The following is a 55015-nucleotide window of genomic DNA, read 5'->3' as shown; positions in this document are numbered from 1 at the left end:
TCGATGCGGTCACGCTCGCGCAGCAGCGTCGTCAGGGGCCGTGCGCGCCCCCAGATGCCGATGTGCAACTGATCGAGCGGCTGACTCTGCGCCGCCATGAAGTCGGCGCAGCCGCGCAAGGCGGCATCCAGGGTGGTGCCCTCCTCCACCTCCAGCCAGCGATGCTGCACGTCGCCGGCCTGCGGGCTCCAGACCAACTCGACCCGAAAGGCGCTGCCCATTCAGCGGATCACCGTTGGAGAAAACCGGGCGTCAACCCAGCGACTGCCACGGAACCGGCTTTGCCGGGCCGTCGGCAGTGCCCCCTTGAGGGGGCCGGCGCAGCCGGTAGGGGGTGGGCTGTCAACGCGGGCCATAGAGGCTCTCGGCGCGCTGCACGAAGCTGTCGACAAAGGTGTTGGCGATGCGGTCGAACACCGGGCTGACGACGGCCTCCAGCGCGCCGCTGTTGAAGGCGTAGTTCAGCTCGAAGACGATCTTGCAGGCCGTGGGCTCGCCATCGGCGCCGGGCTTGTTCAGCGGCTGGAACTGCCACAGGCCGTCGAGATGCGAGAAGGGGCCGTCAACCAGCTCCATGTCCACGCTGCGCCCGTCCTCGTTGCGGTTGCGCGTCGTGAAGGCATGGCGCACGCCGGCATAGGACAGGTGCAGCCGAGCCGTCACCGCGTCGCCCTCGCGCTCAAGAACATCAACCTTGTTGCACCAGGGCAGGAACTCGGGATAGCGCTCCACCGCGGTGACCAGCTCGTACATCTCGCGCGGCGTGTACCAGAGCAAAACGGACTTTTTGACCTGCTTCATAGAATGCCGGGATTGTAAGAAGGGCCCCGGGCCCCACATTCCACTTCATGTCCATCGCCGAGAACCGCCGCGCCCGCTACGACTACTTCATCGAGGAACAGTTCGAGGCCGGTGTCGTGCTGTCCGGCTGGGAGATCAAGGCCATCCGCGCCGGCCAGGTCCAGCTGACCGATGGCTACGTGATGATCAAGGACGGCGAGCTCTTCCTGATCGGCTGCCGCATCAACGCGCTGCGCAGCGCTTCCACCCACGTCACGCCCGAGGCCGATCGCACCAAGAAGCTCCTGATGCACAAGGCCGAGATCAAGCGGCTGGTGGGCAAGGTCGAGCAGCGCGGCTTCACCCTCGTGCCGCTCAACCTGCACTACAAGGGCGGCCGCGTGAAGGCCGACATCGCGCTCGCCAAGGGCAAGGCCCAGCATGACAAGCGCGACACCGAGAAGAAGCGGGATTGGGAGCGTGAAAAGGGCCAATTGATGCGGCACGCATCAACAGGCCGCAAGGACTGACGAGACGCGCCAGCGGATCGTTGGCTCTTTAGCCAAAAGGGCCAGCTGATGCGGCACAAGGTCTCAAACAAGAGCTGACAGCGCCTGCTCGATGTCGGCCTTCAGGTCGGCACCGTCTTCCAAGCCAATCGCAAAGCGCACCAGCGTGCCGCCGCTGAAAGGCAATGGCAGGTCGCGGCTGCGGCTCATGTCGTAGGGCACGGCCAGGCTCATCGGGCCCGCCCAGGAATAGCCGATGCCGAAGAGCTGCAGCGCATCGACAAAGGCGTCCACCTGGGCTGCGGTGTATTCGGGCTTGAACACGGCCGAGAACAGGCAGGCTGCACCGGCACCGCCGACGGCGAGCCAATGCTCATGGCCGGGCGAGCCGGGCAGCGCCGGATGGAAGACCTGGGCCACCTCGGGCTGCCCTGCCATCCATGCAGCCAACTGGCGCGTCACGCGGTCCTGCGCCTCGTAGCGCAGCTGCAGCGTCGGCAGGCCGCGCAGCACCAGCTCCACATCGTTCTGGCCCAGGCCATAGCCCAGATGCTCGTGGGCATGGTTGAGGCGGTCGTGCAGCTTCGCAGAGCGCGTGCACACCGATCCCATCAGCACGTCGGCGCCGCCGCTGGGGTACTTGGTCAGCGCCTGCATGACGATGTCGGCACCCAGGCCCGGATGGGTCTGCGGCGCCGGCTCAAAGCCGTTGAAGGCCAGGCCCGCGCCCCAGGTGTTGTCCAGGGCCGTCGTGATGCCACGCGCGCGGCAGGCGGCCAGCGTGCCAAGCAGGTCGGGGAACTCCAGCGTGATGGAACCCGCTGCTTCCAGCCAGACCAGCTTGGTGTTGTCGCGCAGCTCCGGCACCGTCAGCGGGTCGTAGAAGCGATGCGTGACGCCCCACTGCGGCAGCCAGGACTCGGTCAGGTAGCGGTTCTGGCCATAGACGTTGTCCGGCACCAGCACCTCGTCCCCGGGGCGCAAAACGGCCAGCGACGGCAGCGTCACGGCCGCCAGGCCGCTGGGCACCAGCAGGCAATGCTCGGCATGCTCAAGCGTCGCGATGCGAGCCGCTAGCGTGTAGCTCGTCGGCGTGCCGTGCAGGCCGTAGCGATAGGTCAGGCCGTCGCGGGGCCGGGGCTTGTGCAGGTCGGCCGTGTTCTTGAAGAGCACGGTCGAGGCCTTGGCCACCGGCACCGGCACCGCGTCCCAGCCTTCCGGGGCGCGGTAGGGGTGATGGATCAGTTGCGTCGACGGCTTGCGCGTCATACCAGCGAAGCGACGAGATCGTGGCCATCGGCGGCCACGACGCGGGCGCGCACGAAGTCGCCCACCTTCATCGTCTTGCTGGCCTTCTCGGGCGGCAGGATCTTCACGGTGCCGTCGATCTCGGGCGCGTCGGCATAGGAGCGGCCCACGCCGCCCTTGCGGCCCAGGGCCGGCGCGGAGTCGACCAGCACCTGCAGCGTCTGGCCCACGCGGGCCTGCAGCTTGGCGGCCGACACCTGCTCAGCCACTTCCATGAAGCGCGCACGGCGCTCCTCGCGCACTTCCTGGGGCAGCGCGCCGGGGATGTCGTTGGCGCTGGCGCCTTCCACCGGCGAGTAGGCGAAGCAGCCGGCGCGGTCGATCTTCGCTTCCTGCATGAAGTCCAGCAGATGCTGGAACTCGGCCTCGGTCTCGCCCGGGAAGCCGGCGATGAAGGTCGAGCGGATCACCAGCTCCGGGCAGGCCTCGCGCCAGCGCAGGATGCGCTCCATGTTCTTCTCGCCGTTGGCCGGGCGCTTCATGCGCTTGAGCACGTCGGGATGGGAATGCTGGAAGGGCACGTCCAGGTAAGGCAGCACGAGGCCCTGGGCCATCATCGGCAGCACCTCGTCCACGTGCGGGTAGGGGTAGACGTAGTGCAGGCGCACCCAGGCGCCATAGGGCTTGGCGATCTCGCCGAGCTGGGCGACCAGGTCCAGCATCTTGGTCTTGACCGGCTTGCCGTCCCAGAAGCCGGTGCGGTACTTCACGTCCACGCCATAGGCCGAGGTGTCCTGGCTGATGACGAGCAGTTCCTTCACGCCGCTTTCCAACAGCGCGCGGGCCTCGTTCAGCACATCGCCGATGGGGCGGGACACCAGGTCGCCGCGCATGCTGGGGATGATGCAGAAGGAGCAGCGGTGGTTGCAGCCTTCGCTGATCTTCAGATAGGCGTAGTGCTTGGGCGTCAGCTTGACGCCGAAGCTGGGCACCAGGTCGACGAAGGGGTCGTGGGGCTTGGGCACATGGGTGTGCACCGCGTCCATCACCTCCTGCGTGGCATGCGGGCCGGTCACGGCCAGCACGCTCGGGTGGATCTCACGCACCAGGCTGCCAGCGTCCTTGCTGGCCGCACCGGCCTTGGCGCCCAGGCAGCCGGTCACGATGACCTTGCCGTTTTCGGCCAGGGCCTCGCCGATGGTGTCCAGGCTCTCCTTGACGGCGTCATCGATGAAGCCGCAGGTGTTGACGATCACCAAGTCCGCACCCGCAAAGGTCTTGGACGTCTCATAGCCCTCGGCGCGCAGCTGCGTGAGGATGAGCTCGGAATCGGTCAGCGCCTTGGGGCAGCCGAGCGACACAAAGCCGATCTTGGGCACCTTGGCAGCTTCGGCGATGTCGTATGTTGTTGTTTCCATTGGGATTTCGCCGAGAGACCTGGCTGATGAGCGGGGGCCGGCATTCTACGATGGAGCGGATTTCACCCCAAGGGGCTGACTGACTCTCGCGCGAAATGCTGCCGAAGCCACCAGAGGACTTAATCGCGAAGAGCCCGTCCGCAGCGGCTCCCAAAACCACATCTGGCCCCTCATGGGCCGCGCATCGAGCGGTTGGTCGACTAGCGCCACTGCCGTGGCGACCTCCCTCTGTTGAAAGAGTTCCTTTGCCTGCAGCAGATCGCCACGCGTCCCTGTAAGCCAAGGACGGTCCTCTTTCGAGAGCTCTCGTGCTCACCGCAAAGTGCATTCCAGCACCTGCCGAAGATGCACGATCGCATGCTTTCCTGAAGGAGAAGAGCCGGCACGCAGCACATAGTGCCGGCCAGCCGTCTCGCGCAGGTCGCACTTGTCTTGAAGGTATGAATCGGCGCTTTGACCGATACCAACGATTTCGATAGCTCCAGTGAGCACATCGACCAGATATGCATTGACGCCGACATAGCATTGTGAGGCATCACCATGCAGCACATAGTCAGCGCTGTTGGCGCGAACAATCCAGTAGTCCTCACGCTCCGATAAGGAACACGACTGCACCGCGAAGGCCTCGACATCCGTCGACGCTTGCTCTATGAACGCAAGCACCAAATGGCTCGCTTCTCTATCAGCCAACATGGTTGCGCTTTGTGCCAATACCTGCATCACCAGCGATCGATACCCAACGCCGCATGCGCTCGACTGCGCATTTCCTCGACAGCAGCCATTGCCAGCTCGGCATTGCCGTCAAGATGAAGCTCCTCGCGAAGCGCCGACTGATATTTAGCCAGAGCTAGTTGGAGCGCCAGATTTGCCGCGTCGCCATCCTTGTAGTGCTGGCGACGCATCGGGATCAGTTCCTTCAGCATTCTGTCGCGGGCACGTTCGAGTGAGCTTACATAGGTCAGCTTCTCAACAACGGCGAGGTGTGTCGGATGGTCCGGACGGTTCTCTCCGCTTGCCATCACTTTGTCCGCCATCAACCGCAATTCGCGCGCCGCGGCGACCGCGTGGGCGATGTCCTCCCGAATCTTGTGCACCCAAGTCATCTGCTGGCGAATAGCGATGCCGCGTTCCAGGCCCTTAACGTAGTACTCCGACAAAAGCGAAGTCACCTCGAACGACAGCGCTAGCGCAGGTGGCTCGCAAACCAGTCTGACCTGCGCATTCGCTGAAAGAAATTCCTGCAGCGGGAGATCGTCGGTGACACGATCGTCAATCGATCGGTCAAGCAAACGTACGGGCGTCACCACTGCGGCATGCGCCTTCTCGATAGCCTTGAGGTACACCTCACGGCGAATCGCACCCTTCCGATCCGCACGCTTTTCATGGCTATCGTGCAGTCGCTTCCTCTCCGCCTCCTCGGTGTCTTGCCGGTGCTGCACATGCAGTCGTGCAAGACTGCTGCGATTGGCCGCCGCCACTCCCATAAATGCGATTCCGGCCGCAATCAGGCCGCTGCTGATCGTGCAGAAGCCTGTCACCAACGCTGCACGGACTGGATCCGCAAGCGAGGCGTACCACGCCGCAAATGCCGGAAAGTCATAGGCCACTCCGATGCCCACGGAAGCAGCCACCGCAATAAAGAACGCTACCTTTGCGAAGACTCCCACTGCCGGCCCCGCGCTATCCATGGCGCGCACTCTTGAACATCGCCCCTCCCAGGGTTTAAGTGTCAACACTGTGGGCCGCAGGTGCCTGGCGCGGAATAGGGTCTGTCGCTAGATTGGTGTAGACCCAGCCGCCTTCGGTCAAGTCTAGACGCTAGACCTACCGATAGGCCGCATCGAGCCAATCGGGCACCCATTGGAGAACGCACCGTTCCGCCCAAAATGCTCACCGAGCGCGCGCAGAGCTCGCTGATGGGCATGACCGTCGACTTCACGCCGAAGCCCGACGGGTACGAAAAGAAGGTCAAGATCGGTGTCATCACCGAGGCCACGATCATGGGAAACGCAAGATGTCGACAGTTGAGGAACTGCTGCAAAAGCTCATCGAGCAGCCAGCGCCGGCTGAGTTTTGCTTTGCGGGACTGCAGCATTGGTTTACCTGTATGACCAAGGCCGAATGGTCGGGTTGGATGCAGGCAATCGGTACCGTTGTCGCCATCATCGGCTCTGCCGTTCTTGTGAAGCGCCAGATCAATGCAGCAGCTGAACAAACTCAGTCGCAGATCGCAGCTGCCGAGAGGCACACCAAACAACAGATCGATGCTGCGGCGACAGCCGAGCGAGAGCGGCAGATGAATATCCGCCGCAGCTTCTTCGTTCAGGTAGAAAAGATCACCAAGTTGATCGACATCGTCGACGTGAACCTGATCGATACAGTGCGCACTCAGTCTCTGGAGCAAACGTTGGAGATCCTCCCTACTATGGAGAGCCAGCTGGTACTGCTCGACGCCACGATCGCTGGCGCTCTTGGCGATTTCTCGATCCTGTCGATTGGTTTTGGCATCCGCCGGTACCTTGAGCTGGTGGTTGGCGAGCTGCGTGCAGTGAAGTCTCTGGGGGTGGAGACAGAAGAGTTCAACCGACGATGCGAGAAGGCCAGGGGGCACATCGGCGTGCTTCGGGTCCATATCGAGGTGTGTGATGCCCACAGAGCGGATCTCATCAGCTGACATCAGGCCGCCCTCCCGCCCGCCTGCTTAGTGTTGAAGCGCCGTCATACTTGGCCCTCCAAAAGGGAGGAGCTATGGATGCCAAGAAGAGCGATAGTGCTGAGTCTCGCTGGCTTTCGCGCATTTGCGTTACCGCGCTCCTGATTTGGCTTCCGCTTGAGCTGCTCCGCGGCGTGATACCGGCCGCGACGATTCACGACTTCATCAAGGACCCCGCTTTCGGCAACGTCGCTCAAGCGCTAGGCGCAATCGGCACAGTTGCTGCCGTCTTTGGTGCTGCTTACTTGACCCGAATGCAGATTGAGGCGATGACGGCTCTGGAGAGGGAGCGTGTGAAGGGCACACACCGGACCTTTGCTAACCATGTCAACCGAATGAATGCATTCATTGAGACGCTAGCTCCGGCTTTGAAGAAACCAAACTCCAGCAACTTTGTAATTGATATAGCCGAGCCACGCCGGTGGTTTCGACAGCAGTTGATTGACCTGGACACGCTGATCGCAGCAACGCTCGGTGATCAGCTGATCCAGTCGACTGGCGCCGAAATACGCCGACAGATTGCTCGCCTCGCGTACAAGCTGGACCAGTTGAGCGCATCGGCGCACGGCGCGCCCGAGCGTGAAGAACACTGCGCAGAAGCTTTGAGGATCCTCGAAGCGCTGCGGTCTCAAGCTTCGGGCTTCGGCACTTGGAAGATGGCGCATCTGGACTGATTTCAAGCGGCCTCCCAGAGCTGCGGTGCTGGGCAGATCGGCGTCGCTCACATCGCGGCGTGCCGCGCGCGCCCTAAGCTGGCGCCATGAGCACTTCCGTCTTCGAACACAACCGCCAGGCCTGGAACCGCGAATCCAGCGAGGGTTCCGAATGGTCCCGTCCCGTGGGTGCTGCCGCCATCGAGCAGGCCCGCCGCAGCCAGTGGGACATCGTGCTGACGCCGCGCAGGCCCGTTCCTCGCGCCTGGTTCGGCGAGCTCACGGGCAAGCGGGTCCTGTGCCTCGCCTCCGGCGGCGGCCAGCAAGCGCCGATCCTGGCGGCCGCAGGCGCCAGCGTGGTCAGCCTGGACGCCTCGGATGCGCAGTTGGCCAAGGATATGGGCGTGGCCGAGCGCCACAGCCTGGACCTTCGCTGCGAACAAGGCGACATGGCCGATCTGTCGAGATTCGGCGATGGGTCCTTCGACCTGATCTTTCATCCCTGCTCGAACTGCTTCATCCCCGACGTTCGCCCGGTCTGGTCGGAATGCTTCAGGGTCTTGAAGCCGGGCGGAGTCCTGTTGGCAGGATTTCTCAACCCTAGCTACTACCTCTTCGAGCACGACACCAGCGACCCCATGCAGGGCCTGCAGGTCAAGTACAAGCTGCCCTACTCCGATCTGGACCATCAGCACGAGCCCGCCGTGCAAGCCAGGCTGCAACGCGGCGAAGCCGTGGAGTTCAGCCACACCCTGGACGATCTCATCGGCGGCCAGGCGCGCGCGGGGCTCATGCTGGTGGACATGTACGAGGATGGCTGGACCGACGAGGCGACGCCGCTGAACCGCTTCAGCCCGACCTCGATCGCGACGCGGGCCGTCAAGCCATTTCCATAGGGCGCGAAGTTCCGCAAAGGCAAGGCGCCCACGGCATGGACTGCCCTGCGCGCTACCGAAGCCCCCAGGCCAAAGGCGGCCTCCGATCAGTCAAAGAGATCGCCCGTCGTGGGTGGCGGCGGGCCTGCCTCTGCGGCTGGCTTTGCCTTGGTCCGTGACTTGCGCGCCTTGAGCTGGCGCGCGAACGGATCCGCCGCGGCCTCGCGCCACTCGTCAGCGAACATGTCCGGCTCGGACTCCCAATCGGCGGGCTCGGGCAAAGGCTTCCAGGGAGCCGGCGCGGGCTCAGCCTGCAGAAGCTCTGCCGGAAACTGCCTGATGAACGTCCCGGCCTTGTCGATCGGGCAATTCAGCCACTCCTGCTGATCCTCCAAGCGCAGGAACACCGGCATTCGCTTCTCGTCGCCGGGGGGATTGAAGCGGCCGTAAACCGCATGGCCGTCGGCGTTGACGGTCAGCATCGTGAAGGACAAGATCTCTTCGCCCTGAGGGCCGATCCAGACGCCCCACAAGCCCGCAGCGCAAAGGGGCTCACCGTTGTTGCGCTTGACGGCCCACCGCACCGGATCGCCGGTCTCGTAGGACCATTCGAACCCGCGTTCTATGGGAATTGCGCAGCGGTTGCCGGCAAACCACGCGGCCTTGAAGGCGCGCTTCTCGCGCATGGTCTCGGACTTGCAGTTGTAGGTTTTGCGACCGAAGGCGAGGTCAGGGGCGAAGTCGGGCAGATAGCCGAAGAATCCCAACTGGGCCTGCGCCACGACCAACTCGGTCTTGTCCTGAGCCCTGATGAAGAAGGCCTTCAGCCCGGGGAAGGCCGACTCGGGCGGCTCGACGTTGGACGGCCTGGACACACCGAAGTGGGCCATCAGGCGGTCATCGAGGGTGACGGGCTCGTAGTTGGAGCACATGGCTCAAGCCTACTCCTCGCTTCACCAGGCTCGCGGTCGGCCAGCGAGACATGCCCGCGGCTTGAAGCCCCTGCGGGGGTCGGCAAACAAAGAAAAAGGCGCCTGGGCCTTCGATGGCCCAGACGCCCGATGCGAAAAAAATGCGGATTTGGCCTGCCCGGAGGGACTCGAACCCCCGACCTGCTGCTTAGAAGGCAGCTGCTCTATCCAGTTGAGCTACGGGCAGACAGAACTCGTGATTATCAGATCAGCACGTTGATGATCGCGTTGCCGATGCCCATCAGCGCGGCACCGGAGATCAGGCCGGCGCAGATGGGCTCCATGCCTTCGACCCAGACGCGGTGGCCCTTGGTGCCGGGCGTCTTGTGCTTCTTGCTCATGGCAAAGAAGATCACCGCGCCGATGAACATGGCGAACACCGACTCCGGCGGCAGCACGACGCCCAGGCCCGTGGCGACGGCCGAGATCGGGAAGCGGCCCTTGGTCTTGATGCGCGCGACTTCCATCGCGACGGCGGCCAGGGCGGCAAAGCCCATGGACATCAGCGCCGACGTCGGCAGGCCCTTCAGGCCCTTGGCGATGATGTCGGCCACGCCCTTCCACTGCAGGGCCGCCGGCATCGCGAACTGGTCGGACACGAGCGTCGCCACGCTGCGCACGCCGTTCGAATCCGGCGTCAGGAACAGCAGGAAGAACAGCGGCACGCAGAACAGCACGCCCGCCAGGTTGCCCACGATGTGGCCGATGGCCTGGTGGCGCGGCTTGCCGCCGAGCATGTAGCCAGGCTTGATGTCGGACAGCAGGTTGGCCGCGTTGGACGCGATCTCGCTGGTCATGCCGGCCGGCAGCAGGTTGGAGCCGGGATTGGTGCGGTCGATGGCACCCATCGTGAACTGCGTGATCTTGGCCAGCGAGCCCGTCGGCGTCCAGGAGGTCAGCGCCATCGAGTTCGTGCAGATGACGGTCAGCACGAAGATCAGCGGCAGCGACACCAGGGCCAGCCAGAACGGCACGTCGAAGAAGGCATGCGTCACATAGCTGCCCAGCACGCTGAACACCGGCACGCCGATGTAGCTGATCCACAGCGGCACCTCGATGTCCTTCAGCAGGTCGGTGTTGGCGCCGCCGTTGGCCGCCGGCGCCTTGCGCTTGAACGCGCTCTTGAAGATCTCGGGCTTGGCCAGCAGGGCGACCATGGCGCCGACGACCATCATCGTCACGCCCCACCACAGTGACCACTGGTTGACGATCTCGGCGCGATTCAGCGGGATCAGCGCGCCATTGGCGCCGAGGCGCGGCGCGATGTCGCCGGCCTGGATCATCATCGGCGCCAGGATGACGAAGTTGATGAAGGCCCCCAGGAAGCAGCTCGTCGCCACCGCGATGCCCATCAGGCCGCCCACGCCCAGCATGGCGGCGTCCAGCGTCAGGCGCAGGCCGAGCTGGCGGATGTCCGTGCCCATGATGGTCGGGATCAGCGAGGTCGTCTTGCCGGCCCAGGCGTAGTAGTAGGTGTCCAGACGCTCGTGCAGATGCCAGGGCTCCTTCATGCCGGCCCACTTGTCCATCATCAGGATCTTGAACTGGATGAGCTTCATCCAGCCATCGCTGACGATGGCCTGGTAGACGGCGGTCAGGCCGCCGACGACGCCCAGCAGCTTGGCCTTGAACACGCCCTCGTCGCCGGCGCCGTGGTACAGCGAATCCAGCACAACGCCGCAGGCGCGGCCTTCGGGGAAGGGGGCCTGGTCTTCATTGATGAAGCGGCGCTTCAGCGGGAAGGCCAGCAGCACGCCGATCATCGAGACCACGAAGATCCAGATCATCAGCTGCCACCAGGTCGGGATGACCCCCGTGACCAGCATGTAGGCCGCCAGGCTGGAGAACAGCGGCGTGATGACATAGCCCGCAGCCGTCGCGATGGACTGGGTGCAGTTGTTCTCGAGGATGGTGTAGTCCTGCGCGAAGCCGCTGGCGTGCAGGGCGCGGAACAGCGCGAAGGCCAGGATGACCGAGGTCAGGCCGACGCCGATGGCGATGCCGGTCTTGGCACCGATGTAGAGGCCCGTGGCCGACAGGATGCCGCCGAGCAGGAAGCCGGTGAAGCCCGAGCGCAGCGTCAGCTGGGCCATGTCGCCGCGGAAGACGTTCTTGAACCACCATTCGTCCTTTTGGGCGCGGGTCCAGGTGGCGATCTGCTCGTCGGTCAGGTGTTGGAGTGCCATGAGATCAGGGCGGCGCTTGTGGCGCGGCCTGGTTGAAGCAAAGCCAGGGATTGTCCCGGCCGACCGCTCGGTCGGACTTTGGGATATGCCCTGGGTCAAAGCCCCTGGATGCGGGGGCCTCAAAAAAATACCGCCGCGGCAGAACCGAGGCGGCGCATCTGCCGCAGGAGCCGGGGATGGTCTGCAGCAGCAGGTTGGATTTTGCCAGCTTTCCTCAGGCCGGCCGGCGCCACAATGCGCGGCGCAATTCGACGTTGGCGCATGACGGCACCCATTTCTCCCCTGATCCACGCCTTGCGGCTGCTCAAGGCCGAGCTGGCTCAGACGCGCCAGGCGTCTCAGCAGGGCCAGGCGGTGCCCGACCCAGCGAACCGGCTGGCCCATGGGGCAGCGCCTGCTGCCGCCCAGACCGCCCTGCAGGGCCTGCACGCCAAGCTGAAGGCGGCCCGCATCCAGGCGGGTGGCGCCCTGCCCCGCGCCAAGGCCCTGCGGCTGTTCGTCGAGGCTGCCCTGCTCGACGATCTGGGCAGCGAACTGCAACTGGACCCGGCCCTGGAATGCCTGGTGGAACGCACCTGCCGGGCCCTCGAGCAGGACGCCGCCAGCGCGAGCCTGCTGGAAGAGGCCCTGCAGGAGCTCGAGGCTCTGGCCGACTGAGCCGAGGGCCTCAGCCGCCCGCCGCCGTCACCCGGATCTGCCGGCCATCAAAGGCCACCACCTGGCCGGCGCGGATCTTGGCCGTCTTGCGCAACTCGACCTTGCCGTCCACCTGCACCTCGCCGGCCGTGATCAGAGCGCGCGCGCGCCCGCCGCTTTCGACCAGGCCCATGGCCTTGAGCAGCTTGTCGAGCTCGATGTAGTCGCCGCGCAGCGTCAGCTCAAGCATGCTGGGCCTTCTTGGCCGCTTCGCGGATGGCCGTCAGCGTCGAGCGCGAGGTGCTGACGTCGCTGGACAGGCGCAGATGCAGCAGGGCCCGCTTGCCACCGGCAATGGCCGCATCCAGGGCCGGGCCGACCTGCTCCGTGCTCTCGGCCTTGAAGGCCGCGAAGCCGAAGGCCTCGGCCAGCTGGGCGAAGTCAGGATTGAAGAGATCGCTGCCGGACACGCGGCCCGGGTACTCGCGCTCCTGGTGCATGCGGATGGTGCCGTAGGTGCCGTTGTCGACGACGACAACGAGCAGCTTCTTCGCGCCATAGCCGGTGGCCGTGGCCAGTTCCTGGCCCGTCATCAGGAAGTCGCCGTCGCCAGCGATGTTGACCACCCAGCGGTCCTGCAGCAGGGCCGCCGCCACCGCGGCCGGCACGCCATAGCCCATGGCGCCGGAGGTCGGCGCGAGCTGGGTCTTGCCGAAGCGGTGCAGGCCCGTGTAGCGGTGGAAGCGGTGCAGCCAGCCGCTGTAGTTGCCGGCGCCGTTGGTGAAGATCGTGCCCTCGGGCAGCTTGGCGTCAAGCAGGCGGATGACTTCGGCCATGTCCAGCGGCGCGACCGGCGCGGGCACGAGGTTGGCCTGGTAGTCGGCGTTGGCGGCGGCCGTCCAGTCGCGCCAGGCGACGTCGGCCGGCGGCGCGAGTTCAGCCAGCGCCAGTGCGGCCTGGCTCATGCTGGCGTTGATCAGCAGCTCGCCCGTGTAGACGCGGCCCAGTTCCTCGGCACCGGCGTGGATGTGGATCAGCGCTTGAGCAGGCCGTGGGGCCTGCAGCAGGGTGTAGCCTCCGGTCGTCATCTCGCCCAGGCGCGGGCCGATGGCGAGGATGAGGTCGGCCTCCTTGACCCGCGCGGCCAGCTTGGGATTGATGCCGATGCCGATGTCGCCGGCGTAGTTCGGGTGGGCGTTGTCGAACAGGTCCTGGAAGCGGAAGGCGCAACCGACGGGCAGCTTCCAGCTCTCGGCAAAGCGTTGCAGGGCTGCCGTCGCCTCGGGCGTCCAGCCACCGCCGCCGGCGATGACCAGGGGCTTCTTCGCCGCGACCAGGCGCTCAGCGACCTCGGCCAGGGCCGCTGGCGTGGGCGCGGCCTCGGCGGGCCGCGCGGGCGCGATGACGGGAGCCGTGATCGGCTTCGTCAGCATGTCCTCGGGCAGCACCAGCACGACGGGGCCGGGCCGGCCCTGCATGGCGGTGTGGAAGGCGCGGGCCACGTACTCGGGCAGGCGCTCGGGGTCGTGCACCTCGCCCACCCACTTGGCCATGCCCAGGGTGCCGGGGCCGAACATCTGGCGGTAGTCGACCTCCTGGAAGGCCTCGCGGTCGCGCTGGTCGCTGGCGACCTGGCCGATGAAGAGGATCATCGGCGTCGAATCCTGGAAGGCCGTGTGCAGGCCGATGCTGGCATTGGTCGCGCCCGGGCCGCGCGTGACGAAGCAGATGCCGGGCTTGCCGCTCAGCTTGCCCTGGGCCTCGGCCATGAAGGCCGCGCCGCCTTCCTGGCGGCAGGCGATGAAGCGGATCTTGTCGGCGTACTCGTGGAAGCCGTCGAGCACGGCGAGGTAGGACTCGCCAGGCACGCCGAAGGCCGTGTCGATGCCCTGGGCGATCAACGCCTCGACCAGCACGTGGCCGGCCAGACGGGAGGTGTTAGCTTGTCTAGTCATGTGGGGACTTTAGCTGCCCGAGCGGGCCGCCCTGTCCCCTGAGCACGGGCTTGCCCGTCAGCGCGAGCCGCCGTCGACCACGGCGAAAGCTGGCGCCTGCCTTGCGCTAGCGTTTGCCTGAGTTGCGTCGCATCGACAGGATCAAGGCGGCACCCAGGACGATGACAACGATGCCCACGACCTGATGGAGCAGGAAGAGCGTCAAACCTGCACAAGCAAATCCAGCGCTCAGGTAAAGCGAATCCTCCTTGCGATGCTCTGCCCACAACGCGTACAGGAGCGCGGCCACGGCAAGGTAGGCAGCAAAAGCTCCCAAGGCAGCGAAGACCCGCCCATCCGTGATCGTGAGCAAGGTGGTTTCGCGAATCTCGGGAGTCGATCCACCCTCGCGAAGCAAGCCCAGCCTTTTGGCGAGGTCCAGGGCATGACCGCTGTGAGGATGCCGGAGCAGCTCGAACTGTCTGGCCATCAAGGCGATGAGGACAGCAACCCCACCAAAAACAAAGCTCAAGAAACCTTGAGGATTGGCAACGCCAAGGCTGGCCTTGGCCTCGAGGGACAAGGCCGATGTTTCGCTGCCCTCGCCCTCATCGGTTGCCATTCACCGCACGCTCGATGGCCTTTTCCCTCAGCGTGTCATCACGCGTCAGGTCCAGGGCCTTGTGCAGGGATGAGGGCCCGCTGCCGGTTGCCGCGGGCTTGGCCGCCGGCGTGCCCGGCACGACGGTGACGGTGCCGGCCGTCACCGCCTGATCGCTGGCCCCGGCCGGGCATTCGGCATTCGTGTAGGTCACCTGCTGGCCCTTGACGCATTTGCGCAGGCCGCCGGGCCGGGCCTTGGCGGCATCACCCGAGGCGCCGCCGCTGCCCGAGGATTCCGCCAGGCTCTGGACCTTGACCGTCGACGCGCCCAGCCAGGCCTGCAGCGGCTCCCGCTGCTGCCAGGCCAGCCCGAGAGCGGCCACGAGGAGCAATCCAATGACAAGACCACGAGTCGACATGAGGCGGGGCGGGAAAGTTGATGGCGATCACTTTACCGGCGATGCCCGGCGTCGCTACGCCTGCACCAGGCCCTGCCAGGACCAGCGCGGCAGCTGGAGATGGTCGGGCACCACCTGCCCGCGGTCGGGATAGGCCGCCATGGCCTGGATCGTGGCCCAGGCGAAGTAGTCGTGCAGCACGCGGCGCAACTCGGCATCGGCCACGCCGATGTCTTCCAGTGCCGCATCGAAGCAGGCAATGGCGCGCCTGTCCATCTCCTCGTGCGGGCCGTTGCCGCTGTGGGCCTGAACGACGGCCGAATGGCTGCCGAGCTGCCCGGTGTAATGCGCCGGCCCGCCCCAGGCCTCGGCCCAATAGGCCGCCAGGCGTTCGGTGTGGCGGGGATGGAAGCCGTGGCTGAAGGCATGGGCGACGACCTCGTCGGCCATCACCCGCGCATGCCAGGCCCGGGCCAGGCGCAGCACGGCCTCCTGGCCTCCGAGAGCATCGAACAGACTGTCTTGCCGCATGGAGCCCCTCAGGCGCTGCGCTGCTGGCCCAGCAGCCGGACCGCCAACGCCCCCAGCACCAGGCCCATCACATAGCGCTGCACGGCCAGCCAGAAGCGGTTGCGGGCGAACCACAACGCGACATGGGCCGCCGACAGCGCCACCAGCAGATTGACCGACGAACCGATGCAGACCTGGGTCGTGCCCAGCACCAGGCTTTGCGCCAGCACCGAGCCGGCCTCCGGCGCGACGAACTGCGGCAGCACCGACAGATAGAAGATGGCCACCTTGGGGTTGAGGATGCTGGTCAGCAGGCCCATCGTGAAAAGCTTGGCCGGCGACTCCGCCGGCAGCGGCCGGGGCTCGAAGGGCGAGCGCGCGCCGGGGCGCACGGCCTGCCAGGCCAGCCACAGCAGATAGAGGCCGCCCGCCGTCTTCAGCAGCTCATAGCCCAGCGGCACCGCCATGAAGAGGGCCGTCAGGCCGATGGCGGCACAGACCATGTGGACCGTGAAGCCCAGCACCACGCCGAACCAGGACATCACGCCGGCCATGCGCCCCTGGCAGATGGAGCGCGAGATCAGGTAGACCATGTTGGGCCCGGGCGTCACGGCCATCAGCAGGGCCGCGGCCGCGAACAGCAGCAGGTTGGACGTCGTCGGCATGGCGGCGCGTCAGGCGGCCGCCGGTGTCATCGCACGCCGCGCCAGGCCCATGCCCACCAGGCCGGCCGAGGCCACGCCCATCAGCAGAGCCAGCGCCGAGCCGGCAAAGATGCCGCGCGGCATGCCATGGTCGAGGATGAAGCCGAACACCGGGGCGGCCAGCGCAAAGCCGATGTCCAGCCCCGAATAGACCGTGCCGTAGACACGGCCCGTCGCGCCGGGCGGCGAGGCGCGCTTGATCAGCATGTCGCGCGACGGGCCGGCGAGGCCGGTGCCGAAGCCGGCAAACGCCGCGACGACGGCCGCGATCGGGCCAGGCAGCACACCGGTCGCGACAAGCAGCAGCAGGCCGGCTGCCAAAGCCAAGGCCAGCGCGATGGTGCGTTCCAGCCGCTCGGCCTTGGCCACCAGGAAGCCGCCGCAGACCATGCCCGCCGCGCCGGCCAGCATGTAGCCGGTGACGACATAGGCCGTCAGCGCCAGCGGCAGGCCGTACATCTGGTTCAGGGCCGGGCTGGCGAAGCTCTGGATGGCGGACAGGGCCGCCGTGCTCCAGAAGAAGAAGGAGAAGCACAGCCAGACCGACGGCAGCTTCAGGAAGGCCATGGGGTGCTCGACCTTGGCGCCGGCAGCCGGCTTGGCATGGCCCCACGACCCCTGGCGATCGTCGATGGCGTCGCGCTGCCAGAACAGCAGGCCCATCACCGCCAGCGCGACCAGGGCCGTGCCGACATAGGCGAAGCGCCAGTTGCCGGTCGCCGCGGCGATGTTCATGGAAAACACCGGTGCCAGCGCCCAGCCCAGGTTGCCGCTGATGCCATGCACCGAGAAGGCATGGCCCAGGCGGGGCTGGGAGACGCGCTTGTTCAGGATGGTGAAGTCGGCCGGGTGGAAGGGGGCGTTGCCAACACCGGCCAGGGCCGCCGCCAGCATCAGTCCGCCAAAGCCCTGGGCCAGGCCGGCGGCGACGGAAGCCAGGAAGAAGCTGGCCATGGCCGCGAACAGCACCGGCCGAGCGCCGACGCGGTCGACGATGAAGCCCGACAGCGCCTGGCCGGCACCGGAGATGACGAAGAAGGTCGTCACCAGCAGGCCCAGTTCCGAATAGCTCAGGCCGAAGGCCTGGATGAAGGCCGGGAACAGCGGCGGCAGCAGCATGTGGAAGAAGTGCGAGGTGCCGTGGGCGACGCCGATGGTCGAGATCGTCGTGACGTCGCGCCGGCGCTGCAGGCCGGCGTCAAGGGAGGAAGCGAGTGCTGCGGTATCCATGACCCCACTCTAGGCAGGCCGGCGCCGGCCTGGTTACGATGGTTCGTCAAGTTCTGTCGAAATCCAGCCACCCATCGTCGTGTCTTCCAGCCGCCGCAGCTTCCCCGCCTTCTCGCCCGAGCTCTTCGCGCCCACGGCCGAGCGGCCGCTGCGCGCCAAGTCGCGGCTGCTGGAGCACCTGGCCGACATCCAGCCGCATCGCCATGACTGGGCCCAGCTGGTCTTCTCCAAGACGGGAGCGGTGCGCGTCAACACCGAGGTGTCGACCTATATCGTGCCGCCGTCGCGCGCCGTCTGGATCCCGCCCGGCATCGTGCACGCCGTGACGGCCATCGAGCAGGCCGAGCTGCACACCCTCTACCTCGGCCCCGGGCTGCTGGCCGGCGAGGCCTGGGGCCTGGGCCGGGTGCTGGAGGTGTCGCCGCTGCTGCGCGAACTGGTGCTGGCCCTGCCCTCGGTACCCGACCCGGCACCGCCGGAAAGCACCGACGACACAGAGCGCCGCCGCGGCATCGAGCGCCTCGTCCTCTTCGAACTGCAACGCGCCCGGCCGCTGGCCCTGGGCATCGCCCTGCCCCAGGACGGCCGCCTGCGCCGGCTCTGCGAGGCCATGCTGCGCGAACCCGGCCGCCATGCCGGCCTGGACGAATGGGCGCTAGAGGCCGGCGCCAGCCCGCGCACGCTGAGCCGGCTGTTCCGCGAGCAATTGGGCACCAGCTTCGCCCAGTGGCGCTCCCAGCTGCTGCTGGCCCATGCCCTGACCCTGGCCGCGCGCGGCCGGCCCATGAGCCATATCGCGGCCGAGCTGGGCTATGCCAGCGCCAGCGCCTTCACGGCCATGGTCACGCGCACGGTGGGCATGCCGCCGAGCCGCTTTTTTGCCGAAGCTTGAGCCCTAGCGTCTGGTCAGCGGGAGGCTGACCATCCGCAGCCGGCAATCACCCTCGACCATCTCGGCGATCTCCAGCTCGGCGGCGCTGGCGCCGAACGAGACCGCACGCGCCCCTGAAGGCTCGTGTACCTTGCCCGCGGGGAGCATGTAGATGAGGTCGTCACCCTGGATTCGAAACAGCCCGATGGTCTGCAGGGGCGGCATGGCACCCGCGTAGCTCATCCGCTCCGCCATGGCCTGCCAGGCCTTGGCGCGGTCAGGACAAGGCGGGGCCGGCGAAGCCAGCCGCCGGGCCCTGACGACTTCAGCCATGCGGAACGGGTCCGGCCCGAGGGCGGTGGCTCCGGCAGGCCCCTGGCGTGGAAAGGTTTCGCTGGCGGAGACCCCGCGGACGATCTTGATCGTCAAGGCGACCTCCAGCTCGTCTCCCAGAGGTGCCATGACGACCCCGTCCACGGCCAGCGCAACGGGCATGGCCTCCCAAGCCATCAAGGCCCGGGTCAGGCCCGCGAACGAGCCACTCATCTTCAAGTCGACGATCTGGACGGGCAGGCCGTCCTCCAGCGCAAGCGCCGGTCTAGGACCGAATCTCATGATGGGGCCTCCGGTCATCCGACCACGACCGACGATCTCCGCGTGCAGCGCATCGATCGCCGTGCAGGGCACGGCATCCCGTCCTGCCGATGGCATCGCCTCGGCAAGCCTGTAGTTCAGCAGGAACTTGGCCGTGGCCGCGTTCTGGCTCGGCTGGCCCTTCTCGTCAAGCCAGGTGGTGTTGGGCATGTCGCGGACGCCGTTGCCGGCGATCTGCAATCCACGCACCAGGCCGCTCAGCGCCGAACCGGGGTTGCCAGGCTCCGCATGTCCCTTGACCAAGGCCTGGCCTGCGCTGATGGCGATCTCATCGATCCACACGGCCTTGGAGGCCGCGCGGGCCAGGGCCCGCAGCACGGCGCTGGGCGGGACCTGCCGGGCCATCCAGCGCTCGACGGCCGCGGGCGGCAATTGCGCGTCCGCCGACTTGCAGGCCGGACTGCCTTGCGCCTGCGCTGCAGCGCTCACCCAAACCATGACGGCGGCGAGCACGCCAGGCATCCATGCGCGCCGCCTGCCGGTGATTTCTTGCATCAGCGTCCCCCTGTCCTGCTGTCGGCATTCACTGCCATCTCAGCGCCGTCTCGCGCGCCGACATGACGATACGCAACCGCCCCGCGGCCTCGGCCGCCGCCGGATCGGCAAAGCTCTCGCGCAGCGCCGCCACGACATCATCGCCCGCCAGCTCCACGCCGACCCAGGCATCGCGCCAGCTGCGCTTGGCCGCATACAGGGCCAGGTCGGCCAGATGCTGCAGGCTGTCCAGCGCCGAAGCGCCGGGACCGCCGGCGGCGAAAGGGAAGCAGGCGAAGCCGATGGACACGGTGCGCCTGAGCGCCTGCCCATCCGGCAGCCGGAACTCATGCGCCGCGACGGCTGCGCGGATCTTCTCGGCCAGCTGGGCACCCGAGGCGCGCTCAACGAAACGGGCGACGATGAGGAACTCCTCGCCACCCCAGCGCACGATGTAGTCGGAGGCGCGCAGGCAATGGCGCAGCAGCTCGGCCGTCTGCACGAGGATGGCATCGCCGGCCGCGTGGCCGTGGCTGTCGTTGACGGACTTGAAGTGGTCCAGGTCCAGCATCAGCAGCACATGGTCGGAGTCTGGCGGCACGGGGTGGCCGACGGCATGGCGTCGCGCGGCCAGTTCCAGGTCGGCCGGCAGGGTCTGCTCCAGGAAACGGCGGTTGTGCAGGCCGGTCAGCGGGTCGGTCAGGCTGGCCTGCTCGATGCGCTGATAGGCCGCCTGCAAATCGGCCGTGCGCTCGGCGACGACGCGCTCGAGTTCCAGGCCGCGCAGCCGCAGCGCACGCAGGCGCAGGCGGAAGATGGCGACGACCAGGCCCAGTGCCAGCAGCAGCACGGCGGCGCGGAACCACCAGGTCTGGTGCAGGCCGGGCATCACCTGCACATCGAGCCGCCAGGGCGGCTCGCTCCAGGCAGCGGCGCGGTTGCTGCCCTGCACGAGCAGCTGGTAGCGGCCGGGCGGCAGGCCGGTGTAGGCGGCCAGGCGCTGATCGGCGGCGACGGCATTCCAGTTGCGATCGAAACCTTCCAGCCGGTAGCGGTAGTGCAGCTTCTGCGGCGCGCTCAGGTCCAGGGCCGCGAACTCGACACGCAGGCTGCGTTGGCCTGGCTGCAGCGTCAGCGCCTGGCGCTCGGCGGCCAGGGACTCGCCGTCAACGCTGATGGCCGTGGCCCGCAGCGGCGGCGCATAGGTCCAGGGCTGGATGTCGCGCGGCCTGACGACGAGCAGGCCCTCGGGCGAGCCGAACAGCAGGCGGCCGTCACGAGTCAGCGCGCGGCTGGCGATGAAGAGGCTGCGGAACTCGTTGCCCTCGGCCGCGTCGAAGCGCTGCACGCGCCAGGCCTTGGGGTCGATGCGCACGCGGCTGCCCAGCCAGACGTGGCCGTCGGCGTCCTCGATCAGCGATTCGGCCGGGCTGCTGGGCAGCTCGAGGCGCCGGTTCAGCACGTCGAAGCGGGCCGTCGTCCCGTCGAAGGACTGCAGGATGGCGACGCCGTCCGGCGTGGCGACCCAGAGCCGGCCGTCGCGCGCCACCAGCAGGTCAGGCACCCAGTTGTTGGGCAGGGCATCGCTGCGGGCCGGGTCGCGCAGGATGCGGCGGGCTTTGGCGGTCGCCGGGTCGAACAGGCTGAGGCCGCGGTCGGAGCCGACCCAGAGCTGGCCGTCGGCGGCAAAGGCCAGCGACTCGACGGCGCGGCCGGCCAGCGTCGTCGCGTCGGCGGGGTCATGGCGGAAGGCCGTGATGGCGCCATCGGCGGCGATGCGCGCGAGGCCATTCAACGAGCCCGCCCACAGCGCCCCGCTGCCGTCGAAGACCATGGTGCGGATGGGACCGCCGGGCAGGCCCTGGGCCACCGTGAAGCGCTCGAAGCCGCGCCGGCCCGGCCGCTGGCGGTGCAGGCTGCCGTCCAGCGTCGCCACCCAGGCGCTGCCGTCGGGGCCCTGGGCCAGGCAGGTGATGGAGCCATCGGCGAGCGCGTCCGTCTTCCTGGCATCGGGGCGCAGGCCGTCGACGAGATGACCCTCGGCGTTCATCACGTCGATGCCCTTGCCGTTGGTGCCCAGCCAGAGCCGGCCGTCGGCCATCTCCAGCGCCCGCACGATGGCCGGGTGGCTCGGCCCGCTGGCGTCGCCGGCCCGGTGGCGCAGCTTGAGCCAGGCGCGCGTGCCCGGATCGTGGCGGGCCAGGCCGCCGCCCCAGCTGCCCACCCACATCAGGCCGGAGCGGTCGGACAGCACGGCGCCCACGCGGTCGTTGGCGATGGTGCTGGGCTGGCCGGCGTCATGGCGCAGGCGGTCGACGATGCGCAGCGAGGCGCTGTCGATGACGTCGACACCGCCGCCGAAGGTCGCCACCCAGATCTCGCCGCCCGCGCCTTCGGCCAGGCCATAGACCCAGTAATGGCTCAGCCCGCCCTCGCTCGACGGCGGCCAGCGTTTCAGCGGCCCCGGCGCGGCCGGGTCGAGCATGGCCAGGCCGTGGGCGGCCGTGCCTATCCACAGGCGGCCACGCGCATCCTCGAACAGCCGGGTCACATGCTGGCCGGCCAGTTCTTCCCTGGCGACAGCGACAAAGCCGTCGGCCGGGCCGCGCCATTGCTGCAGGCCGCCACGCCCGCCGACCCAGAGCCGGCCGCCGCGATCGATCAGCAGCGCGCGCAGCTGGTTGTGGGCCAGGCTGTTGGCACGCGCCGCATCGTGGCGATGGTGCTGCAGGGCGCCGCTGGCGGTGTCCAGCCGGTCCAGGCCGTCGTCGGTGGCGATCCACAGCGCGCCGTCGCGGTCCTCGGCGACGGACTCGACGCGGTCATGGGCCAGGCTGGCCGCGTCGCCGTCGCGGTGGCGGTACTGCCTGAAGCTCTCGGTGCGCGGGTCGAAGACGCTCAAGCCGCCGCTGATGGTGCCTACCCACAGCCGTCCGTCGCGCGCCGTGTGCAGGGCCCGCACATAGCTGCCCGACAGGCTGGCCGCATCGCCCGGACGCGGCCGGTAGACCTTGAAGCCATAGCCGTCGTGGCGCACCAGGCCGTCCTGGGTGCCAATCCACAGAAAGCCCTGGGCGTCCTGGGCCAGGGCGGTGGCGAGGTGGGCCGGCACGTCGTCCGGCATCGCGATGCGCTGAAAGCCAATCAGGCCGGGGCGCGTCTGCGCCAGCGCCAACAGCGGCAGCAACAACAGCCCCGCCACCCAGGCGGGCCAGGCAATCCAGGCTCTCGGCAAGCGACTCTCTCCCAACGACCCGCCTCTTTCGGGCGGCGCGCGAGTATCGCGCTGCAGAATATTTTTGTTTCGACCGCGAATCCTTTTCGCCAGCCGGCGCCTCTTAGTGGCCGAGGGTCGTCCTCGAACACTTTGGAGTGAGCCATGTTCTATGTGAAGAATGTTCCGACCGGCGAGCGCATCCTGCGCGTGTTGTGCGGCGCCGCCGCGGCCACGGCAGGCCTGGCGCTGCTGGGCGGCACGGCCGGCTGGCTGCTGGCCGCCGGCGCGGCCGGCCTGGTGGCCTCGGGCCTGTTCGGCTTCTGCCCTGCCTGCGCCATGGTCGGCCGCAAGCTGAAGTAGCCATGGCTCTCGCTGCACAACACCAGCCACTGCTCGCCGCCGCCCATGGCGGCGACCCGCAGGCCCTCGAGCAATTGCTGAAGGTCTCGCGGCCCGACATCCGCCGCTACGCCCAGCAGCACTGCCTGCTGAGCGACGTCGACGATGCCGTGCAGGAGGCCCTGCTCATCGTCAGCCGCAAGCTGCCCTCGCTGCGCGTGATGGCGGCCTTCTCGGGCTGGCTGATCCGGCTGGTGCAGCGCGAATGCCGGCGCCTGGGGCGGCTCACGCTGCGCTACGACCCCTATGACGAGGAGAAGCTCGAGCAGTGGCTGGTGACGCACGACGAGCCCGGCCTCAGGCGCGAATTGGTGGCGGCACTGGAGTCGCTGCCGGCCCACTACCGCGAAGTCATGCTGCTGCGTGACCTGGAAGAGATGACCATCGAGGAGATCGCGGACCGCACCGGCCTGACCCGGCCGAACGTGAAGAGCCGCCTGCACCGGGCCCGCGCGCTGGCGCGGGAGTACCTGCTGGGCGGCCGACCCGGTGGCTGACAAGGGGATGTCCTGTTCTCCGACTTGGCCGCGGGGTCGCCGGTGAAAGCATGGTGGCCTCCACAACTTCGGAGACATCGACCATGAATCGACGTCACTATGTCTTGGGCGCCGCCACGCTGCTGGCCGCCGTGTCGACGCCAGTCCTGGCGCAGCGCGGCGACGACGACGGCGAATTCGTCATCCTGCAGGCCCGCTACGGTACGGATCGCAACCATGTCGACGTGACCGACAGGCTGCGCGACATGGCCCGCCGCGACCGCCGCGTGCGGCTGACCAACGATCTCTTCGGCGTCGACCCCGACCCGGGCCGCGACAAATACCTGCGCATCTACGCCCGCGACAGCCAGGGCCGGGAGCGCCGCTTCGACTACCCCGAGCGTGCCTGGATCGATGGCGGCCAGTTCGTCGCCTGGGGCGGCGGCCGCTGGGGCGACCAGAACTACAACGGCGGCTGGGCCGGCAACCCTTATCGCGACGGCCGCGACGACGGCGCCTTCACCATCCTCTACGCCAACTACGGCAACCCCGGCCGCGAGGTCGACGTGACCGCGCGGCTGCGCGAACTGGCGCGCCGTGACGAGCGCTTCCGCATGGGCAACGACAGCTTTGGCGTCGACCCCGATCCGGGCCGCGGCAAGCGTCTGGTCATCATCGCGCGCGGCCCCGGCGGCCAGCAGCGCAGCTTCGAGTACCCGGAGGGCAGCACGGTCGACGGCGCGCAGTTCGTCGGCTGGAGCCGCGGCAACTGGGGCCGCTGACACCCTCGAGTTACCAACCCTTACGACGGCCCGCCACGGCGGGCCGTCTGCGCGGTGGCGGGGCCGTGCGTTGTGGCATGGCGCGTGCGACGATGGTTGCACCATAACAAGGAGAACGCCATGCAAAGACGCCGATGGACCCTGGGCCTGGGTGCCGCCCTCGCCACCGCTGCCGCCCTGCCCGTCTGGGCCCGCGACGATGACGACGGCGAGTTCGTCATCCTGAGCGCCCGCTACGGCAGCGAGCAGCACCATGTGGACGTCACCGGCCGGCTGCGCGAGCTGGCCCGCCAGGACCGGCGCTTTCGCCTGACCAACGACCTCTTCGGCGTCGACCCCGAGCCGGGCCGCCACAAGACCCTGCGCATCTTCGCCCGCGATCGCCAGGGCCATGAGAGGACCTTCGACTTCCGCGAGCGCGACTGGGTGGACGGCGCCCAGTTCGTCGGCTGGGGCCGCGGCAACTGGGGCGACGCCAACTGGCAAGGGGGCTGGCAGGGCGGCGGCGGCGGCAACCGCCATGACGACGGCGAGTTCACCATCCTCTACGCCACCTATGGCGCCAGCGGCCGCGATGTGGACGTCACCGACAGGCTGCGCGACATGGCGCGCCGCGACCGCCAGTTCCGCCTGACCAACGACCTCTTCGGCGTCGACCCCTACCCCGGCCAGACCAAGATCCTGCGCATCTTTGCGCGCGACCGCGGCGGCCAGGAGCGCGTCTTCGAATACAGCGAATACGGCACCGTCGACGGCAGCCAGTTCATCGGCTGGGGCCGCGGCGACTGGGGCCGCGGCCGCGGCGGCGACAGGCCCTCGGGCCGGCCGGGCAGCGGCCGCCTCGTCATCGAAAGCGCCAGCTACGGCGCCGAAGGCCGCTGGACCGACGTGACCCAGGCCCTGCGCGCCCAGGTGCGCGGCGACCGCTTCGAGACCGAGGTGCGCAACGAGCTGTTCGGCTTCGACCCCGCGCCGGGCCGCCGCAAGCTGCTCAGCGTCACCTACCGCATCGGCAACGAGCCGCCGAACACGGTGCGCGTCAGCGAGCGCGACACGCTGCGCCTGCCTTGAGACGGTTCAGCGCCGGTGGCGCTCGCTGATCAGCACCGTCGGGAAGCTGACCGGTAGCGTGCGCGGATAGTCGCGGCTGAAGTGCAGGCCGCGGCTCTCATGCCGCATCAGGGCGGAACGCACGATGAGCTCGGCGCACTCCACCAGGTTGCGCAGCTCCAGCAGGTCGCGCGTGACGCGAAAGCTCCCGTAGTAGTCGTCGATCTCGCCGCGCAGCAGCTGGATGCGGTGCAGGGCGCGCTCCAGGCGCTTGGTGGTGCGCACGATGCCGACGTAGTTCCACATCAGCAGGCGCAGCTCGTCCCAGTTGTGGGCGATGACGACCTGCTCGTCGGCGTTCTCGACCTGGCTCTCGTCCCAGGCCGGGATGGGCGCGGATTCCTGCGGCGGCTGGGCCAGGATGTCGGCCGCGCAGGTCTGGCCCAGCACCACGCATTCCAGCAGCGAATTGCTGGCCAGGCGGTTGGCGCCATGCAGGCCGGTGTAGCCCGTCTCGCCCACCGCATACAGGCCGGGCAGATCGCAGCGGCCGAGCAGGTCGGTCACCGCGCCGCCGCAGGTGAAGTGCACGGCCGGCACGACGGGAATGGGCTGCTTCGCGATGTCGATGCCGAGCTTGAGGCAGCGGGCGTGGATGGTCGGGAAATGCTCGATGAGGAAGGCCTCGCCGAGATGCGTGGCATCCAGCCACACATGGTCCAGGCCGTGCTTCTTCATCTCGAAGTCGATGGCGCGGGCGACGATGTCGCGCGGCGCCAGCTCCATGCGTTCGTCGTGCGCGGCCATGAAGCGGGTGCCGTCGGGCAGCTTGAGATGGCCGCCCTCGCCCCGCAGCGCCTCGGTGATGAGGAAGCTGCGCTCCTGCGGGTGGTAGAGGCAGGTCGGGTGGAACTGGATGAATTCCATGTTCGCGACGCGGCAGCCGGCCCGCCAGGCCATGGCGATGCCGTCGCCCGTGGACGTGTCCGGGTTGGTCGTGTAGCGGTAGACCTTGCCGGCGCCACCGGTGGCCAGCACGACGGCGCGGGCCGGCAGGGTCTCGACGCGCTGGGCGTCGATGTCCAGCGCATAGGTGCCGTAGACGCGCGGGACCTCGTCGCGCTGCACATGCCTCGACGTGATCAGGTCCAGCGCCATCCAGCGCTCACGCAGCGTGATGTTGGGATGCTTGCGGGCCACCGCCAGCAGCTGGTCGTGGATGGCCTTGCCAGTGGCATCGGCCGCGTGGGCGATGCGGCGCACCGCATGGCCGCCCTCGCGCGTCAGGTGCAGGCCCATGGGGCCGGTGTCGTCGGTCGTGAAGGGCACGCCCTGCTCCACCAGCCAGCCGACCGCCGCGGCGCTGCGCTCGGCGATGAAGCGGGCCGTGGCCTCGTCGACCAGGCCGGCACCGGCGTCCTGGGTGTCGCGCACATGGCTTTCGATGGAGTCGTCGCTGCCCAGCACGCCGACGATGCCGCCCTGGGCCCACGCCGTGGCCGCCTCGGTCAGCTCGCGCTTGGCGAGGATGACGACGGGCACGCTGTCGGCCAGGTGCAGGGCCACGGTGAGGCCGGCCAGGCCGGCGCCGATGATGACGACGGGGGCGTCTTGGGGAGCAGCAGTCATGGCTCGGCATTGTCCCGCAGGGCCGCAAGCCCCAGGCCAGGGTGAGGATTGCCAAAACGCGCAGCCAGCCTACGCGGCCCCAGACCCTATGCTGCGCGGGGCTGTCAACGAAGCAGCACAGGGAGAGATCTTGCAGACATTGAACCGCTGGGCCGGCGCCGCTGCCGGCCTTTTGCTTTGCGTGGCTGGCGTCCAGGCCGCGCCGCCGCCGGCCGAAGCCTTCTTCAAGGATCCGGCCATCGTCGAGGCCGTGCTGTCACCGTCGGGCCGCAAGCTCGCCGTGCGCAGTTCCTTCGGCGGCGCCCGCATGGCCCTGGGCGTCTTCGACCTCGGCCCGGGTGGCAAGCCCACGCGCACGGCCCAGTTCGCCGACGGCGACGTCACGCGCGTCAGCTGGGTCAACGACGACCGCCTTGTCTTCAGCGTCGTCGACTTCTCCGAAGGCAGCGGCCGCCCCAATGGCGCTCCGGGCCTGTTCGCCGTCAATCCCGATGGCAGCCAGCTGCGCCAGCTGGTGCGCCGCACGGGCAGGCTTCTCGTCACCAATGGCAATGCCGCGCAGGACCGCATGCTGGAGTGGAACCACCGCCTGCTGGCCGTGCCCCGGCCGCAGCCGGGCGAGGTCAACGAAGAAGTGCTGATGGTCGAGCAGACGGAGGGCGAGCGCGCGCTGCAGACGCCGCTGTGGCTCAACACCCGCACCGGCCGCACGCGGCCGACGGGCGTGAAGATCCCGCCCGACACGGTCGGCTGGCTGGGCGACAGCCGCGGCGAATTGCGCGTCGCGCTGACGCGGCGTGAAGGCCGGCGTGGCGCCTTGTGGCGCGGCCCTGGCCAGCAGGACTGGCAGCCGCTGTTTGAGAGCGATCTGCTGAACGCGCCCTTCGGCATCAGCGCCGTCGACGATGCCGGCCAGCTCTATGTGACGCATGCCGAGGGCGCGGATGGCGCGACCGTGCTCAGCCTCTACGACTTCGAGCGCCGCGCGCCCGCCAAGACCCCGCTGGTCAGGACCCCCGGCTTCGATTTCAACGGCCGCGTGTTGAACGACGCCGCGGGCAGCGCCCTGGGCGTGCGCGTCGTCACCGATGGCGAGTCCACTGTCTGGCAGAACGCCGCCATGCAGGCCCTGCAGAAGGAAGTCGACGAACGCATGCCGGGCCGCATCAACAGCATCAACTGCCGGCGCTGCGGGCAGCCGGACGTCGTCGCCCTGGTGCGCAGCTACAGCGACCGCGAGCCCGGCCAGTTCTGGCTCTACCAGGCCCAGCCGCCCGAGGGCGAGCCCCAGTGGCGTGCCGTGGGCCGCGTGCGCAACGAGATCAAGCCGGCCGAGATGGCGGGGATGGACTTCCACCGCATCAAGGCGCGCGACGGCCGCGACCTGCCGGTCTGGGTCACGAAGAACCCCGACGCGACCGGGCCGCTGCCGGCCGTCGTTCTCGTGCATGGCGGGCCCTGGGTGCGCGGCAACGTCTGGGGCTGGCATCCCTATGCGCAATTCCTCGCTTCGCGCGGCTATGCCGTCATCGAACCCGAGTTCCGCGGCAGCACGGGCTATGGCCGGGCGCATTACCGCGCCGGCTTCAAGCAGTTCGGCCAGGCCATGCAGGATGACGTGGCCGACGCGCTGAAATGGGCGCAGGCCCAGGGCATCGCCAGCGACAAGGCCTGCATCGCCGGCGCCAGCTATGGCGGCTACAGCACGCTGATGGGCCTGATCAAGGACCCCGAGCTCTACCGCTGCGGCGTCGCCTGGGTGGCCGTGACCGACCTGGACCTCTATGTGGCCGGCTCCTGGTGGGTGCGCGACGACATCCCTGAATGGGGTCGGCAGTTCCATCTGCGCGACACGGTCGGCGATCCGCAGAAGGACGCGGCCATGATCGCCGCCCACTCCCCCGTCAAGCAGGCGGCGCGCATCAAGGCGCCCGTGCTGCTGGCCTTCGGCGAGGCCGACCTGCGCGTGCCGCTGGCCCATGGCAAGCGCATGCGCGATGCCTTGCGCGACGCCGGCAACGATCCGGTCTGGGTCAGCTATGCCGGTGAAGGCCATGGCTTCGCGGTGCTGAAGAACCGCGTGGACTTCGCCGAGCGCATGGAGGCCTTTCTGGCCCGGCATCTCGGCCCGGTCCAGCCCTAGCCCCCGGACGCAGGGGGCCTCGCGCAGCGCTGGGGCGCTGCGCGCCCGCTATCCTGCGCGCCGAAAAAAGATTGCTGCAAGGGAGAGACGACCATGAACTCAAGCCTGCGCGCCGCCGCGCTCGCCTTCGCCTGCCTGGGCGCCCAGTTCGCCCAGGCCGCGCCGCCGCCGGCCGAGCTGTTCTTCAAGGACGCCGACATCGCCGAGGCGGTGCTGTCGCCCTCGGGACGCCGCCTGGCCGTCACCTCGGCCAAGGGCGCATCGCGCGTCGGCCTGGTCATCTATGACCTCGCGCCCGGCGGGCGCGGCCTGCGTGCCGCCCAGTTCCCCGAAGCGGACGTGATGAATGTGCACTGGGTCAACGACGAGAGGCTGGTGTTCGGCGTCACCGACTTCAGCGCGGGCAGCGGCCGCCCGGCCGGGGCGCCGGGGCTGTTCACGGTCAAGACGGACGGTTCGCCGGCGCGCCAGCTGGTGCGGCGCCAATGGAAGGCCGCCATCAGCGACGGCAAGGACGACCGCATGCTGGACTGGAACCACCGGCTGGTGAAGATCCCGCCCTCGCAGCCCGGCAAGGTCAACGAGGAGGTGCTGCTCGTCGAGTATTCCAGCGCCGGCGAGTACGGCGAGACGCCGGTCTGGCTGAACGTCGCCAAGAACATCACCCGCAGCGTCGACTACAAGGAGCCCCCGCACACGGTGGGCTGGGTGGCGGACAGCCTGGGCGAGCCGCGCATCGCGTTCACGCAGCACAAGGATCGCCAGGCCGCCTGGTGGCAGCCTCCCGGCACCAGGACCTGGACGCAGCTCTATGAGAGCGATCTGCTGACCCTGCCCTATCACGTCGAGGCCGTGGACGCCGCGGGCACGCTGTTCGTGTCGCGGACCGAGGGTTCGCTGGGCACCCGCGCGCTGGCACGCTACGACTTCGCGACGGGCAAGCCCGAGGCCAAGGCGCTCGCTGCCGTGCCGGGCTTCGACTACCGCGGCCACTTCGTGACCGACGAGACCGGCCGCACCCTCGGCGTGCGCATCGTTGCCGACGGCGAGACGACGGTCTGGTTCGATGCCGCGATGACGGCCTTCCAGCAGCGCGCCGACAACCTCTTCCCCGGCCGCATCAACCGCATCGACTGCCGCCGCTGCGGCGCCCCCGACATGGTGGCCCTGGTGCGCAGCTACAGTGACCGCAACCCGGGCCAGTTCTACCTCTACCAGGGCAAGCCGCCCGAGGGCGAGAAGAGCTGGCGGCTGTTCAAGGCCGTGCGCGAGGACATCAAGCCCGAACAGATGGCCACGCTGGACCTGCAGCGCATCAAGGCGCGCGACGGCCTGGACCTGCCGGTGTGGATCACGCGCCAGGCCGACGCCAAGGGACCGCTGCCGGCCGTGGTGCTGGTGCATGGCGGCCCCTGGGTGCGCGGCGGCGAATGGCGCTGGGACGCGGAGGCCCAGTTCCTGGCCTCGCGCGGCTATGTCGTCATCGAGCCCGAGTTCCGCGGCAGCGCCGGCTACGGCACCGCCCACCTCGAGGCCGGCTTCAAGCAATGGGGACAGGCCATGCAGGACGACGTCGCCGATGCGCTGCGCTGGGCGCAGAAGGAAGGCATCGCCAGCGACAAGGCCTGCATCGCCGGCGCCAGCTATGGCGGCTACAGCACGCTGATGGGCCTCATCAAGGACCCGGCCCTCTACCGCTGCGGCGTGGCCTGGCTGGCCGTGACCGACCTGGAGCTGCTGGTGAAGGGCTCCTGGTTCGTCGACGACGACACCCATGTCGACTTCCGCAAGTACGAGATGCCCGACCGTGTCGGCGACGCGGTGAAGGACGCCGCCATGCTGGCCGCCAACTCGCCGGTCCGGCAGGCCGCCCGCATCAAGGCGCCCGTGCTGCTGGCCTTCGGCGAGCAGGACCAGCGCGTGCCGCTGGCCCATGGCAAGCGCATGCGCGAGGCCCTGCGCGCGGCAGGCAACGATCCGGTGTGGGTCACCTATGCCGGCGAGGCCCACGGCTTCGGCGTGGTCAAGAACCAGGTGGACTTCGCGGAACGGATGGAGAAGTTCCTGGCCAAGTATCTGCAGCCTTGAGAACCATGTTGAGAAAGCTGACGTTCCACGGCTGCGTCTTCGCCATCGTGACGGGGCTGGCGGCCAGCGCCCGGGCCGCGGAGCCCGCCGAGACCTTCTTCAAGACGCCCGATATCGGCGAAGCCGTGCTGTCCCCTTCCGGCCGCAAGCTCGCCATCACGTCCAGCAAGGGGCTGGGCAGAACGGCCCTGGCGGTCATGGACGTAGCGCCGGGGGGCCAGTTCAAGCGCATTGCGCAATTCGTCGACGGCGATGTCTACGAAGTGCGGTGGGTCAGCGACGACCGCCTGATCTTCAAGGTGCAAAGCGCTCCCGATATCTCGAGCTGGCACCGGCCGCCGCCCGCCTTGTTCGCCGTTGACAGCGACGGCAGCAAGGAGCGCCGCATCGGCTACGCCTACCGGGTGCTGAGCGTGCCCCCGACCGGCTCCGGGCCGGCGAGCGACACCATCCTTGTCGGCCATGGCACGCCAGGCGGCGAGGACGAGCTGGTGCCGCAATGGGTCAACACCCGCAGGAGCGTCTGGCGCAGTCCGGAATTGCCGGATGCACCGCGCCAGACGGTCGGCTGGCTGGCAGACAGCCGAGGCGAGCTTCGCGTCGCCTTCACCCGCAAGGTGAACCGGGTGGCGGCCCATTGGCGCGGGCCTGGCGACAGCAAATGGACTCAGCTGTACGAGAGCGATCTGCTGCAACAGCCCTTCGACATCGTCGGCGTGGACGATGCGGGCGGGCTCTATGTCACGCACCGCAACGGCACCGAAGGCTACCGGTGGCTGTCACGCTATGACTTCAAGGCCGGCAAGCCGGAAGACAAGATCATCGCGAGGACACCCGGCTTCGACTTCGACGGCCACCTGATCATCAAGCAGGGCCAGTTGCTGGGCATGCGCCTGACGGTGGACGGTGAAGCCACGCATTGGTTCAACCCGCAGATGGCGGCCTTCCAGGCACGTGTCGACGGCATGTTCCGCGACCGCGTCAACAACATCGACTGCAGCCGCTGTGGCGAGGCGGACATGGTGGCCATCGTGCACTCCTACAGCGACCACGACCCCGGCACGCTCTACCTATACCAGGGCAAGCCGGCCGCCGGCCAGCCGGCGTGGCTGCCCATTGGCGCGACGATGGAGGGCATCAAGGCTGAGCAGATGGCCAGCCTGAGCCTGCATCGCGTTCAGGCCCGTGACGGGCGCGACCTGCCGGTGTGGGTGACGCGGCCGGACAAGGCCACGGGGCCGCAGCCGGCGGTGGTGCTGGTGCACGGCGGCCCCTGGTATCGCGGCAGCTACTGGGCCTGGCATGCGCTGCCCCAGTTCCTGGCCTCGCGCGGCTATGTCGTCATCGAGCCGGAGATACGCGGCAGCACCGGCTATGGCCAGGCGCATTTCGAAGCCGGCTTCAAGCAATGGGGCCAGGCCATGCAGAACGATGTGGCCGACGCACTGCGCTGGGCGCAAGCCCAGGGACTCGCGGCGGGCAAGGCCTGCATCGTGGGCGACAGCTATGGCGGCTACAGCGCGCTGATGGGCCTGGCCAATGATCCCGAGCTGTTTCGCTGCGGTATTGCCAGCTTTGCCGTGACCGACCTGGATCTGATGCTGAGCGGCTCCTGGTGGTCGCCCGACGACGTGCACAGCGTCGTGCGCGACTACAGCCTGCCCCAGTTGGTCGGCGACCCGAAGAAAGACGCCCAGATGATCGCCGCCCAATCACCCGTGAACGTCGCCGACCGAGTCAAGGCGCCCGTCATGCTGATCTATGGCGAAAAGGACAGGCGCGTTCCGCTGACGCACGGCGAACGCATGCGCAGCGCGCTGCGCAAGGCGGGCAACGACCCGACTTGGGTCACCTATGCCGACGAGGGCCACAACTTGCGGCGGCTGACAAATCGCGCGGATCGCGCGGAGCGGATGGCAGCCTTCCTCGCCAAGCACCTCGGCCCTGCACAGCCCTGACGAGGGATGGACGAGTGCCTATCCTTCATCATGGACAAATTCTTGCTGCAACAGCAGGTGCTGGAAAGGCTGGCCGAGGACTTGCGGCAAGCCGAGGAGGCGGCGCGGGTGGCGCATGAAACGGCGACGCACGAAGAGAACATCGCCGAGAACAAATACGACACCCTGGGTCTCGAAGCCGCCTATCTGGCCACCGGCCAGGCGCGTCGCGCCGAAGCCATCCGCCAGGCGATGGCCAACTGGCGCCAGTTCCGCCCACCCGCCTACGACCCCAGCAAAGGCATACAGATCGGCGCGCTGGTCTGCCTGGTCGATGCCGACGACAACGAGCAACAGCTCTTTCTGGGCCCGGATGGGGGCAGCATGAAGCTGGTCAGCGGCGATCAGATCGTTCAGGTCATCAGCAGCCAGGCCCCGTTGGGCAGGGCCATGCTGGGCAAATGCGAGGGGGATGAGGTGTCGATACTGGTCGCGCCCCTCCGACAGCGGTTCGAGGTGCTGCGGGTTCAGTGAGCCGCAGCCATGTTGTCCATGCACGCATCGACGCTGACACTGCCATCTCCCCCAGATCCACGGTTGCCGCGGCTCTACACCTTTCGCCGCTGCCCCTACGCGATGCGCGCACGGATGGCGCTGCTGCAAGGCGGCCGGGTCTTCGAGGCGGTGGAAGTCAGCTTGCGCGACAAACCGGCCAGCTTGCTGGCCTTGTCTCCCAAGGCGACGGTACCGGTGCTGCAATTGCCCGATGGCAGCGTGATCGAGGAGAGCTGGGACATCATGCGCTGGGCACTGACTGCGCCCGATGCGCATGGCTGGTGGGCGCGGGCGCAATCGCCTGCGAACCTGGACCTGGTCCAGCGCAACGACGGCGACTTCAAGCATCACCTGGACCGCTGGAAATACCCCCAGCGCTACGCGAACGAGACGCTCACGCCAGATGCACACCGCGACAGCGCGCTGGATGTGCTGCTGCGACCGCTGCAAGCACGGCTGCATGGCACGCCCTTCCTGGGCGGCGCCACGCCATGCGCCACCGACCTGGCCCTGCTGCCCTTCGTGCGCCAGTTCGCTTCGGTGGAGCCGGCATGGTTTGCAGCGCTGGACTTGCCAGCGCTGCGGTCCTGGCTGGACGGCTGGCTCGCCAGCCCGCTGTTCGCTGCCTGCATGATCAAGCTGCCCGCGGAAGGCGCGAATCGCTTTCCGCCGCTCCAGGGTCCAACTAGCCCTTGAACCCGTTGTAATGCCGGCGCCACTCCGGCGGCTTCCACAGATGGGCCAGGCGCAGGCCCCAGGTCTTCTCCTGGGCCATGTCGTGGAACATCGCGCGCCATTCGTGGGCGTTCAGCCAGAACAGGTTGTGCGTGTAGAAAGGGTGCTCCAGGCCGTAGTCCACCGGGTCCCGCTCGGGCTCGAAGGTGCCGAACATGCGGTCGAAGATGATCAGCATGCCGCCGAAGTTCTTGTCGATGTACTGCGGATTGCGGCCGTGGTGGGCGCGGTGGTGGGAGGGCGTGTTGAAGAGGAACTCGAACCAGGCCGGCATCCTGTCCACCCAGCTGGTGTGCACGAAGAACTGGTAGCCCAGGTTCAGCGACAGCGCGAACAGCACCCAGCGCGGCTCGAAGCCCAGCCACACGGCCGGCAGATAGAACAGCCAGTTGCCGGCGATCGGATAGAACCAGCTCTGGCGCAGGGCCGTGCCGAAGTTCATCTTCTCGGAGCCATGGTGCACGACATGGGCGCACCAGAACCAGCGGATGCGGTGGCTGCCGCGGTGGAACCAGTAGTAGAGGAACTCCACCAGGAAGAACAGGCCGACGAAGCGCCAGACCGTCACATCGATGGTGAACAGGCGGTGGTCATGGACCCAGCCCATGGCCGGCAGCACCAGCACGACGAGCAGGATCAGGTCGGCCACCAGATAGCTGCCGCCGCTGTTCATGCTGTCGAAGGTGTCCCACAGGTCGAAGACCCCCGTCTTGCGAAAGCGCCAGGCCTCCATGGCGATGAAGACGGCGAAGACGGGCGACAGGATGACCAAGGTCAGGTCGCGCCAGTCGCCGTGGCGGTGGTAGAGATCGAGCAGGGGGTCGAGCAGCCAGTCCATGGGCGGATGATCGGGCTTTCACGCCCCCCTGGCTTGACGGTCGGCCCCAGGTTTTTGACAAATCACGCCAGCGCTGGCGTTATCCCCGCAGCCCGCGCACAAATCGCTGCTGCATCATCGCGCCCCCATGGATGAGACCCGCGTCGCCGCCAGCTATGTCCAGCTGCTCTTCGAGCACCTGGCCCGGCTGGGCCGTGCCGACGCCCTGGGCGCGCCGCCGGCGCCGACCGAGGCCTTCGTGTCCATGCGCCGCTGGCAGGCCCTGCTGGAGAAGGCCCGCGAGCTCGACACCGGGCCTAAGGCCACGTTCCCGCTGCGCCTGGCGCGCGGCATCGCACCGCGCCATTTCGGCGTCGTCGGCTTCGCGGCCCTGGCCAGCGGCACCCTGGCCGAGGCCCTGATGCGGCTGGAGCGCTATCACCGCTCGGTCTATGACGCCAACGTGGCCCAGGTCCACCCCGTTCCCGAGGGCATCTGCATCGAATGGGGCGTGGAGCGCGGCCGCCCCGGCGCGCTGGTGGACGAGACCGCCATCGCCGCCCTGGTGCAGCTGGCGCGTGAGTTCACCGGCCAGCACGTTCGCGCCCTGGCCGTCGACTTCGTCAACCCGCGCCCGGCCGATGTGCGGCCCTACGCGGACTTCTTCGGCGGCCCGGTGCGCTTCGGCCAGCCCACCACCCGGGTCCTGCTGTCGCTGCGCGACCTCGCCCTGCCCCTGCGCGGCGCCGACGCCGCCCTGCTGGCCCTGCTCGACGCCCAGGCCGAGCACCTGCTGCAGGAAGTGGCCGCCGTCAGCGAGCCGGTCGGCGTGTGGCGCCAGGCCCTGGTCGGCCTGATCCGCAGCGGCCGCACCTCCCTCGCCGATCTCGCCGGCAGCCTGCAGATGAGCCCGCGCAGCCTGCAGCGCCGCCTCACCGAGCAGGGCCACAGTTTCCAGACCCTGCTCAGCCAGACCCGCCAGCAGCTCGCCGAGGCCTATCTGCGCGACGCCAATGTCGAGCTGGCCGAGGTGGCCCTGCTGCTCGGCTATTCCGAGCAGAGCGCCTTCACCCGCGCCTTCCGGCAATGGACCGGCCAGGCCCCGCTTCAATGGCGCCGCCAGCAGCTGCGCCCCAACGCATGATGTTCGAACCTCCCGAGACCGTCGTCCGCGACGGCCAGCCCGCCCACGGCCGCTACGCCGGCCCTATCACCCGCATCGACTGGTCGAGCCTGAGCGAGCGCCCCTCGTGGCTGTGGCGCAAGCTGCATCACAAGCGCTGGCACTACATCGGCCTCGGCCATGACGAGGTCTTCATCGGCGTCGCCATCGTCGACCTGGGCTGGGCCTGCACCGCCTTTGCCTATTGCTTCGATCGCAGCCGTCGCCAACTGCTGGCCGACTGGCAGCAGGATGGCCTGCCGGGCCTGCAGGCCGGCGTGTCGGATGCCCCGCTGATGGACGCGCAGGCCTGGTTCCGCGGCCCGGGCGCGCGGCTGGAGCTGCGCCACCAGTCCGACGACAGCCTGCTGCTGCACGTCCGCACCCGCGCGCTGCGCGTCGAGGCCCAGCTCGACCTGGAGGCCATGGCGCCGCCGCTGCTGGCCATCGGCCCCATCGACGGCGGCGTCGCCCATGCCACCCAGAAGACCACCGCCCTGCCCGTGCTCGGCTGGGCCGAGGCCGAGGGCCAGCGCATCGACCTGGACGGCGCCTGGGCGGCCATCGATGCCTCCAACGGCCTGCTCGCCCACGACACGGCCTGGCGCTGGGCCAGCGCCCACCGGCCCGACGTGGGCTTCAATCTGCAGCAGGGCTATTTCGGCAACCAGGAGAACGTGCTGTGGCTGGACCGCCGGCCCATCGCCCTGGGCGCGGCCCATTTCAAGTTCGACGCCGCCCGGCCGCTGGACCCCTGGCGCATCCACACCGACGACGGCCTGCTCGACCTCGTCTTCACGCCCGAGGGAGCGCGCTCGGCGGACAAGAACCTCGGCTTCGCGGCCAGCCGCTATGTGCAGCCGGTGGGCACGTTTGCCGGCATGGTGCGCGCATCAAGAGACGCGGCGCCGCGGCAGATCGGCAACCTGCTCGGCGTCACTGAGGACCATCGCTCGCGCTGGTGACGCCATGAAAAAGGCCGCCGGCCCGGGAGGGCGAGGCGGCCTGTCAGTGCGCCCTGCCTTGCGCAGGGCGAAGCGCGATCAGCGGCGGACGGCCTTGCGGCGTGCGGCCACCAGACCCAGCAGGGCCACACCGGCGAGCGCCAGGGAAGCCGGCTCGGGGATGCGGTTCGGGTCGATGACGACGGCGTTGTCGACGTTCAGCAGGTGGAAGCGCCAGTTGCCCGTGCGGGGATCGTTGCCGTCCCAGACGCCGTTGAACATGGCCTGGGTCGCGCCGCCGTAGCCTTCGACGAAGGTGAAGTTGTCGACGGCGTCCCAGCGGAAGCCACCGGCCAGCTGGTCGGTCTTGGCGAAGTTGTCGAACTGCGTGATGACGGCGGAGTAGCTGCCGGCGCCCAGGTTGACGTTGTAGAAGCTGTCCCAGACACCGTAGGAATAGCTGCTGCCGTTGACGTTGACGGCGCCGTTGGAGCCGCCGTCGTCCTGGAAGGCCACCTTGTTGCCGGCGGCGTCGAAGATGGTCAGGATGGGATCGAAGCCGCCCACCAGCCAGCTCGAAGACACCACGCCGATGCTGCGGGCGCTGTCGATGGTGAAGTTGAATTTCAGGACGTCGTTGTCCTTGACGAAGGTGCCGGCGAAGGTCAGGTCCACCGGTGCGGCGCTGACGCTACCCGCTGCGACGGCCAGTGCCAGGCCGAAGCTGTTCATCCATTTCATTCGAAAAACTCCCTTGAGGATCAGATTGACGCGGCTCACGGCCGCCGGGCCATGGAAGCAAGAGCTGCGCCTGCTTCCATGCCCTTGATCCTTAAGGGAAAACGAGACTGGCGAAATGGAAATGTCAGATTGGCCGACACCCCGGTCTGCGGGTTGACCGGCGCGTCATGCAGCCGGCTTGCAGGCCGGCTGTCCTTCGCAAGGCGTCGGGCCCTGCTCAGTGCACCACCCGCCCGAACGAGAACTCTCCACCCTCGACCTGCACGGGAATCACATCCTTGGGGCCGAACTTGCCCTGCAGGATGAGCCTGGACAGCGGGTTCTCGACGCGCTGCTGGATGGCGCGCTTCAGCGGCCGCGCACCGAAGACCGGGTCGAAGCCGACCTTGGCCAGTTCGTCCAGGGCGGCCTCGCTGACGTCCAGCTTCATCTCCATCTTGTCCAGCCGCGCTTCGAGCAGGCGCAACTGGATGCGGGCGATGGACTTGATGTGCTCGGCGCCCAGCGCATGGAAGATGACGGTCTCGTCGATGCGGTTCAGGAACTCGGGCCGGAAATGGGCCTTGACCTCGCCCCAGACGGCCTCGCGGATGATCTCGTCCTTCTCGCCAGACAGCGCCATGATGTGCTGCGAGCCGAGGTTGGAGGTCATCACGATGACGGTGTTCTTGAAGTCCACCGTGCGGCCCTGGCCGTCGGTCAGGCGGCCATCGTCCAGCACCTGCAGCAGCACGTTGAAGACATCTGGGTGGGCCTTCTCGACCTCGTCGAGCAGCAGCACGGAATAAGGCTTGCGGCGCACGGCCTCGGTCAGCGTGCCGCCTTCCTCGTAGCCCACATAGCCCGGGGGCGCGCCGATGAGGCGGCTCACCGAGTGCTTCTCCATGAACTCGCTCATGTCGATGCGCACCATGTGGTCTTCGCTGTCGAACAGGAAGCCGGCCAGGGCCTTGCACAGCTCGGTCTTGCCGACGCCGGTGGGGCCGAGGAAGAGGAAGGAGCCGAGCGGACGGTTGGGGTCGCTCAAGCCGGCCCGTGAGCGCCGGATGGCGTCGGACACGGCCTGGATGGCCTCGTCCTGGCCGATGACGCGCTCGTGCAGCTTGGTTTCCATCTGCAGCAGCTTCTCGCGCTCGCCCTGCATCAGCTTGGAGACCGGGATGCCCGTGGCGCGCGCCACGACCTCGGCGATTTCCTCGGCGCCGACCAGGGTGCGCAGCAGCTGCGGCCGGCTTGCGTCGCCCGCCTTGCCGGCCTCCTTGGCCTGGGCTTCCTTGAGCTGCTTTTCCAGCTCGGGCAGCTTGCCGTACTGCAGCTCGGCGACCTTGTTGAAGTCACCCTTGCGCTTCCACTCCTCGATGTGCTGGCGGGCGCGATCGATCTCTTCCTTGACGTGGGCCGACCCTTGCGCCTGCGCCTTCTCGGCCGTCCAGATCTCTTCCAGGTCGTTGTACTCGCGCTGCAGCTTCAGCAGCTCGTCCTCGATGAGGCCGAGGCGCTTGATGGAGCCTTCGTCCTTTTCCTTCTTGACCGCCTCGCGCTCGATCTTGAGCTGGATCATGCGGCGGTCCAGCCTGTCCATGGCCTCGGGCTTGGAGTCGATCTCGATCTTGATCTTGGCCGCGGCCTCGTCAATGAGGTCGATGGCCTTGTCGGGCAGGAAGCGATCGGTGATGTAGCGGTGGCTCAGCTCGGCCGCGGCGACGATGGCCGGGTCGGTGATCTCCACGCCGTGGTGGACCTCGTACTTTTCCTGCAGGCCGCGCAGGATGGCGATGGTGGCCTCCACCGTCGGCTCGTCGACCAGCACCTTCTGGAAGCGGCGCTCCAGCGCGGCGTCCTTCTCGACGTATTTGCGGTACTCATCCAGTGTCGTCGCGCCGATGCAGTGCAGCTCGCCGCGCGCGAGAGCCGGCTTGAGCATGTTGCCGGCGTCGATGGCACCCTCGGCCTTGCCGGCGCCCACCATGGTGTGGATCTCGTCGATGAAGAGGATGGTCTGGCCGGCGTCCTGGCTGACTTCCTTCAGCACGCCCTTGAGGCGCTCCTCGAAGTCGCCGCGGTACTTGGCGCCGGCCAGCAGCAGGGCCATGTCCAGCACCAGCACGCGCTTGCCCTTCAGCGATTCCGGCACCTCGCCGTTGACGATGCGCTGGGCCAGGCCTTCGACGATGGCCGTCTTGCCCACGCCCGGCTCGCCGATCAGCACGGGGTTGTTCTTGCTGCGGCGCTGCAGCACCTGGATGGCGCGGCGGATTTCTTCGTCGCGGCCGATGACGGGATCGAGCTTGCCCAGGCGGGCGCGTTCGGTCAGGTCCAGGGTGTACTTCTTCAGCGCCTCGCGCTGGCCCTCGGCCTCGGCTGACTCGACCTTCTGGCCGCCACGCACGGCCTCGATGGCCGACTCCAGCGAGCGCCGCGTCAGCCCGTGGCCGCGCACGACGCCGGCCAGGTCGGTCTTGGCGTCGGTCAGCGCCAGCAGGAACATCTCGCTGGCGATGAACTGGTCGCCGCGCTTGGTGGCTTCCTTCTCGGCAGCCTGCAGCAGGGCGACCAGGTCGCGCCCGGCCTGCACGGTCTGGCCCGAGCCGCTGACCTGGGGCAGGCCGGCAATCAGGCCGTCCAGTGCCGAGCGCAGGCCGGCGGCGTTGACGCCGGCGCGCTCCATCAGTGCGCGCGGGCCTTCGTCCTGGGCCAGCATGGCGGCCAGCACATGGACGGGCTCGATATAGGGGTTGTCGCGGCTCAGGGCCAGGCTCTGGGCCTCGCCCAGGGCTTCCTGGAAGCGGGTGGTGAACTTGTCGGCACGCATGGTGAGTCAATCCTCCTGTTGCGAAGCCAAATGGGCGCAAGCCCTGCAATTTCAAGCCAAAGTCTGGCGCTTGCGGTGCGCCAGCGCTTGTCGGACGGCGCCGTGACTTGTCAGGGACCGACGATCAGCCCCGCGATCATGCAGGCGCCCGACACCACCCCCGCCAGCGTGCGCACGCTGTTCCAGAAAGTCCAGTCCCGCAGATAGACCTGCCAGTAGTCGCGGCCGGCGGCGCTGTCGGCATCCAGTCGGGCCAGGGCCTCGTTCATGGGCACGTTGAGCGCGGCCGTGATGCCGAATACGCCCACGCAGTAGGCCAGCGCACCTGCCGCGAACAGCAGCGCCGCCTCGCGCGGCCCATACAGCCAGGCCAGCACGGCCGCGGCCACGGCGAGCAAGGCGCTGCCCATGAAGGAAGCCAGGAACAGCGGATTCAGGATCACGGCATTGATGGTCTGCATGGCCTGCATGCCCGCGGCGGGAGCCCCGCGGCCCAGGGCCGGCATCACGGCGGTCGAGAAGGCGAAGAACACGCCGGCCATCAGCAGGCTGCCGAGCGTGGCGAGCAGGACGGTGAGGTAGAGCAAAACAGTGGACATGGGGATTCCGGGGGTCAGGCGTCAGGGGCCGCAGCCAGTTCTTGGACGAAGGCCTCGACGTCGGTGGGCGTGGTGCTGGCGGCGCTGCGGCCGAGTGTCGTACGCACGCGGCCGGCGTTGATCGCGTCGGTCAGCTCACCGGTCAGCACGGCCACATCGGGCGCGAACCCGGCTTGCACCAGCATGCCCTCCAGCTCTGCGCGTGGCAGCTGCACATAGGCCAGCTGCGGCAGGCCGAGGGCTTGGGCCAGCAGGCGGGTCACCTCGTTCATGGAGATGTCGCGCGGGCCCAGTACTTCGCGAACCTGGTGACCCTGCCAGGCCGGGTCCAGCAGCGCCTGCACGGTGGCGGCGGCGATGTCGCGCGTCGCCACCATGGGGATGGGCAGGTCGGGCAGGAAGCCGTCGGCCACGATGCCGGCCGCGCGGATGCCAGGCAGAGCGCCATACAGGTTCTCCATGAAGGCGCCGGCGCGCAGGCAGATCAGGTCCAGGCCGGCAATGGCGCGCAGCCTCTCCTCCTGGTCGTGCATGGGCCGGATCAGGCCGGTGCCGCCGGCCTGGTCGGCGCCCAGGCTGGACAGGAAGACGACGCGCTTCACGCCAGCCTCACGCACGGCCCTGGCCATGGCTTCGCCGAGGCGGCGCTGGCTGTCCAGATAGCCCGGCTCGGTCAGGTCATAAGGCAGCAGGCCGTAGACGGTATGCACGCCTTCGAAGGCGACGGCGAGGTAAGCGGCGTCAAGCGGGTCGCCGGCGCGCAAGTCGGCGCCCCGCAAGGCGGCCAGCTTGTCGGCCGAGCGGCCCAGGGCCACGACCGGGTGGCCGGCGTTCAGCAGGGCCTGGGCGATGCGCTGGCCGGTGCGGCCCGTGGCGTTCATCACCGCGATACTCGTTTTCTCCATCTGTCTCTCCAGTGCGGGTTGCGATGCAGTCAGTGTCTGAATCGCCAACCGCGAAGACCATTCCGCGCCGTCCTCCTCTGTTGATCAATCGTCCAGCAGTGACAACGCCCCTCGCCCAACCTCGCATCGCTGAACGCGAGCGAGTCCGGTCGGTCCGCCGAGGGGACGGCGATGCAGGCCGGTTCGACCGGCATGCACATCGCCAGCCCGGGCCGGCTAGGGAGCGGCCCGGCGCTCGGCCCGCAATTCGCAGGCCCAAACCCCTCATGGACCAATGAGAATGGAAAAGCTCGCTGCTCCACCCACCACCGTCCCCACGCACTGGGAGCGCGGCGACCCCATCGCCGACGCCCTGCACTTCCTGCGCATGAGCGGCGTCGTCTATTGCTGCTCGGAGCTGACGGCGCCCTGGGGCTTCCACATGCCGGCCATGGACGACTGCCTGATGTTCCATGTCGTCACCAGCGGCCGCTGCCATCTCGTGGAGCCCGGTGGCGCCACCCATCTCCTGCAAGCCGGCGACTTCGCCCTGGTGCCGCGCGGCGAGGGCCATGGTGTCGTCAGCCAGCCGGGCCAGCCGACGCCCTCGCTGTTCGAGCTGCCACGCACGGCGGTCAGCGACTGGTTCGAGCTGCTGCAGCATGGCGGTGGTGGGGAAGCGGCCACCCTGGTCTGCGGCGCCGTGCGCTTCGACGACCCGGCCGTGCGCCTGCTGCTGTCGGCCCTGCCCGCCGTCATCGTGCTGGCCACCGCCGACACGCCGGACCTGGCCTGGTTCGACAGCACGGTGCGCTTCCTGGCCGAGGAGGCCCGCGGCCGCCGGCCCGGCAGCGAGACCGTCATCACGCGGCTGGCCGACATCCTCGTCATCCAGGCCCTGCGCGCCTGGATAGACCGCGACCCGAGCGCCCGCAGCGGCTGGCTGGGCGCGCTGCGCGACAAGCAGATCGGCCGCGCCATCGTCATGATCCACCGCGACCCGGCCGCGCCCTGGACTCTCGAGTCCCTCGCGCAAGCCGTCGGCCTGTCGCGCTCGGCCTTTGCCGCCCGCTTCAGCCAGCTGGTCGGCCAGCCGATGGCGGAATACCTGACGCAGTGGCGCATCGCCCTGGCGACGACGCGGCTGCGCCAGGGGGGCGCTTCCATCGCCGAGATCGCCTTCGACGTGGGCTATGGCTCGGAGGCCGCCTTCAGCCGCGCCTTCAAGCGCGTCAGCGGCGTCACGCCAGGTTCGATCCAGCGAACCTCATGAGCGCGAAGCCGGCGACGGCCGCCGCCAGCGAGCCGATCACATGGGCCAGCGTGTGAGCCAGGGCCAGCAGGAATTCGCCACGCTGCAGCAGCGCCAGTGACTCGCCCGAGAAGGCCGAGAACGTCGTCAACCCGCCGAGGAAGCCGGTCACGAGCAAGAGCTTCAGCAATTCGTTGGGCTGGCGGCCGAACCATTCCAGCGCCATGCCGATCAACAGACCGCCGACGACGTTGACCAGCAGCGTGCCGAGCGGAAAGCCCATCCAGCGGCTGTTGAACAGCACGCCGGCCTGCCAGCGCGCCAATGCACCCAGCGCGGCGCCGACCGACACCGCCAGCGCGTTCATGTCTGCCCCTCGTCCGACGAGTACGTCGGCCGGTCCCCCGAGGGAACAGCCGCTTGCTTGGGGCGGCCCGGCGCGGCGCGGCTCACGCCGCATTCCCCGCCGCAATGCCCCAGCGCGCCGCCGCCGCGTCGTCCGCCACGCGGGCGTCCACCCAGTGGGCGCCGCCCGGCGTGTGCTCCTTCTTCCAGAACGGCGCCTGGGTCTTCAAATAGTCCATCAGGAATTCGCAGGCCTGGAAGGCCTGTCCGCGGTGGGCGCTGCTGACCAGCACCAGGACGATCTGGTCGCGCGCCTGCAGCGTGCCGACGCGGTGGATGACCTTGGCGGCGCGGATGTCGAAGCGGGTAAAGGCCTCGTCCACCATGGCCTCGATGGCCGCCTCCGTCATGCCGGGATAGTGTTCCAGCTCCATGGCCGACACGGCCGCGCCGCTGCTGTGCTCGCGCACGGTACCGACGAAGGCGACGACGGCGCCGACGCCGCCATCCCCTATCCGCAGGGCTGAAGTTTCGGCGCCGACGTCAAAGTCCTGCGTCTGGATGCAAACTCGGGGCATGGCACGGATTCTCACCTCGCCCCGCGGTGAGATTCACCTGTTTGGACGTCGAAGCGTCCGTGCGGCGCCGGATACTTGAGCCCATTTCTTTTGCAACGCACCCAGGAACCAACATGGCCCTGATGGATTTCATCAAGAAACAGTTCATAGACGTCATCCAGTGGACCGAGGACGGCGACGGCACGCTGGCCTACCGCTTCCCGATGTCGGGCATGGAAATCCAGAACGGCGGCCAGCTTGTCGTGCGCGAATCCCAGGTCGCCGTCTTCGTCAACGAAGGCCAGGTGGCCGACGTCTTCGGCCCCGGCACCCACAAGCTGACGACCCAGACCCTGCCGGTGCTGACCTATCTGAAGAACTGGGACAAGCTCTTCGAGTCGCCCTTCAAGAGCGACGTCTATTTCTTCAGCACCCGCCAGCAGATCGACCAGCGCTGGGGCACCAGCCAGCCGGTCGCCATCCGCGACAAGGACTTCGGCGCCGTGCGCCTGCGCGCCTTCGGCAACTACGCCTACCGCATCCAGGATCCCAAGGCCTTCCACACCCAGATCTCCGGCACGCGCGAGCGCTACACGGTGCAGGACCTGGACGGCCAGCTCCGTGGCCTGATGCTGCAGCACATCAGCGACGCCGTCGCCAGCAGCGGCACGCCCTTCCTGGACCTGGCCGCCAACCAGGTCGAGTTCGCCGCCGCGCTGAAGAACGCCACCGCCGAGTCCTTCGCGGCCATCGGCCTGGAGCTGATCTCGGTCACGATGCAGAACGTGTCCCTGCCCGAGGAACTGCAGAAGATCCTCGACCAGCGCATCGGCATGGGCATCATCGGCCAGAACATGGGCCAGTTCATGCAGTACCAGGCCGCGCAGGCCCTGCCGGAAATGGCCAAGGGTGGCGGTGGTGGCGGCAGCGGCATCGCCGGCGAAGCCATCGGCCTGGGCGCCGGCGTGGCGCTGGGCCAGACGCTGGCCCAGACCCTGGGCCAGGGCCTGGCCGGTGTCGGCACGGCCGCGCCCGCTCCGGCGGCCAGCAAGCCCGAAGACATCGTCTCGCTGCTGGAAAAGCTCGGCGACCTCAAGGCCAAGGGCATCCTGACCGACGAGGAATTCGCCGCCAAGAAGGCCGACCTCCTGAAGAAGCTTGGCTGAACAGGCGCCAGCCGCCCAGCGGCGCTGGCGCGCGGCGTGCCCCAACTGCGGCGCGCCGGTCGAGTTCGCCAGTGCGGCCTCGGCCAGCGCCGTGTGCGGCTTCTGCCGCAGCACGCTGCTTCGTGATGGCGAGACGCTGAGCCAGATCGGCCAGAGCGCCGAGATCTTCGAAGACTATTCCCCGCTGCAGCTCGGCTCGAGCGGCCGCTGGATGGGCCGCAGCTTCACGGTCGTCGGCCGTGTGCAGCGCGGCTCCGAGCTCGGCAACTGGAACGAATGGCATCTGCTGTTCGACGCCGGCGCCGACACGCCGCGCACGGCCTGGCTCAGCGAGGACAACGGCCAGTTCGTCGTCAGCCTGGAAGCGCCGCTGGCCGAGACGCCACCCGAGGCGCCCATCCTCGGCCAGCCGCTGACGCTGGCCGGCCAGCGCTGGCAGGTCGCCGCCATCGTCGAGGCTGCCCTGCGTGCCGCCGAGGGCGAGCTGCCGCGCCCGCCCAAGGCCGGCCGTGTCGTCGAGCTGCGCAATGCGCAAGGCGAAGTCGGCAGCCTGGAGTACCGCGACGGCTCCGCGCCGATCTGGTCGGTCGGCCGCAGCGTGGCCCTGGCCGACATGGACTTGCAGGGCCTGCGCCAGACGGCCGAGGGCGAGTCCGTCGCCGAGGCGAAGTTCAAGGGCCGCAGCATCGGCTGCCCGAGCTGCGGCGCGCCGCTGGAACCCAAGCTGGCGCAGACCAAGAGCATGGTCTGCGCCCAGTGCAATGCGGTGGTCGATCTGCCGGAAGGTGACGCCAAGGCCCTGGGCTTCACGCCACAGAACCGCGGCCTGCCGCCGCTGATCCCGCTGGGCCGCACCGGCACCCTGGGCGTCGACGGCAAGCCCCAGGCCTGGACCGTCGTCGGCTACCAGGAGCGCTGCGACATCCCCGAGGATGCCGAGGACGAGCAGAGCTTCTGGCGCGAATACCTGCTCTTCAACCAGCTGGCGGGCTTTGCCTTCCTTGTCGACACCCGCGAGGGCTGGAGCCTGGTGCGCACGCTGACCGGCGCGCCCACGCAAAGCCGCGGCGGCGTCAGCTGGCAGGGGCGCGACTACACGCAGCGCTGGGTCTACGGCGCCAAGACCACCCATGTGCTGGGCGAGTTCTACTGGCCGGTGAGGCTGGAGGACCGCGTCCAGGTCACCGACTACATCACGCGCGACGGCCAGCATCTGCTCAGCCGCGAGCAGCAGGGCCCGGAGATCACCTGGAGCGGCGGCAGCCCCATCGCGGCCGAGGCCGTGCAAAAGGCCTTCAACCTGCGCGACACGACGGCCCAGTTCGCGCGCGACGCCTCGGCCTTCAAGAACAGCGGTGGCAAGCTGCTGGTCTACCTCGTCGTCGGCCTGTTCCTGCTGGTGATCCTGGGCACGTTGATGCGCGCCTGCTCCAGCGACGACTGCCAGCAGTACAAGAACAGCTTCGGCGAGAACAGCAATGAATACCGGCAGTGCCGCAGCAGCTCGCGCGGCAGCGGCTACATCGGCAGCGGCGGCAGCAGCTATGGCGGCTACAGCAGTGGTGGCGGCGGCCACAAATAGGAGAACGACATCATGACCCTCGACTGGCTCAAACCCGAAGTCATCCTCGGCACGACGATGTATGCCGTCATCGGCGTCGTCATCTTCTGGGTGTGCTTCATCATCGTGGACAAGATCACCCCCTACAAACTGTGGGAGGAGCTGGTGGAGAACAAGAACCTGGCCCTGGCCATCGTGGTCGGGGCGATGTGCATCTCCATCGGCAACATCGTCGCCGCGGCCATCCACGGCTGAGGCCGGCTTCATTCATCGGGCGCTGCTGCCGCCCGTGCCATGCAGCATGCAGTTCATCGAATCCGCGCTCCCGCCGCGGCGCGCGTCACCACAATCGCGCCGCTTCAACTCCCGGAGAGCACGATGAAACGATGGTTGACCGCAGCCACCCTGGCGCTCAGCCTCACGCTGGTCCATGCCGCCGACGACGCGGCCCAGGTCCAGAAAGCCGACGCCACCGCCCAGGCCTCGGGCTTCAAGGTCCGCCCCGTCGATGACGCCTGGCGCGCCGCCCTGCCCCGCAATGCCGAGGCCGCGACGCAAGCCTATCTGGACCGCCTGCCGGCCGAAGTCGTCGCCAAGTCCGATGCCTACTACACCGGCGGCTACTGGCTCATCCTGTGGGAGCTGCTGGCCAGCCTCTTCGTCGCCGTCGTGCTGATGACGGGCCGGCGCGCGGCGCGGCTGCGCGACTGGTGCCAGCGCGTCGGCCGTGGCCCGCTGCGCCGCGATGCGCTGTTCGGCGCCGCCTTCGTGCTGGCGTCGGCCGTGCTGACCCTGCCGCTGGCCGTCTACAGCGGCTGGTGGCGCGAGCAGGCCTATGACATGTCGACCCAGACCTTCGTCGCCTGGCTGGGCGAGCTGGCCATCGCCCAGGCCGTCGACATGGTGCTGATGGCCATCGTCGTCGCCGGCCTGTATGCCGTCATCCGCCGCGCCGGCGAACGCTGGTGGATCTGGGGCACGGCCGGCGGCATGCTGGCCCTCATCGTGCTGATCGCCATCTCGCCGGTGCTGATCCAGCCGCTGTTCAACACCTACAAGCCCGTCGAGGACGGGCCCGTCAAGGCCTCGGTGCTGCAGATGGCCCATGCCAACGGCGTGCCGGTGGACGACGTCTATGTCTTCGATGCCTCGCGCCAGACGACGCGCATCAGCGCCAATGTGTCCGGCATGCTGGGCTCGGCCGCGGTGCGCCTGAACGACAACCTGCTGCGCCGCACCTCCGAGCCGGAGATCCGCGCCGTCATGGGCCATGAGCTGGGCCACTATGTGATGAACCACATGGCCAAGACCATCGCCCAGCTGACGCCGCTGATCTTCGTCGGCTTCGCCTTCGTGGCCTGGGCCATGAAGCGCCTGCACACGCGCTTTGGCGCCGTCACCGGCGTCAGCCGCATCGACGACGTGGCCGGCCTGCCCTTGCTGGTGGCGGTGTTCACGGTCTTCTTCACGCTGGCCACGCCCATCAACCACAGCATCACGCGCATCCAGGAGGCCGAGGCCGACAAGTTCAGCCTCAACCTGACGCGCGAGCCGCATGGCTTTGCCGAGGCCCAGCTGAAGCTGGTCGAGTACCGCAAGGCCAGCCCCGGTCCCATCGAGGAGTTCATCTTCTTCCACCACCCCAGCACCCGCAGCCGCATCCATGACGCCATGCGCTGGAGAGAGGCGATGGGCACGCCGTGAAGGTCGTCGTTCACGTCGTCCTGGCCGGGCTCGCAGCCCTGGCCACGGCCGCCCGCGCCGATGCGACCGACCCCTTGTGGGTGAAGGCCCAGGCCCGCGCCGCCGCCACCCGCGGCTGGGTGGCGCAGACCGTGCGCAGCCACACCGTGGCCGATGAGGAGGGCAAGCCCAGGCGCAACGGTACCGCGGTGGCCACGGTCAGCGGCTGGAACGGCACTACACCGCAGCGCCAGGTCACGGCCGAGGGCGACGCCGAGCTGGGCCAACTCGCCCAGCGGGCGCTGCCAGCGCCGCTCAACGCGGCAGACCGGCCCGACGCCGTGCTGCTGGAGGCCACGTCCGTCGAACGCGAGGGGCCGCCGCAGGCGCTCGCAGGCCGCACCGCCCAAGCCTTCAAGGTCGGCGGCACCGTGGGACGCAGGAAGACAGTTTTCAGCGGCAGCATCCTCGTCGATGCGGCGTCTGGCGACCTCATTGCCGTCAATTACGACATCGATCTCTCGAGCTTGCAGCCCGCCATGCGCTACCAGGTCCGTTTCGGCCTGCCTGAGGCGGCGCAGCCGGCCCTGCCGGAAAGCAGCGAGCTGCAGGTCGACGCCAAAGTGCCGCTGCTCGGCCATCTCGTACTGCGACAGACAACGCTGTTGTCGCGCTGGACGAAGCACCCACCCGCGGCGCCACTGCCCGCTGCGTCACGCTGACCCGTTCGCCATGACCACACACGACTTCGCCAGGCTGACCACCAACGCCCACGAGGACTGGACGCTGTTCGCCATCCGCTTCCACGACAAGCCCGGCGCGGGGGAACTGCGCCGCCAGCTGCTGCAGGCCCATCTGGATTGGGCGGCGGCCAACGCCGAGATGATCCGCGCCATCGGCTCGCTGCGCGAGTCTCCCGAGGCGACACCGGTGGGCGGCTTGTGGGTGGTGCGCGCGCCGGACAAGGCCGCCGTCGAGGCCCTGATCGCCACCGATCCCTTCACCACCGGCGGCCTGCGCGCCGGCTGGGACATCTTCTACTGGAGCAAGGCCCTGCCGCAGCCGGTGTCGTTCTAGCGCGGTGATGGGCGACACTCGCGGCCCGCTGAACGACTGCATTGGCCTGCCATGACCCTCAACGTCCGACACCTCGCCACGGCCCTGTTCCTCGCCTTCTCGGGGGCCGCCAGCGCCGCCGATGCACCGCCCGACGTCGCCGTCTTCGTCGCCCAGCTGGACCTCAAGGCCGGCAAGGTCAGCGATGTCCGCAACATCACGCCGGGCAAGGGCAACAACTTCCAGCCTGCCTTCACGCACGACGGCTCGGCCGTCGTCTACACCTCGGGCCGCTCGGGCTCCAACAACATCTACCGCCACGACCTCGCCAAGGGCACGACAGCGGCCGTCACGAGCACGACCGAGAACCTCTATTCGCCGACGCCGCTGGCCGACGGCAGCGGCTTCTCGGCCATCCGCGTCATCACCGCCGACCCCGCCTATGGCATCGAGATGAACGAGCCCTCGGTGTGGCTGTTCGGCTGGGACGGCAAGCCCGTCGCGCCCGTGGTGCCCGTCAAGCGCATCGGCTATCACGCCTGGATCACGCCCGACCTCATCGCCGCCTTCCTCGTCGATGACGTGCCGCAGCGCAACGACCACCGCGTGGTGGTCATCAGCCGCACCACCGGCCAGCAGACCCTGCTGACCAGCAAGCCCGGCCGCTCGCTGGGCCGCGCGCCGGATGGCAGGCGTGCGACCTTCGTCGACCAGACCGACTCCAAGCGCTGGGTCATCGCGGCCATGGGCCCGGGCGATGCCAAGCCCCAAGTGCTGGTCGAGACGCCGCCTCTGCCCGAAGGCGAGAAGGAATCCAACCGCAGCCAGTATTTCGTCTGGCTGCCCGACGGCTCGATGCTGATGGCGCGCGGCCATCTGCTGCTGCGCTGGGACGGCAAGGCCGGTGGCGAGTTCAAGCCCTTCTCGGAACTGCCCGAGCTGAATGGCGCCATCCGCAACATCGCCGCCAGCCCCGACGGCAAGCGCCTGGCCTTCTCGGTGCTGCTGGCTCCCGCCAAACCGTGACGGAACAGCCGCGCTCGCGCGCCTCCCTGGCCGAGCTGCTGCTGCTCGCCAGCGTCTTCGTCATCGCCGCCTGCGGCCTGGTCTACGAGCTGGCGGCCGGTGCGCTGGCCAGCTATCTGCTCGGCGACTCGGTGCTGCAGTTCTCCACCGTCATCGGCGTCTATCTGTTCGCCATGGGCCTGGGCTCCTGGCTGTCGCGCTTCGTCGAGCGCCAGTTGGTGGGCGTGTTCCTGCAGGTGGAGCTGCTCGTCGGCGTCATCGGCGGGCTGATGCCGGCCGGCCTCTTCGCCGTGCACAGCCTGCTGCCGCCGGGCGAAGGCACCGTCTTCCGCATCCTGCTCTATGCGCTGGTGCTGCTGGTGGGCGCCCTCGTCGGGCTGGAGATCCCGCTGGTCATGCGCATCCTGAAGCGCCACTTCAGCGCCCGCTATGGCCTCAAGGACCTGGTGTCGCAGGTGCTGACCTTCGACTACCTCGGCGCCCTGCTCGTCGCCCTGGCCTTCCCTCTGGTGCTGGTGCCCCAGCTCGGCCTGGTGCGCACCGGCATCGCCTTCGGCCTGCTGAACGTGGCGGTGGCCATCTGGGCGCTGTGGATCTTCCGCGCCGAGCTGCGCGCGCGCGCCGGCATGGCCTGGGCCTGCGTCCTGTCGGCCGTGGTGCTGCTGGCGGCCCTTTTGGGCGCCGATGCGCTGACGCGCTGGTCCGAGGAGCGCTTCTATGGCGAGCACATCGTCTTCAAGCAGAGCAGCGCCTACCAGCGCATCGTCGTCACCGACGGCGGCGGCGGCACGCGGCTGTTCCTGAACGGCAATCTGCAGTTCCATTCGCGCGACGAGTACCGATACCACGAGGCCCTGGTGCACCCGGCCATGGCGGCCATGGGGGCTCCGAAGCGCGTGCTGGTGCTGGGCGGCGGCGACGGCATGGCCGTGCGCGAGGTGCTGAAGTACCCAAGCGTCGAGCAGGTCACCCTGGTCGAGCTGGACCCGCAGATGACGGCGCTGTTCAAGTCCACGCCCAAGCTGGCGGCGCTGAACAGCCATGCGCTGCAGTCGCCCAAGCTGCGCATCGTCAACGCCGACGCCTTCGGCTGGCTGGAGCGGCAGACCGAGGTCTTCGACGTCATCGTCATCGACTTCCCCGACCCGTCCAACTTCGCGCTGGGCAAGCTCTACACGGCCAGCTTCTACGAACTGGTCGACCAGCACCTCAGCGCCGCCGGCTTCGCCGTCGTGCAGACCACCTCACCGCTGATCGCGCGGCGCAGTTTCTGGACCGTCGTGACGACAATCGAATCCGTCGGCCTGACTGCCACGCCCTATCACGCCCATGTGCCGAGCTTTGGCGAATGGGGCTTCGTGATGGCCTCGCGCCGCCCCTTCCGCCCGCCCGCCGCCTTCCCGCCCGGGCTGCGCTTCCTGAGCCCGCAAAGCCTTCCGGCCCTGCTGGACTTCCCGCCTGACATGGCGCGCGTGCCCGCCGAGGTGAACCGCCTCAGCAACCAGGTGCTGGTGCAAGAGTTTGAAACCGAGTGGGGACGGGTTCACTAGCCGGCCCTTTTGCTGCAAGATGGCTTTGCTGGCAGAAGACGCCGGCGCAGGAGCCACCCATGCAGACTGCCCATTTGATGCCAGAAGCCCTGGCCCAGGTCCATGTGCCCAGCACACCGCCCGGCACCGATGCCGGGGACCTCGACAGCATCTACGACAACCTCGTCCACGGTGTCGGCCACGAGCATGTGACCGAATCCAACGTCGAGGCGCTGATGCTGCGCGCCGCGGCCGACCACCATCCGGTGCTGGCTGAAGAATTGCGCGAATGGCGCTCGAACAGCGACGGCAAGGAAGAGCAGCTCCCCGCGAGCTGACGGCCCCGGGCGGCACAGGCTGCTACCCTGCCGCCCTTGCGCCCGTCCAGCTCTTCCTTCTCTCCCGCCGCCCCTTCCGGCCCTTCCCGCCGGACGGTCTTGCTCGGCCTGCTGGCCAGCGGCTGCACGCCGGAAGCGCCGGCCCTGCAGGGCGGTTGGGTCGGCACTCATGCTGAACGCGGCCACCGGCTGCGCGCTGAACTCCCGAAGGCCGACGGGCCGCTGAAAAAGACCGGCGTCCTCATCGTCGGCGCGGGTGTGGCCGGCTTGGCCTGTGCGCGGGCCCTGGCCAGGCGTGGCATCGACGACTTCGCCCTGCTCGACCTGGAAGACCAGGCCGGCGGCAACAGCCGCGGCCACAGCCTGGCCGGCTCGCCCTGCCCGCTCGGCGCCCACTATCTGCCCATCCCGGGTGCCGAGGCGCGCGAGGTCAACGAGCTGCTGCACGACCTCGGCCTGGCCCGCGAGCACCTGGGCCGCACGGTCTGGGACGAAAAGCACCTCTGCCACAGCCCCCAGGAGCGCCTCTTCATCGACGGCGAATGGCGTGACGGCCTGCTGCCGCCGCCGGAGGGCGCGGCCACAGTCGCTCAATACCAGCGCTTCTCAGCCCTCGTCGCCCAGGTCCAGCGCGAACTCGGCTTCGCCATGCCCAGCCATCGCGCCCGCTGGACGCCCGGCCACGCCGCGCTGGACGCGCAGAACTTCGCCGCCTGGCTGGACGCCGCCGGCCTGAACGACACCCGCCTGCGCTGGTACCTCGACTACTGCTGCCGCGACGACTTCGGCGCCGGTGCCGAGACGGTTTCCGCCTGGGCCGGCCTGCACTATTTCGCCAGCCGCCACGGCTTCCATGCGCCAGGCGACGAGGCCGGCGAACGCGAGCCGGTGCTGACCTGGGCCGAGGGCAATGGCTGGCTCAGCGCGCAGATCGCCGCGCCGCTGCGCGAACGCATCCACCTCGGCCGCACCGTGCTGCGCGTGACCGAGCAGCGCCAGGGCGTCGAGCTGCTGGCCTGGAACGAGGGGGCCAACGCCCCCGAGCGCTGGGCCGCGCGCAGCGTCGTCATGGCCACGCCGCTGTTCGTGTCGACCCGGCTGCTGGCCGCCCCACCCGATGCGCTGCGCTCGCTGAAACAGCCCCATGCCCCCTGGCTGACGGCCAATCTCTCGCTGCGCGAGGCCCTGCTGCAACGGCCCGGCGCGCCACCGTCGTGGGACAACGTGCGCTACGGCACCTCGGCCCTGGGCTATGTCGACGCGCGCCACCAGTCGCGCGACCCGACGCCGCGAGCGCCGCTGCTGACCGCCTATTTCGCCCTGCCCGCCAGCCAGCGCGGCGAACTGCTGAAGCAGCCCTGGCAGCACTGGGCGCAGTTCGTCACGCAGGAACTGGCCCAGACCCATCCCGACCTGCCGGACAAGCTGCAGCGCATCGACCTGTGCCGCTTCGGCCATGCGATGAGCATCCCCACGCCGGGCCTGCGCGGCTCGGCCGAACTGGCCGCACTGAATGCCCAGCGCGGCCGCGTCGTCTTCGCGCACAGCGACCTGGCGGGGTATTCGGTGTTCGAGGAGGCCTACACGGCCGGTATCGAGGCGGCGGCGCGGCTCAGCCTCTGAACCTCGGCCTCGCGCGGCGCAAAGGCCTTCAGCAAGGCATCGAGCAGGGCTTCGGCCTTGGCGCCGTTGTCGGCGCCGTAGTTGCAGACGTAGACGTCCAGCGTCACGCCGCCCAACTCGGGCCAGGTGTGGACGGCCAGATGCGACTCGGCCAGCAGCACGACGCCGGTGATGCCGCTCTGCTCGTCTTTGGGCGCAAAGCGGTGGAAGAGTTCGGCCACACCGGTCAGCCCCGACTTCGCGACTGCATCGCGGCACAGCGTCGCGAGCGCATCGGCGTCGAGCATGGCCGCCAGCGTCGGATCGACACCGTGCAAGTCGGCCGTCAGATGCAGGCCCTGCATGTCAGCCGCCCGTCACGGGAGGAAAGAAGGCCAGCTCGTCGCCATCCGACAGCGAAGCGGATTCGGCGCACATCTTCTGGTTCAGCGCCGCCCGTACGGCACGGCCACGGGCCAGCGCCTCGGCATGGGCACCGCCACGCGCCATCAGCGCCTCGCGCGCCGCAGCGACCGTGGCGCCCTCAGGCAGCACCAGCGCCT

Annotated in this window: 55 protein-coding genes and 1 tRNA gene (2 of these 56 only partly in view); 28 read left to right on the top strand and 28 right to left on the bottom strand. The window is 68.5% G+C overall.

Annotation, left to right across the window (positions count from 1 at the left end):
- On the bottom strand, nt 1-221 hold the 5' portion of the coding sequence (locus AC07OY_RS06210) for an RnfH family protein (RefSeq protein ID WP_495041642.1). Its footprint begins 106 nt before the window's first position; the window shows 221 of its 327 coding nt (coding positions 1-221); its start codon is at nt 219-221; its stop codon lies off the left edge, out of view.
- Nucleotides 222-342: 121 nt separating this feature from the next.
- A complete protein-coding gene (locus AC07OY_RS06205) occupies nt 343-801 on the bottom strand; it encodes a type II toxin-antitoxin system RatA family toxin (protein ID WP_495041641.1) in 459 nt (152 codons plus the stop codon).
- 47 nt (nt 802-848) lie between these two features.
- Between AC07OY_RS06205 and smpB the strand changes: the two genes are divergently transcribed.
- Nucleotides 849-1310: an SsrA-binding protein SmpB gene (smpB, locus tag AC07OY_RS06200; protein ID WP_495041640.1), complete on the top strand. Its 462-nt coding sequence runs from the start codon at nt 849-851 to the stop codon at nt 1308-1310.
- A gap of 63 nt (nt 1311-1373) precedes the next feature.
- Here the strand turns inward: smpB and AC07OY_RS06195 are convergent, their stop codons facing one another.
- From AC07OY_RS06195 to AC07OY_RS06180, 4 genes are all read right to left on the bottom strand, one after another.
- Entirely contained in the window at nt 1374-2558 is a 1185-nt protein-coding gene (locus tag AC07OY_RS06195) for a PLP-dependent transferase (protein WP_495041639.1), read from the bottom strand.
- The gene (gene rimO / locus AC07OY_RS06190) at nt 2555-3955 is read right to left on the bottom strand and encodes a 30S ribosomal protein S12 methylthiotransferase RimO (protein ID WP_495041638.1); all 1401 of its coding nucleotides are present in this window, start codon (nt 3953-3955) and stop codon (nt 2555-2557) included. The genes AC07OY_RS06195 and rimO overlap by 4 nt, the downstream gene beginning before the upstream one ends.
- A gap of 312 nt (nt 3956-4267) precedes the next feature.
- Entirely contained in the window at nt 4268-4675 is a 408-nt protein-coding gene (locus AC07OY_RS06185) for a hypothetical protein (RefSeq protein ID WP_495041637.1), read from the bottom strand.
- On the bottom strand, nt 4675-5643 hold the full coding sequence (locus AC07OY_RS06180) for a hypothetical protein (protein WP_495041636.1): 969 nt from the start codon (nt 5641-5643) through the stop codon (nt 4675-4677). The genes AC07OY_RS06185 and AC07OY_RS06180 overlap by 1 nt, the downstream gene beginning before the upstream one ends.
- Before the next feature lie 326 nt (nt 5644-5969).
- On the opposite strand from AC07OY_RS06180, the gene AC07OY_RS06175 reads away from it, so the two are divergent.
- The 3 genes from AC07OY_RS06175 to AC07OY_RS06165 all read left to right on the top strand — a co-directional run bounded on the left by AC07OY_RS06175 (nt 5970) and on the right by AC07OY_RS06165 (nt 8217).
- Nucleotides 5970-6629: a hypothetical protein gene (locus AC07OY_RS06175; RefSeq protein ID WP_495041635.1), complete on the top strand. Its 660-nt coding sequence runs from the start codon at nt 5970-5972 to the stop codon at nt 6627-6629.
- A gap of 74 nt (nt 6630-6703) precedes the next feature.
- Complete coding sequence (locus AC07OY_RS06170; protein WP_495041634.1) at nt 6704-7342, top strand: hypothetical protein; 639 nt, start codon at nt 6704-6706, stop codon at nt 7340-7342.
- Between the two features lie 86 nt (nt 7343-7428).
- Nucleotides 7429-8217 (top strand): class I SAM-dependent methyltransferase, encoded by a 789-nt coding sequence (locus tag AC07OY_RS06165; RefSeq protein WP_495041633.1) that lies wholly within the window; start codon nt 7429-7431, stop codon nt 8215-8217.
- Between the two features lie 86 nt (nt 8218-8303).
- Here AC07OY_RS06165 and AC07OY_RS06160 read toward each other — a convergent pair whose 3' ends face one another.
- From AC07OY_RS06160 to AC07OY_RS06150, 3 genes are all read right to left on the bottom strand, one after another.
- Complete coding sequence (locus AC07OY_RS06160; RefSeq protein ID WP_495041632.1) at nt 8304-9128, bottom strand: SOS response-associated peptidase; 825 nt, start codon at nt 9126-9128, stop codon at nt 8304-8306.
- Nucleotides 9129-9277: 149 nt separating this feature from the next.
- Nucleotides 9278-9354 (bottom strand) — tRNA-Arg (locus tag AC07OY_RS06155).
- Nucleotides 9355-9370: 16 nt separating this feature from the next.
- On the bottom strand, nt 9371-11353 hold the full coding sequence (locus AC07OY_RS06150) for an OPT family oligopeptide transporter (protein WP_495041631.1): 1983 nt from the start codon (nt 11351-11353) through the stop codon (nt 9371-9373).
- 261 nt (nt 11354-11614) lie between these two features.
- On the opposite strand from AC07OY_RS06150, the gene AC07OY_RS06145 reads away from it, so the two are divergent.
- Nucleotides 11615-12010, top strand: coding sequence for a hypothetical protein (locus tag AC07OY_RS06145; protein WP_495041630.1), 396 nt, complete (start codon nt 11615-11617; stop codon nt 12008-12010).
- Between the two features lie 10 nt (nt 12011-12020).
- Here AC07OY_RS06145 and AC07OY_RS06140 read toward each other — a convergent pair whose 3' ends face one another.
- The 7 genes from AC07OY_RS06140 to AC07OY_RS06110 form a co-directional block, all read right to left on the bottom strand.
- The gene (locus tag AC07OY_RS06140; protein ID WP_495041629.1) at nt 12021-12239 is read right to left on the bottom strand and encodes an RNA-binding S4 domain-containing protein; all 219 of its coding nucleotides are present in this window, start codon (nt 12237-12239) and stop codon (nt 12021-12023) included.
- A complete protein-coding gene (locus AC07OY_RS06135) occupies nt 12232-13944 on the bottom strand; it encodes a thiamine pyrophosphate-binding protein (protein ID WP_495041628.1) in 1713 nt (570 codons plus the stop codon). The genes AC07OY_RS06140 and AC07OY_RS06135 overlap by 8 nt, the downstream gene beginning before the upstream one ends.
- Before the next feature lie 106 nt (nt 13945-14050).
- A complete protein-coding gene (locus AC07OY_RS06130; RefSeq protein WP_495041627.1) occupies nt 14051-14545 on the bottom strand; it encodes a hypothetical protein in 495 nt (164 codons plus the stop codon).
- Nucleotides 14532-14909, bottom strand: a complete 378-nt coding sequence (locus AC07OY_RS06125; protein ID WP_495041626.1) for a hypothetical protein — start codon at nt 14907-14909, stop codon at nt 14532-14534. Before AC07OY_RS06125 ends, AC07OY_RS06130 begins: the two co-directional genes overlap by 14 nt.
- A 90-nt stretch (nt 14910-14999) precedes the next feature.
- Entirely contained in the window at nt 15000-15455 is a 456-nt protein-coding gene (locus AC07OY_RS06120) for a group II truncated hemoglobin (protein WP_495041625.1), read from the bottom strand.
- Nucleotides 15456-15463: 8 nt separating this feature from the next.
- A complete protein-coding gene (locus AC07OY_RS06115) occupies nt 15464-16099 on the bottom strand; it encodes a LysE family translocator (protein WP_495041624.1) in 636 nt (211 codons plus the stop codon).
- Between the two features lie 9 nt (nt 16100-16108).
- Complete coding sequence (locus tag AC07OY_RS06110; protein ID WP_495041623.1) at nt 16109-17368, bottom strand: MFS transporter; 1260 nt, start codon at nt 17366-17368, stop codon at nt 16109-16111.
- Nucleotides 17369-17447: 79 nt separating this feature from the next.
- Here AC07OY_RS06110 and AC07OY_RS06105 point away from each other — a divergent pair, with 79 nt between their 5' ends.
- On the top strand, nt 17448-18260 hold the full coding sequence (locus AC07OY_RS06105; protein ID WP_495041622.1) for an AraC family transcriptional regulator: 813 nt from the start codon (nt 17448-17450) through the stop codon (nt 18258-18260).
- 3 nt (nt 18261-18263) lie between these two features.
- Here the strand turns inward: AC07OY_RS06105 and AC07OY_RS06100 are convergent, their stop codons facing one another.
- On the bottom strand, nt 18264-19388 hold the full coding sequence (locus tag AC07OY_RS06100) for a hypothetical protein (RefSeq protein WP_495041621.1): 1125 nt from the start codon (nt 19386-19388) through the stop codon (nt 18264-18266).
- A 28-nt stretch (nt 19389-19416) separates the two neighbouring features.
- Nucleotides 19417-22602, bottom strand: coding sequence for a two-component regulator propeller domain-containing protein (locus tag AC07OY_RS06095; RefSeq protein WP_495041620.1), 3186 nt, complete (start codon nt 22600-22602; stop codon nt 19417-19419).
- Nucleotides 22603-22746: 144 nt separating this feature from the next.
- On the opposite strand from AC07OY_RS06095, the gene AC07OY_RS06090 reads away from it, so the two are divergent.
- From AC07OY_RS06090 to AC07OY_RS06075, 4 genes are all read left to right on the top strand, one after another.
- Nucleotides 22747-22944, top strand: a complete 198-nt coding sequence (locus AC07OY_RS06090) for a YgaP-like transmembrane domain (RefSeq protein WP_495041619.1) — start codon at nt 22747-22749, stop codon at nt 22942-22944.
- A 2-nt stretch (nt 22945-22946) separates the two neighbouring features.
- On the top strand, nt 22947-23480 hold the full coding sequence (locus AC07OY_RS06085; RefSeq protein ID WP_495041618.1) for an RNA polymerase sigma factor: 534 nt from the start codon (nt 22947-22949) through the stop codon (nt 23478-23480).
- A gap of 83 nt (nt 23481-23563) precedes the next feature.
- Nucleotides 23564-24241, top strand: a complete 678-nt coding sequence (locus AC07OY_RS06080; protein ID WP_495041617.1) for a hypothetical protein — start codon at nt 23564-23566, stop codon at nt 24239-24241.
- A 120-nt stretch (nt 24242-24361) separates the two neighbouring features.
- The gene (locus AC07OY_RS06075) at nt 24362-25312 is read left to right on the top strand and encodes a hypothetical protein (RefSeq protein ID WP_495041616.1); all 951 of its coding nucleotides are present in this window, start codon (nt 24362-24364) and stop codon (nt 25310-25312) included.
- A gap of 6 nt (nt 25313-25318) precedes the next feature.
- Here the strand turns inward: AC07OY_RS06075 and nadB are convergent, their stop codons facing one another.
- Nucleotides 25319-26920 carry an L-aspartate oxidase gene (gene nadB / locus AC07OY_RS06070; RefSeq protein WP_495041615.1) on the bottom strand — a complete coding sequence of 534 codons (1602 nt, stop codon included), beginning with the start codon at nt 26918-26920 and terminating at the stop codon, nt 25319-25321.
- 130 nt (nt 26921-27050) lie between these two features.
- Here nadB and AC07OY_RS06065 point away from each other — a divergent pair, with 130 nt between their 5' ends.
- The 5 genes from AC07OY_RS06065 to AC07OY_RS06045 all read left to right on the top strand — a co-directional run bounded on the left by AC07OY_RS06065 (nt 27051) and on the right by AC07OY_RS06045 (nt 34339).
- Nucleotides 27051-29063, top strand: a complete 2013-nt coding sequence (locus AC07OY_RS06065; RefSeq protein ID WP_495041614.1) for a S9 family peptidase — start codon at nt 27051-27053, stop codon at nt 29061-29063.
- 93 nt (nt 29064-29156) lie between these two features.
- A complete protein-coding gene (locus AC07OY_RS06060; RefSeq protein WP_495041613.1) occupies nt 29157-31151 on the top strand; it encodes a S9 family peptidase in 1995 nt (664 codons plus the stop codon).
- A 5-nt stretch (nt 31152-31156) separates the two neighbouring features.
- Nucleotides 31157-33109 carry a S9 family peptidase gene (locus AC07OY_RS06055; RefSeq protein WP_495041612.1) on the top strand — a complete coding sequence of 651 codons (1953 nt, stop codon included), beginning with the start codon at nt 31157-31159 and terminating at the stop codon, nt 33107-33109.
- 30 nt (nt 33110-33139) lie between these two features.
- A complete protein-coding gene (locus AC07OY_RS06050; protein WP_495041611.1) occupies nt 33140-33622 on the top strand; it encodes a GreA/GreB family elongation factor in 483 nt (160 codons plus the stop codon).
- Nucleotides 33623-33640: 18 nt separating this feature from the next.
- Nucleotides 33641-34339, top strand: a complete 699-nt coding sequence (locus tag AC07OY_RS06045) for a glutathione S-transferase (RefSeq protein WP_495041981.1) — start codon at nt 33641-33643, stop codon at nt 34337-34339.
- Here AC07OY_RS06045 and AC07OY_RS06040 read toward each other — a convergent pair.
- A complete protein-coding gene (locus AC07OY_RS06040; protein ID WP_495041610.1) occupies nt 34329-35216 on the bottom strand; it encodes a sterol desaturase family protein in 888 nt (295 codons plus the stop codon). The genes AC07OY_RS06045 and AC07OY_RS06040 overlap by 11 nt on opposite strands.
- Nucleotides 35217-35343: 127 nt before the next feature.
- Between AC07OY_RS06040 and AC07OY_RS06035 the strand changes: the two genes are divergently transcribed.
- Nucleotides 35344-36339, top strand: coding sequence for an AraC family transcriptional regulator (locus AC07OY_RS06035; protein WP_495041609.1), 996 nt, complete (start codon nt 35344-35346; stop codon nt 36337-36339).
- A complete protein-coding gene (locus AC07OY_RS06030; RefSeq protein WP_495041608.1) occupies nt 36336-37322 on the top strand; it encodes a DUF2804 domain-containing protein in 987 nt (328 codons plus the stop codon). The genes AC07OY_RS06035 and AC07OY_RS06030 overlap by 4 nt, the downstream gene beginning before the upstream one ends.
- 78 nt (nt 37323-37400) lie before the next feature.
- Here AC07OY_RS06030 and AC07OY_RS06025 read toward each other — a convergent pair whose 3' ends face one another.
- The 4 genes from AC07OY_RS06025 to AC07OY_RS06010 all read right to left on the bottom strand — a co-directional run bounded on the left by AC07OY_RS06025 (nt 37401) and on the right by AC07OY_RS06010 (nt 42358).
- Complete coding sequence (locus AC07OY_RS06025) at nt 37401-38042, bottom strand: DVUA0089 family protein (protein ID WP_495041607.1); 642 nt, start codon at nt 38040-38042, stop codon at nt 37401-37403.
- A 217-nt stretch (nt 38043-38259) separates the two neighbouring features.
- Complete coding sequence (clpB, locus tag AC07OY_RS06020; protein ID WP_495041606.1) at nt 38260-40854, bottom strand: ATP-dependent chaperone ClpB; 2595 nt, start codon at nt 40852-40854, stop codon at nt 38260-38262.
- Nucleotides 40855-40964: 110 nt separating this feature from the next.
- A complete protein-coding gene (locus AC07OY_RS06015) occupies nt 40965-41453 on the bottom strand; it encodes an anthrone oxygenase family protein (RefSeq protein ID WP_495041605.1) in 489 nt (162 codons plus the stop codon).
- A gap of 14 nt (nt 41454-41467) precedes the next feature.
- Nucleotides 41468-42358 carry an NmrA family NAD(P)-binding protein gene (locus AC07OY_RS06010; protein ID WP_495041604.1) on the bottom strand — a complete coding sequence of 297 codons (891 nt, stop codon included), beginning with the start codon at nt 42356-42358 and terminating at the stop codon, nt 41468-41470.
- 280 nt (nt 42359-42638) lie between these two features.
- Between AC07OY_RS06010 and AC07OY_RS06005 the strand changes: the two genes are divergently transcribed.
- A complete protein-coding gene (locus AC07OY_RS06005; protein ID WP_495041603.1) occupies nt 42639-43610 on the top strand; it encodes an AraC family transcriptional regulator in 972 nt (323 codons plus the stop codon).
- Here the strand turns inward: AC07OY_RS06005 and crcB are convergent.
- Together crcB and AC07OY_RS05995 are read right to left on the bottom strand one after the other, a co-directional pair.
- Nucleotides 43579-43956 carry a fluoride efflux transporter CrcB gene (crcB, locus tag AC07OY_RS06000; RefSeq protein WP_495041602.1) on the bottom strand — a complete coding sequence of 126 codons (378 nt, stop codon included), beginning with the start codon at nt 43954-43956 and terminating at the stop codon, nt 43579-43581. The two genes, AC07OY_RS06005 and crcB, sit on opposite strands and share 32 nt — an antisense overlap.
- An 82-nt stretch (nt 43957-44038) precedes the next feature.
- Complete coding sequence (locus AC07OY_RS05995) at nt 44039-44512, bottom strand: molybdenum cofactor biosynthesis protein MoaE (protein ID WP_495041601.1); 474 nt, start codon at nt 44510-44512, stop codon at nt 44039-44041.
- Nucleotides 44513-44625: 113 nt separating this feature from the next.
- Between AC07OY_RS05995 and AC07OY_RS05990 the strand changes: the two genes are divergently transcribed.
- The 10 genes from AC07OY_RS05990 (at nt 44626) to AC07OY_RS05945 (ending at nt 54473) form a co-directional block, all read left to right on the top strand.
- Complete coding sequence (locus AC07OY_RS05990; protein WP_495041600.1) at nt 44626-45657, top strand: SPFH domain-containing protein; 1032 nt, start codon at nt 44626-44628, stop codon at nt 45655-45657.
- Nucleotides 45650-47239, top strand: coding sequence for a DUF4178 domain-containing protein (locus AC07OY_RS05985; RefSeq protein WP_495041599.1), 1590 nt, complete (start codon nt 45650-45652; stop codon nt 47237-47239). The genes AC07OY_RS05990 and AC07OY_RS05985 overlap by 8 nt, the downstream gene beginning before the upstream one ends.
- 12 nt (nt 47240-47251) lie before the next feature.
- A complete protein-coding gene (locus AC07OY_RS05980; RefSeq protein ID WP_119045599.1) occupies nt 47252-47473 on the top strand; it encodes a DUF350 domain-containing protein in 222 nt (73 codons plus the stop codon).
- A gap of 123 nt (nt 47474-47596) precedes the next feature.
- Nucleotides 47597-48922: a M48 family metallopeptidase gene (locus AC07OY_RS05975; protein ID WP_495041598.1), complete on the top strand. Its 1326-nt coding sequence runs from the start codon at nt 47597-47599 to the stop codon at nt 48920-48922.
- Nucleotides 48919-49623, top strand: coding sequence for a hypothetical protein (locus AC07OY_RS05970; protein WP_495041597.1), 705 nt, complete (start codon nt 48919-48921; stop codon nt 49621-49623). Before AC07OY_RS05975 ends, AC07OY_RS05970 begins: the two co-directional genes overlap by 4 nt.
- A gap of 10 nt (nt 49624-49633) precedes the next feature.
- The gene (locus AC07OY_RS05965; protein ID WP_495041596.1) at nt 49634-49978 is read left to right on the top strand and encodes a YciI family protein; all 345 of its coding nucleotides are present in this window, start codon (nt 49634-49636) and stop codon (nt 49976-49978) included.
- A 51-nt stretch (nt 49979-50029) separates the two neighbouring features.
- The gene (locus tag AC07OY_RS05960) at nt 50030-50983 is read left to right on the top strand and encodes a hypothetical protein (protein WP_495041595.1); all 954 of its coding nucleotides are present in this window, start codon (nt 50030-50032) and stop codon (nt 50981-50983) included.
- Nucleotides 50980-52533 (top strand): polyamine aminopropyltransferase, encoded by a 1554-nt coding sequence (locus AC07OY_RS05955; RefSeq protein ID WP_495041594.1) that lies wholly within the window; start codon nt 50980-50982, stop codon nt 52531-52533. Before AC07OY_RS05960 ends, AC07OY_RS05955 begins: the two co-directional genes overlap by 4 nt.
- Before the next feature lie 59 nt (nt 52534-52592).
- Complete coding sequence (locus AC07OY_RS05950) at nt 52593-52850, top strand: hypothetical protein (protein WP_495041593.1); 258 nt, start codon at nt 52593-52595, stop codon at nt 52848-52850.
- Nucleotides 52851-52949: 99 nt separating this feature from the next.
- Entirely contained in the window at nt 52950-54473 is a 1524-nt protein-coding gene (locus AC07OY_RS05945) for a flavin monoamine oxidase family protein (RefSeq protein WP_495041592.1), read from the top strand.
- Here the strand turns inward: AC07OY_RS05945 and speD are convergent.
- Nucleotides 54431-54817, bottom strand: coding sequence for an adenosylmethionine decarboxylase (gene speD / locus AC07OY_RS05940; RefSeq protein ID WP_495041591.1), 387 nt, complete (start codon nt 54815-54817; stop codon nt 54431-54433). The genes AC07OY_RS05945 and speD overlap by 43 nt on opposite strands.
- 1 nt (nt 54818) lies before the next feature.
- Nucleotides 54819-55015 carry the 3' portion of a molybdopterin converting factor subunit 1 gene (moaD, locus tag AC07OY_RS05935; protein ID WP_495041590.1) on the bottom strand. 58 nt of this gene lie beyond the right edge of the window, so the window shows 197 of its 255 coding nt (coding positions 59-255); the start codon falls outside the window, past its right edge; the stop codon is at nt 54819-54821.

This window comes from Roseateles sp. GW821-FHT09H10 (assembly GCF_059415865.1).
Note: the sequence above shows the minus strand (reverse complement) of the source record. Positions and strands in the feature narration are given on the sequence as shown.

Excerpts from the sequence above, each read along its gene's own strand:
- AC07OY_RS06205 (WP_495041641.1), bottom strand. The coding sequence starts at position 801 with ATGAAGCAGGTCAAAAAGTCCGTTTTGCTCTGGTACACGCCGCGCGAG.
- AC07OY_RS06110 (WP_495041623.1), bottom strand. The coding sequence starts at position 17,368 with ATGGATACCGCAGCACTCGCTTCCTCCCTTGACGCCGGCCTGCAGCGC.
- rimO (WP_495041638.1), bottom strand. The coding sequence starts at position 3,955 with ATGGAAACAACAACATACGACATCGCCGAAGCTGCCAAGGTGCCCAAG.
- nadB (WP_495041615.1), bottom strand. The coding sequence starts at position 26,920 with ATGACTGCTGCTCCCCAAGACGCCCCCGTCGTCATCATCGGCGCCGGC.
- AC07OY_RS06085 (WP_495041618.1), top strand. The coding sequence starts at position 22,947 with ATGGCTCTCGCTGCACAACACCAGCCACTGCTCGCCGCCGCCCATGGC.
- AC07OY_RS06045 (WP_495041981.1), top strand. The coding sequence starts at position 33,641 with ATGCACGCATCGACGCTGACACTGCCATCTCCCCCAGATCCACGGTTG.
- smpB (WP_495041640.1), top strand. The coding sequence starts at position 849 with ATGTCCATCGCCGAGAACCGCCGCGCCCGCTACGACTACTTCATCGAG.
- AC07OY_RS06100 (WP_495041621.1), bottom strand. The coding sequence starts at position 19,388 with ATGCAAGAAATCACCGGCAGGCGGCGCGCATGGATGCCTGGCGTGCTC.
- AC07OY_RS06135 (WP_495041628.1), bottom strand. The coding sequence starts at position 13,944 with ATGACTAGACAAGCTAACACCTCCCGTCTGGCCGGCCACGTGCTGGTC.
- AC07OY_RS05960 (WP_495041595.1), top strand. The coding sequence starts at position 50,030 with ATGACCCTCAACGTCCGACACCTCGCCACGGCCCTGTTCCTCGCCTTC.
- AC07OY_RS06195 (WP_495041639.1), bottom strand. The coding sequence starts at position 2,558 with ATGACGCGCAAGCCGTCGACGCAACTGATCCATCACCCCTACCGCGCC.
- AC07OY_RS06115 (WP_495041624.1), bottom strand. The coding sequence starts at position 16,099 with ATGCCGACGACGTCCAACCTGCTGCTGTTCGCGGCCGCGGCCCTGCTG.
- AC07OY_RS06180 (WP_495041636.1), bottom strand. The coding sequence starts at position 5,643 with ATGGATAGCGCGGGGCCGGCAGTGGGAGTCTTCGCAAAGGTAGCGTTC.
- AC07OY_RS06080 (WP_495041617.1), top strand. The coding sequence starts at position 23,564 with ATGAATCGACGTCACTATGTCTTGGGCGCCGCCACGCTGCTGGCCGCC.
- AC07OY_RS06145 (WP_495041630.1), top strand. The coding sequence starts at position 11,615 with ATGACGGCACCCATTTCTCCCCTGATCCACGCCTTGCGGCTGCTCAAG.
- AC07OY_RS06025 (WP_495041607.1), bottom strand. The coding sequence starts at position 38,042 with ATGAAATGGATGAACAGCTTCGGCCTGGCACTGGCCGTCGCAGCGGGT.
- AC07OY_RS05965 (WP_495041596.1), top strand. The coding sequence starts at position 49,634 with ATGACCACACACGACTTCGCCAGGCTGACCACCAACGCCCACGAGGAC.
- AC07OY_RS05980 (WP_119045599.1), top strand. The coding sequence starts at position 47,252 with ATGACCCTCGACTGGCTCAAACCCGAAGTCATCCTCGGCACGACGATG.
- AC07OY_RS06010 (WP_495041604.1), bottom strand. The coding sequence starts at position 42,358 with ATGGAGAAAACGAGTATCGCGGTGATGAACGCCACGGGCCGCACCGGC.
- AC07OY_RS06050 (WP_495041611.1), top strand. The coding sequence starts at position 33,140 with ATGGACAAATTCTTGCTGCAACAGCAGGTGCTGGAAAGGCTGGCCGAG.
- AC07OY_RS06185 (WP_495041637.1), bottom strand. The coding sequence starts at position 4,675 with ATGCAGGTATTGGCACAAAGCGCAACCATGTTGGCTGATAGAGAAGCG.
- AC07OY_RS06075 (WP_495041616.1), top strand. The coding sequence starts at position 24,362 with ATGCAAAGACGCCGATGGACCCTGGGCCTGGGTGCCGCCCTCGCCACC.
- AC07OY_RS06130 (WP_495041627.1), bottom strand. The coding sequence starts at position 14,545 with ATGGCAACCGATGAGGGCGAGGGCAGCGAAACATCGGCCTTGTCCCTC.
- AC07OY_RS05995 (WP_495041601.1), bottom strand. The coding sequence starts at position 44,512 with ATGCCCCGAGTTTGCATCCAGACGCAGGACTTTGACGTCGGCGCCGAA.
- AC07OY_RS06120 (WP_495041625.1), bottom strand. The coding sequence starts at position 15,455 with ATGCGGCAAGACAGTCTGTTCGATGCTCTCGGAGGCCAGGAGGCCGTG.
- AC07OY_RS06150 (WP_495041631.1), bottom strand. The coding sequence starts at position 11,353 with ATGGCACTCCAACACCTGACCGACGAGCAGATCGCCACCTGGACCCGC.
- AC07OY_RS06035 (WP_495041609.1), top strand. The coding sequence starts at position 35,344 with ATGGATGAGACCCGCGTCGCCGCCAGCTATGTCCAGCTGCTCTTCGAG.
- AC07OY_RS06040 (WP_495041610.1), bottom strand. The coding sequence starts at position 35,216 with ATGGACTGGCTGCTCGACCCCCTGCTCGATCTCTACCACCGCCACGGC.
- AC07OY_RS06160 (WP_495041632.1), bottom strand. The coding sequence starts at position 9,128 with ATGTGCTCCAACTACGAGCCCGTCACCCTCGATGACCGCCTGATGGCC.
- AC07OY_RS06170 (WP_495041634.1), top strand. The coding sequence starts at position 6,704 with ATGGATGCCAAGAAGAGCGATAGTGCTGAGTCTCGCTGGCTTTCGCGC.
- AC07OY_RS06030 (WP_495041608.1), top strand. The coding sequence starts at position 36,336 with ATGATGTTCGAACCTCCCGAGACCGTCGTCCGCGACGGCCAGCCCGCC.
- AC07OY_RS06090 (WP_495041619.1), top strand. The coding sequence starts at position 22,747 with ATGTTCTATGTGAAGAATGTTCCGACCGGCGAGCGCATCCTGCGCGTG.
- AC07OY_RS06165 (WP_495041633.1), top strand. The coding sequence starts at position 7,429 with ATGAGCACTTCCGTCTTCGAACACAACCGCCAGGCCTGGAACCGCGAA.
- speD (WP_495041591.1), bottom strand. The coding sequence starts at position 54,817 with ATGCAGGGCCTGCATCTGACGGCCGACTTGCACGGTGTCGATCCGACG.
- crcB (WP_495041602.1), bottom strand. The coding sequence starts at position 43,956 with ATGAACGCGCTGGCGGTGTCGGTCGGCGCCGCGCTGGGTGCATTGGCG.
- AC07OY_RS06005 (WP_495041603.1), top strand. The coding sequence starts at position 42,639 with ATGGAAAAGCTCGCTGCTCCACCCACCACCGTCCCCACGCACTGGGAG.
- AC07OY_RS05950 (WP_495041593.1), top strand. The coding sequence starts at position 52,593 with ATGCAGACTGCCCATTTGATGCCAGAAGCCCTGGCCCAGGTCCATGTG.
- AC07OY_RS06140 (WP_495041629.1), bottom strand. The coding sequence starts at position 12,239 with ATGCTTGAGCTGACGCTGCGCGGCGACTACATCGAGCTCGACAAGCTG.
- AC07OY_RS05975 (WP_495041598.1), top strand. The coding sequence starts at position 47,597 with ATGAAACGATGGTTGACCGCAGCCACCCTGGCGCTCAGCCTCACGCTG.
- AC07OY_RS05990 (WP_495041600.1), top strand. The coding sequence starts at position 44,626 with ATGGCCCTGATGGATTTCATCAAGAAACAGTTCATAGACGTCATCCAG.
- AC07OY_RS06060 (WP_495041613.1), top strand. The coding sequence starts at position 29,157 with ATGAACTCAAGCCTGCGCGCCGCCGCGCTCGCCTTCGCCTGCCTGGGC.
- AC07OY_RS06015 (WP_495041605.1), bottom strand. The coding sequence starts at position 41,453 with ATGTCCACTGTTTTGCTCTACCTCACCGTCCTGCTCGCCACGCTCGGC.
- AC07OY_RS06055 (WP_495041612.1), top strand. The coding sequence starts at position 31,157 with ATGTTGAGAAAGCTGACGTTCCACGGCTGCGTCTTCGCCATCGTGACG.
- clpB (WP_495041606.1), bottom strand. The coding sequence starts at position 40,854 with ATGCGTGCCGACAAGTTCACCACCCGCTTCCAGGAAGCCCTGGGCGAG.
- AC07OY_RS06175 (WP_495041635.1), top strand. The coding sequence starts at position 5,970 with ATGTCGACAGTTGAGGAACTGCTGCAAAAGCTCATCGAGCAGCCAGCG.